The sequence below is a fragment of the Sediminibacterium sp. genome, assembly GCF_030695065.1.
GTDB lineage: Bacteria > Bacteroidota > Bacteroidia > Chitinophagales > Chitinophagaceae > Sediminibacterium.
On record NZ_JAUYTR010000016.1, the window covers coordinates 1 to 57,671 of the forward strand.

At 38.8% G+C, this 57,671-nt stretch carries 45 protein-coding genes and 1 tRNA gene (1 of these 46 running past the window's edge); 13 read left to right on the plus strand and 33 right to left on the minus strand.

Going from position 1 to position 57,671, the window contains the following annotated elements; genetic code table 11:
- Positions 1-105 precede the first annotated feature (105 nt).
- The 22 genes from Q8S25_RS06935 to hscB all read right to left on the minus strand — a co-directional run bounded on the left by Q8S25_RS06935 (position 106) and on the right by hscB (position 28,189).
- Positions 106-645 (minus strand): ATP-binding protein, encoded by a 540-nt coding sequence (locus tag Q8S25_RS06935; RefSeq protein ID WP_305536155.1) that lies wholly within the window; start codon positions 643-645, stop codon positions 106-108.
- A gap of 5 nt (positions 646-650) precedes the next feature.
- A complete protein-coding gene (locus Q8S25_RS06940) occupies positions 651-2,027 on the minus strand; it encodes an MBL fold metallo-hydrolase RNA specificity domain-containing protein (RefSeq protein ID WP_305536157.1) in 1,377 nt (458 codons plus the stop codon).
- Between the two features lie 5 nt (positions 2,028-2,032).
- The gene (locus Q8S25_RS06945; RefSeq protein WP_305536159.1) at positions 2,033-2,821 is read right to left on the minus strand and encodes a PPK2 family polyphosphate kinase; all 789 of its coding nucleotides are present in this window, start codon (positions 2,819-2,821) and stop codon (positions 2,033-2,035) included.
- The gene (locus Q8S25_RS06950) at positions 2,818-4,104 is read right to left on the minus strand and encodes an MgtC/SapB family protein (protein ID WP_305536161.1); all 1,287 of its coding nucleotides are present in this window, start codon (positions 4,102-4,104) and stop codon (positions 2,818-2,820) included. The genes Q8S25_RS06945 and Q8S25_RS06950 overlap by 4 nt, the downstream gene beginning before the upstream one ends.
- Positions 4,105-4,107: 3 nt before the next feature.
- A complete protein-coding gene (locus tag Q8S25_RS06955) occupies positions 4,108-4,977 on the minus strand; it encodes a restriction endonuclease (RefSeq protein WP_305536163.1) in 870 nt (289 codons plus the stop codon).
- Positions 4,967-7,588 carry a cation-translocating P-type ATPase gene (locus Q8S25_RS06960; RefSeq protein WP_305536165.1) on the minus strand — a complete coding sequence of 874 codons (2,622 nt, stop codon included), beginning with the start codon at positions 7,586-7,588 and terminating at the stop codon, positions 4,967-4,969. The genes Q8S25_RS06955 and Q8S25_RS06960 overlap by 11 nt, the downstream gene beginning before the upstream one ends.
- On the minus strand, positions 7,588-9,507 hold the full coding sequence (locus Q8S25_RS06965; protein WP_305536167.1) for an efflux RND transporter permease subunit: 1,920 nt from the start codon (positions 9,505-9,507) through the stop codon (positions 7,588-7,590). Before Q8S25_RS06965 ends, Q8S25_RS06960 begins: the two co-directional genes overlap by 1 nt.
- On the minus strand, positions 9,507-10,781 hold the full coding sequence (locus Q8S25_RS06970) for an efflux RND transporter permease subunit (RefSeq protein ID WP_305536169.1): 1,275 nt from the start codon (positions 10,779-10,781) through the stop codon (positions 9,507-9,509). Before Q8S25_RS06970 ends, Q8S25_RS06965 begins: the two co-directional genes overlap by 1 nt.
- Positions 10,778-12,778, minus strand: a complete 2,001-nt coding sequence (locus Q8S25_RS06975) for a copper-translocating P-type ATPase (protein WP_305536171.1) — start codon at positions 12,776-12,778, stop codon at positions 10,778-10,780. The genes Q8S25_RS06970 and Q8S25_RS06975 overlap by 4 nt, the downstream gene beginning before the upstream one ends.
- Positions 12,779-12,843: 65 nt before the next feature.
- Complete coding sequence (locus Q8S25_RS06980; RefSeq protein WP_305536173.1) at positions 12,844-13,101, minus strand: heavy metal-binding domain-containing protein; 258 nt, start codon at positions 13,099-13,101, stop codon at positions 12,844-12,846.
- A gap of 1,368 nt (positions 13,102-14,469) precedes the next feature.
- Complete coding sequence (locus tag Q8S25_RS06985) at positions 14,470-15,579, minus strand: VIT1/CCC1 transporter family protein (protein WP_305536175.1); 1,110 nt, start codon at positions 15,577-15,579, stop codon at positions 14,470-14,472.
- A gap of 94 nt (positions 15,580-15,673) precedes the next feature.
- Complete coding sequence (locus Q8S25_RS06990; RefSeq protein ID WP_305536177.1) at positions 15,674-16,165, minus strand: hypothetical protein; 492 nt, start codon at positions 16,163-16,165, stop codon at positions 15,674-15,676.
- Positions 16,166-16,176: 11 nt separating this feature from the next.
- Positions 16,177-16,971 carry a rubrerythrin family protein gene (locus Q8S25_RS06995; protein ID WP_305536180.1) on the minus strand — a complete coding sequence of 265 codons (795 nt, stop codon included), beginning with the start codon at positions 16,969-16,971 and terminating at the stop codon, positions 16,177-16,179.
- Between the two features lie 97 nt (positions 16,972-17,068).
- Positions 17,069-18,436, minus strand: coding sequence for a cell wall metabolism sensor histidine kinase WalK (locus Q8S25_RS07000; protein WP_305536182.1), 1,368 nt, complete (start codon positions 18,434-18,436; stop codon positions 17,069-17,071).
- Positions 18,436-19,110 (minus strand): response regulator transcription factor, encoded by a 675-nt coding sequence (locus Q8S25_RS07005; protein ID WP_305536184.1) that lies wholly within the window; start codon positions 19,108-19,110, stop codon positions 18,436-18,438. Before Q8S25_RS07005 ends, Q8S25_RS07000 begins: the two co-directional genes overlap by 1 nt.
- 33 nt (positions 19,111-19,143) lie before the next feature.
- Positions 19,144-19,611, minus strand: coding sequence for a DUF2231 domain-containing protein (locus Q8S25_RS07010; protein ID WP_305536186.1), 468 nt, complete (start codon positions 19,609-19,611; stop codon positions 19,144-19,146).
- A 678-nt stretch (positions 19,612-20,289) separates the two neighbouring features.
- Complete coding sequence (locus Q8S25_RS07015; RefSeq protein WP_305536188.1) at positions 20,290-22,806, minus strand: DEAD/DEAH box helicase; 2,517 nt, start codon at positions 22,804-22,806, stop codon at positions 20,290-20,292.
- Entirely contained in the window at positions 22,803-24,530 is a 1,728-nt protein-coding gene (locus Q8S25_RS07020) for a site-specific DNA-methyltransferase (RefSeq protein ID WP_305536190.1), read from the minus strand. The genes Q8S25_RS07015 and Q8S25_RS07020 overlap by 4 nt, the downstream gene beginning before the upstream one ends.
- Positions 24,531-24,538: 8 nt before the next feature.
- Complete coding sequence (locus Q8S25_RS07025; protein WP_305536192.1) at positions 24,539-26,377, minus strand: ATP-dependent endonuclease; 1,839 nt, start codon at positions 26,375-26,377, stop codon at positions 24,539-24,541.
- Complete coding sequence (locus Q8S25_RS07030; RefSeq protein WP_305536194.1) at positions 26,374-26,682, minus strand: helix-turn-helix domain-containing protein; 309 nt, start codon at positions 26,680-26,682, stop codon at positions 26,374-26,376. Before Q8S25_RS07030 ends, Q8S25_RS07025 begins: the two co-directional genes overlap by 4 nt.
- An 866-nt stretch (positions 26,683-27,548) precedes the next feature.
- Positions 27,549-27,632, minus strand: a tRNA-Leu gene (locus tag Q8S25_RS07035).
- A 50-nt stretch (positions 27,633-27,682) separates the two neighbouring features.
- Positions 27,683-28,189, minus strand: coding sequence for a Fe-S protein assembly co-chaperone HscB (hscB, locus tag Q8S25_RS07040; RefSeq protein WP_305536196.1), 507 nt, complete (start codon positions 28,187-28,189; stop codon positions 27,683-27,685).
- Between the two features lie 72 nt (positions 28,190-28,261).
- On the opposite strand from hscB, the gene Q8S25_RS07045 reads away from it, so the two are divergent.
- Positions 28,262-29,479, plus strand: coding sequence for an NAD(P)-dependent oxidoreductase (locus tag Q8S25_RS07045; RefSeq protein WP_305536198.1), 1,218 nt, complete (start codon positions 28,262-28,264; stop codon positions 29,477-29,479).
- 27 nt (positions 29,480-29,506) lie between these two features.
- On the opposite strand, the gene mutS is transcribed toward Q8S25_RS07045, so the two are convergent.
- Both mutS and Q8S25_RS07055 read right to left on the minus strand, forming a co-directional pair.
- Positions 29,507-32,143 carry a DNA mismatch repair protein MutS gene (gene mutS / locus Q8S25_RS07050; RefSeq protein ID WP_305536200.1) on the minus strand — a complete coding sequence of 879 codons (2,637 nt, stop codon included), beginning with the start codon at positions 32,141-32,143 and terminating at the stop codon, positions 29,507-29,509.
- A 43-nt stretch (positions 32,144-32,186) separates the two neighbouring features.
- Entirely contained in the window at positions 32,187-33,779 is a 1,593-nt protein-coding gene (locus Q8S25_RS07055; RefSeq protein WP_305536202.1) for a M20/M25/M40 family metallo-hydrolase, read from the minus strand.
- A 103-nt stretch (positions 33,780-33,882) separates the two neighbouring features.
- Here Q8S25_RS07055 and Q8S25_RS07060 point away from each other — a divergent pair, with 103 nt between their 5' ends.
- Genes Q8S25_RS07060 through Q8S25_RS07080 form a run of 5 tightly spaced genes read left to right on the plus strand, consistent with a single transcriptional unit; the run spans position 33,883 to position 37,365 of the window.
- Positions 33,883-34,413 carry an RNA methyltransferase gene (locus Q8S25_RS07060; protein ID WP_305536204.1) on the plus strand — a complete coding sequence of 177 codons (531 nt, stop codon included), beginning with the start codon at positions 33,883-33,885 and terminating at the stop codon, positions 34,411-34,413.
- Between the two features lie 6 nt (positions 34,414-34,419).
- On the plus strand, positions 34,420-35,331 hold the full coding sequence (locus tag Q8S25_RS07065; RefSeq protein ID WP_305536206.1) for a UbiA-like polyprenyltransferase: 912 nt from the start codon (positions 34,420-34,422) through the stop codon (positions 35,329-35,331).
- Between the two features lie 36 nt (positions 35,332-35,367).
- Positions 35,368-35,778 carry a Holliday junction resolvase RuvX gene (gene ruvX / locus Q8S25_RS07070; RefSeq protein WP_305536208.1) on the plus strand — a complete coding sequence of 137 codons (411 nt, stop codon included), beginning with the start codon at positions 35,368-35,370 and terminating at the stop codon, positions 35,776-35,778.
- Positions 35,779-35,836: 58 nt separating this feature from the next.
- Positions 35,837-36,415 carry a peptide deformylase gene (def, locus tag Q8S25_RS07075; RefSeq protein WP_295232959.1) on the plus strand — a complete coding sequence of 193 codons (579 nt, stop codon included), beginning with the start codon at positions 35,837-35,839 and terminating at the stop codon, positions 36,413-36,415.
- Positions 36,412-37,365 carry a hypothetical protein gene (locus Q8S25_RS07080; protein WP_305536210.1) on the plus strand — a complete coding sequence of 318 codons (954 nt, stop codon included), beginning with the start codon at positions 36,412-36,414 and terminating at the stop codon, positions 37,363-37,365. The genes def and Q8S25_RS07080 overlap by 4 nt, the downstream gene beginning before the upstream one ends.
- Before the next feature lie 76 nt (positions 37,366-37,441).
- On the opposite strand, the gene Q8S25_RS07085 is transcribed toward Q8S25_RS07080, so the two are convergent.
- Entirely contained in the window at positions 37,442-38,101 is a 660-nt protein-coding gene (locus Q8S25_RS07085; RefSeq protein WP_305536212.1) for a hypothetical protein, read from the minus strand.
- A gap of 273 nt (positions 38,102-38,374) precedes the next feature.
- On the opposite strand from Q8S25_RS07085, the gene Q8S25_RS07090 reads away from it, so the two are divergent.
- Positions 38,375-38,749 carry a hypothetical protein gene (locus tag Q8S25_RS07090; protein WP_305536214.1) on the plus strand — a complete coding sequence of 125 codons (375 nt, stop codon included), beginning with the start codon at positions 38,375-38,377 and terminating at the stop codon, positions 38,747-38,749.
- 25 nt (positions 38,750-38,774) lie between these two features.
- Here Q8S25_RS07090 and gcvP read toward each other — a convergent pair whose 3' ends face one another.
- Positions 38,775-41,648 (minus strand): aminomethyl-transferring glycine dehydrogenase, encoded by a 2,874-nt coding sequence (gene gcvP, locus Q8S25_RS07095; protein ID WP_305536216.1) that lies wholly within the window; start codon positions 41,646-41,648, stop codon positions 38,775-38,777.
- A 124-nt stretch (positions 41,649-41,772) separates the two neighbouring features.
- Here gcvP and Q8S25_RS07100 point away from each other — a divergent pair, with 124 nt between their 5' ends.
- On the plus strand, positions 41,773-42,255 hold the full coding sequence (locus Q8S25_RS07100; RefSeq protein ID WP_305536218.1) for a YkgJ family cysteine cluster protein: 483 nt from the start codon (positions 41,773-41,775) through the stop codon (positions 42,253-42,255).
- A gap of 8 nt (positions 42,256-42,263) precedes the next feature.
- Here Q8S25_RS07100 and Q8S25_RS07105 read toward each other — a convergent pair whose 3' ends face one another.
- Genes Q8S25_RS07105 through folK form a run of 3 tightly spaced genes read right to left on the minus strand, consistent with a single transcriptional unit; the run spans position 42,264 to position 44,684 of the window.
- Positions 42,264-43,514 carry an MFS transporter gene (locus Q8S25_RS07105; RefSeq protein WP_305536220.1) on the minus strand — a complete coding sequence of 417 codons (1,251 nt, stop codon included), beginning with the start codon at positions 43,512-43,514 and terminating at the stop codon, positions 42,264-42,266.
- A 9-nt stretch (positions 43,515-43,523) separates the two neighbouring features.
- Positions 43,524-44,156 (minus strand): deoxynucleoside kinase, encoded by a 633-nt coding sequence (locus Q8S25_RS07110; RefSeq protein ID WP_305536222.1) that lies wholly within the window; start codon positions 44,154-44,156, stop codon positions 43,524-43,526.
- A 42-nt stretch (positions 44,157-44,198) separates the two neighbouring features.
- On the minus strand, positions 44,199-44,684 hold the full coding sequence (folK, locus tag Q8S25_RS07115) for a 2-amino-4-hydroxy-6-hydroxymethyldihydropteridine diphosphokinase (RefSeq protein WP_305536224.1): 486 nt from the start codon (positions 44,682-44,684) through the stop codon (positions 44,199-44,201).
- 59 nt (positions 44,685-44,743) lie between these two features.
- Between folK and sppA the strand changes: the two genes are divergently transcribed.
- Genes sppA through Q8S25_RS07130 form a run of 3 tightly spaced genes read left to right on the plus strand, consistent with a single transcriptional unit; the run spans position 44,744 to position 48,125 of the window.
- Complete coding sequence (gene sppA, locus Q8S25_RS07120; protein ID WP_305536226.1) at positions 44,744-46,504, plus strand: signal peptide peptidase SppA; 1,761 nt, start codon at positions 44,744-44,746, stop codon at positions 46,502-46,504.
- 21 nt (positions 46,505-46,525) lie between these two features.
- Entirely contained in the window at positions 46,526-47,635 is a 1,110-nt protein-coding gene (locus tag Q8S25_RS07125) for an ABC transporter permease (RefSeq protein WP_305536228.1), read from the plus strand.
- A gap of 1 nt (position 47,636) precedes the next feature.
- Positions 47,637-48,125: a hypothetical protein gene (locus tag Q8S25_RS07130; RefSeq protein WP_305536230.1), complete on the plus strand. Its 489-nt coding sequence runs from the start codon at positions 47,637-47,639 to the stop codon at positions 48,123-48,125.
- A gap of 59 nt (positions 48,126-48,184) precedes the next feature.
- Here Q8S25_RS07130 and Q8S25_RS07135 read toward each other — a convergent pair whose 3' ends face one another.
- The 4 genes from Q8S25_RS07135 to Q8S25_RS07150 all read right to left on the minus strand — a co-directional run bounded on the left by Q8S25_RS07135 (position 48,185) and on the right by Q8S25_RS07150 (position 54,789).
- The gene (locus tag Q8S25_RS07135) at positions 48,185-49,492 is read right to left on the minus strand and encodes a RagB/SusD family nutrient uptake outer membrane protein (RefSeq protein WP_305536232.1); all 1,308 of its coding nucleotides are present in this window, start codon (positions 49,490-49,492) and stop codon (positions 48,185-48,187) included.
- Positions 49,493-49,511: 19 nt separating this feature from the next.
- Positions 49,512-52,649, minus strand: coding sequence for a SusC/RagA family TonB-linked outer membrane protein (locus tag Q8S25_RS07140; protein ID WP_305536235.1), 3,138 nt, complete (start codon positions 52,647-52,649; stop codon positions 49,512-49,514).
- 155 nt (positions 52,650-52,804) lie between these two features.
- Entirely contained in the window at positions 52,805-53,740 is a 936-nt protein-coding gene (gene queG / locus Q8S25_RS07145; RefSeq protein WP_305536237.1) for a tRNA epoxyqueuosine(34) reductase QueG, read from the minus strand.
- Positions 53,740-54,789, minus strand: a complete 1,050-nt coding sequence (locus tag Q8S25_RS07150; RefSeq protein ID WP_305536239.1) for a serine hydrolase — start codon at positions 54,787-54,789, stop codon at positions 53,740-53,742. The genes queG and Q8S25_RS07150 overlap by 1 nt, the downstream gene beginning before the upstream one ends.
- A 68-nt stretch (positions 54,790-54,857) precedes the next feature.
- Here Q8S25_RS07150 and clpB point away from each other — a divergent pair, with 68 nt between their 5' ends.
- Together clpB and Q8S25_RS07160 are read left to right on the plus strand one after the other, a co-directional pair.
- Positions 54,858-57,452 (plus strand): ATP-dependent chaperone ClpB, encoded by a 2,595-nt coding sequence (clpB, locus tag Q8S25_RS07155; protein WP_305536241.1) that lies wholly within the window; start codon positions 54,858-54,860, stop codon positions 57,450-57,452.
- Between the two features lie 9 nt (positions 57,453-57,461).
- Positions 57,462-57,671: the start of a hypothetical protein gene (locus Q8S25_RS07160; protein WP_305536243.1), read on the plus strand. The gene runs 465 nt beyond the window's last position; 210 of the gene's 675 nt are visible here — the first part of the coding sequence; the start codon lies at positions 57,462-57,464; the stop codon falls past the right edge of the window.

Genomic DNA, 57,671 nt, shown 5'->3' on the forward strand with positions numbered 1-57,671 from the left:
CACCTGCTGCAACAATTTTTCCAGTGATATGTAAGATGTATCCTGTGCCTGAATTGGTTGCAGACCGAAAACAAATCCAATTGCTATGATTATTTTTTTCATGATTTAAAGATTTTTTAAAATGAAATCAACCCGTTCTTCTGGTGGAAGAACAGGAACATGAACAATAGGGCAAGGGAAGGATTCATACACTTTTATTATCAGGTTATGAATTCGGATTTGTTCTGCTTCGTCTTCTAATCGGGCATAGTCATTAGTGAGCGGAAGGCGGTCTAGTATAAATACATGTTTGTAACAATATTTATTACACTGTTCTATTAACCTATCGTCATATTCCAATCCCAAGAACTGATAGTAAGCCATTGCATCGGGCAACGCGCGGTCTAAAAACACCATTTCGTTAACATCTAACGTTCCTTCTTCTTCAATCTGCATGTTCAGAACTCCTAACTGAAATTCTTTTTTGTTTTCTCTGATTTCCTCAACTGTGCGTCCTCTTATTTGTTGTGTGTCAATATAATGTCTTGCGTGTTCAATAGTGGTTTTGTAACCCCTTTGTGCAAGCAAGTTTACCACTGTCGTTTTTCCTGTGCAGGGTCCTCCGGTAATTACATTCCAATTTGTTATGATTTCTTTGTGTTTCATAGATGTCAATTCTTTAATTCAAATTCTTCTTTCTGATTAAGGACAGGAATTTCACTATCCCATTTATAAACTTCTTTTATTTTTTCCTGCAATCCCTTTGCGCCATCCGCTTCGCTGTGGACAATAAAAATTTTATCCGGTTTGGATTGCAGTTTTCTCATCCAGTCAATCAATCCATTTTGGTCGGCATGACCGGATAATCCTTCAATATTTTCAATATGAGCTTTTACTGCATAGAATTTACCTCTCATCTTGATTTCAGATGCACCTTCAAGTAAAGCTCTTCCTCTTGTTCCTTCCGCCTGAAAGCCAACCAACAGAATAGTTGCGCTTTCATCGCCTAAGTATTTTTCAAAGTAAGTAAGCACTCTGCCTCCTGCCGCCATTCCGCTTCCGGCAATAATTATTTTAGGTGTATTGTCTTCTGCAAGTGCAAAAGTTTCATCAACACTTTTAATACGCTTTATGGTGTTACACATTTCAGAACATTCATCGGTGGAGAGTTTATGCCAATCTGTATTTCTATGAAAAACTTCCAAAACATTTCTTCCCATAGGACTATCCATATAAATAGGTATATCGGGAATTTTATTGGTCTTTTTTAACTGCCAAAACAGATACATGAGTAACTGTGTCCGCTCTACCGAAAAGCTGGGTATGATGATAGTGCCGTTTCTTGCCATACACCGATTAATAAGTATTTCCAAGCTGTTGATAGCTGGTTCGGCAGGATGAAGGCGGTTCCCATAAGTGGCTTCAACAAATAGTATATTTGCTTTTTCAGGCCTATCAGGTGGAAACAAAAGCGGGTCTATCTCTCTGCCAATGTCACCGGAAAAAACCAATGTTTTATCGCCAAGTTGTAATTCAATAAATGTAGCTCCAATAATGTGCCCGTTGTATCGGAAACGGTATCGGATATGCTCGTTAATGTTTATCCATTCATTGAGCGGTTGTTGTTGAAAAAGCGGTAAAGTATTTTCCACTTCCGGCAAGCCGTAAAGAGGCAAAGCGGGTTTGTGTTTGGAATAATGAAACTTGTTTGCTCTCACGGCATCTTCTTCCTGAATTTTTGCACTGTCTTTTAAAATTATTTCGGCAACCTGCAATGTGGGCGATGTGCCAATGATATTTCCGGTAAAACCCTCTTTAACCAATCGGGGAAGGTAGCCTGTATGGTCAAGGTGTGCATGGGTAAGTAAAACAACATCAATCTGGGCGGGTGGAAAACTCAATGGTTCCCAATTCAAAAGCCGTAATTCTTTCAAACCTTGAAAAAGTCCACAATCAATAAGGATGTTCTTTCCGAATGCAGTAATAAGATATTTAGAGCCGGTTACTGTTCCGGCTGCTCCGAGAAATTTTATTTTGATGTTGCTCATATTTTTTAATTCTTTTTGTTATCAGTTGCTACAGATTTATCCTTTTTCGTTATCGTGTTTTGCATTGGAAAAGATAAATGCATTGACTCCAATTTTTCCTTAATGATCGATGCTACCGCAAAGTCTCTATGCCATTTGTCGTCAGATGGAACAATCGTCCAAGGAATTTTATTACATCTGTTTAGAATGCTTTCATATACTTCCATATAATCATTCCACTTTTTTGATGATTTTAAGTCTTCATCCGAATACTTCCATTTTTTAAGTGGATTTTTCAATCGTTTTTTTATCCTTTCTATTTGCTCTTCCGGACTGATGTGCAGAAAGAATTTGATTATATCTGTATCGTTCTCTATAAGGTATTCTTCAAAGGCATTGATAAAGAGGTATCGCTTATCTATCTTATTTTTTGATAGTGATTTCTGAATGGTGGGAACAAGAATATCTTCATAGTGTGAACGATTGAAAATTTGTATCATTCCTTTTTCGGGGAGCTTTTGAAAAATTCGCCACATGTAATCGTGCTCACGCTCCATGTCGCAAGGAGCTTTAAATGAAGTTGCGCGAACACCCAAAGGATTAGTGCAATTGAAAACATTGCGTATTACGCCATCTTTTCCGGCAGTATCCATTCCTTGAAATACAATGAGTAAACTTTTAGAATGAGATGCATAAAACAAATGTTGCAAAGCATAAATATCCTTGTGCAATTTGAGCAAATCCTTTCTTGATTTTTTCTTTTCCGCATCTTTAGGGGATGTGGTTTTAATTTGGGTAAGTTTTAAATTTTTCATGTTGACTGATTTATGTAAATGATGCTAATACTTATGAAAGCAATTATTATAGCAGGTATTAAGGCAATAACAACTTGTTTGCGCAATACGGCAGTTCCTTTTAAAATGCATTCGCCCATTTTAAAAAACGTATTGCTGATTACTGCTAATAGAATTACAATAGCAGCCATTGCCGGAGTGATTTGAACTAAACTTAATTTAGAGGCACTGATGTTAATGGCATCCACATCTGCTAATCCCGAAATAATGCCTGATATGAAAAGTCCTTTTGTTCCAAGAGACTCGTTGGCATAATAAACAATGAGTGTTATGGCAATATATTGAAGTCCGAACATAGCCGCATTAATCAGGTCTAATGGATTTCCCAATTGAATGTTCTCGCCTAAAGAAGCAGAATTTGATGCTTTCGTTCTTAAAATATAATAGGCATACCCTACACTGCTACCGGCCATCAATAAACAAGGAATAAGTAACCACTTAAATACTTCTATATTAAACAAAGCGGCTACTAAGGTTACTCTCACAAACATTACAGCACAGGCAATAAGGATTCCTGCTGCGTATTGCAATGACAGATTGGTATTCTCTTTACTTTTTGTGCTGAAAATCCAGGTAACGGCTGTGCTGGAAAATGTTCCTCCGAAGAATGCCGTAAACATGATGCCTTTTTCTGCACCAAAAAATTTAATGATAAAGTAACCTACAAAACTTAATGAGGAGACAATGACTATAACGAAACCTATGCTTTGTGGATTTATAAGTTCAGCCGGACCAAAACTTTCATTTGGTAAATAAGGAAGGATTAAAAGTGAAATTATAGCAAACCGTATAAAGGCATACAGCTCTTCTTGAGTGATTTGCTTTACAGTGGCTTTGAACTTATTTTTAAATGTTAATAGTGTGGCGGTGATAACTGCGATAGCCAATGCTTCTTTTATTAAATGTAAAGAAGCGAGTACGCCTAAAAAGAAGACCAATAACAACGAGAATTCAGTTACAAGGCCGAAATTCTCTTTTCTGACTTTGGAAAAGTGGAAGACACTAATGAAAAGAAAAATGGAAGGAATTGTCACTAATAGGATATTAAAATTGAACTCGGTAGCCAAATAGGTTACTACACAGCCAAGTATTGCTACTAATACAAATGTTCTTAACCCTGCAAAATGCTCGTTACCGGAAAGTATATCAAACTCACGTTCAAGCCCAATAATTAAACCGACTCCAGCAGACACAATTAAGCTGAGTATAAACGGAGAAAAAATGGTGTTAAGCAGTTCGTGCATATTTTATAAACTGATAGTTTTTGAAAATATTTCGCATAAGGCGGAACACTCCTCCATCACTTTTTGTAGTCTGGGTTGTTTAATTCCAATACTTTCCAATAAAGCATGATTATGGTGCATGGTTTTACACAGCACTATTTTTCTATCTAATAATTGTTGCTTCTCTTTTTGTGTAAGGGTGGTAAGGCAGGTTACCGGATGTAAGCCCGAACCATCAATCCAATCTTTCAACCCATTATTTTTCGGGTAATCCCAACCCACCAAATTCATATTCATGCACCTTCCGTATTGTGCTGCATCTTCTGAAAAGCGGGTGTTTGTTACCACCCAACCCTGATGAAATTTTTCGGCATGACCATCCAACTGTTTCCATGACGTTTCTACATCTAAAAATCTTGACTGTATGTAAAGCGGAATTTTTACATCGGACGAGTAACCCTGACGGTTATGGAATTTGCACTCAATCATAAAATGATGCTTGTCTTTTTCAGCAATTACATCCACTTCGTGATTTACGCAATGCCCTTTTACAATCACTCCTACTTGTGTTTTGTAACCTTTATGTTTCAATAGTTCCGCCACGAATTGTTCAAAAGGGAAACCGGAGGGGCCTAATTCCATAATAGCGTGTTTGAGTTTATATCGTGCCGCCATCGGACGGGAAACATTTCGTAGTAGGCGAAATGCCGTTTTGTAAATCTTGCGTGTAGACATTCCCTCTACCAGCATTTCCATTACTTCACTAACTACTTCGTCAGCTTGTTCACTGTTTGCACCAGAACGCATAAGTGATTGTTTCAACTTACCCTTATTAAAAGGAACTTTAAGCCCGGATGCTTTAGTGATATTTATATTTTCTTCATTAATCTTCATCGTGAATAATATTTGTGCGTTTTAAAATTTGAATAACCAACAGTGAAAGGAGAGCAGAAGCAATAACCAACAACCAGTCTTCTGCTTTAAGCGGCTGAACATTTAATGCTTTGCCGACAGGTGCAATGAAAAATACGGATAGTATGATGAGAACACAGGACGATAAAGCATACCATACATATTTATTGCGAAATACTTCGGATTTGAAGAAAGATGTTTTAACCGATGCCATGTTGAACACATGAAACAACTGGCAAAATATAAGTGTGAAGAATAAAATGTTGTTGCACAATTTCGGGTCAAAGCGTTCACCGGTGTGTAAAACCAAATGACTGAAGAAAACTGCTCCCAAAGTGCATACGGAAATGATTGCCGCATAAATCCACACAGCATACCACTGGCGTGTTTTTAAAAGCGGTTCAGCAGGATTTCGGGGCTTGTGTTTCATTACAAAGGGGCTTCCATCACTCACTCCCAAAGCAAGTGCAGGCAATACATCTGTTACCAGATTAATAAAAAGTATTTGCAACGGAATTAACTGAAAATGCAGATTGGACAAAGCGGCTAAAGAAACTACAAACAGTTCGCTCATGTTGCAGGAAAGCAGGTAAATCACAAATTCCTGAATGTTTTTGAAAATGACCCGACCTTGCTTAATGGCGTGAACAATAGAAGAAAATTTGTCGTCTTTCAATACCATGTCGGAAACTTCCTGAGCCACTTGTGTTCCTCTCACTCCCATTGCAATGCCGATGTCTGCTTTTTTGAGAGCCGGGGCATCATTTACGCCATCGCCTGTCATACCCACAATATTTCCTTTCTCTTGCAATACGGTTACCAAATCCAATTTGTGAGTGGGCGTTACTCTCGCAAAAACAGAAGTATTGAGCCAATTCTGTTTTTCTTTTTCGCTCAATTGGGATGCGGGTTGCATTTCTTTTCCGACAATTGGGGCATTGTTTTCAGAAATGCCTAATTGATTAGCAATGTAATTGGCAGTAGCGGGATGGTCGCCTGTAATCATCACCACTTTAATGCCGGCATCCTTACATTCATGGATAGCATCAAACACATCTTCGGCAGGCGGGTCCATCATGCCGTAAAGCCCCGCAAAAACCATATCGGTGGTAAGTGAAATATCTTTTGAGGATGCTTCCTTATATGCTCCGGCTATTACCCGTAAACCGGATGCTGCCAATTGTTCCGATTTTTCTTTCCAACAAATTCTTGTTTCATCATTTAGTATTTGGGGTTGAGAACCGAGTAGAATATGACTGCATTGTTTGAGTATCTCTTCAGCCGCGCCTTTGGCATACACAACAAAGCCATTGTTGCTGTTATGAAGGGTAGCCATCATTTTTGTTTCCGATGAAAAAGGAATTTCATCTATTTTAGGAAACTGCTGTCGTAATTGCTCAAAGTCATTCCCTTTTTTATGTGCGTATTTCAACAACCCTGTTTCGAGTGGGTCGCCAATTTCAGTGATGTCGTTCTCCGTAATTTGTATGGAAGCCGTGTTGCACAAAACAGCGATTTGCTGCATTATTTGTTCGTTTTTTTCAGAAGTTTTATCAGCAGGGATTAAGTCTGTAACCTCAATTTTATTTTGTGTTAGTGTTCCTGTTTTGTCGGTGCAGATTACCGTTGTGCCGCCTAAAGTTTCTACTGCTGAAAGTTTCTTCACAATCACATTGTGCTTTGCCATTTTCATCATGCCCTGCGCTAATGCGAGTGTTGCTACAATGGGAAGACCTTCGGGTATGGCTGCTACGGCAAGGGCAATAGCGGTTTCGAGCATTTCCACATAATCGCCATGCGTGAACATTCCGACAATGAAAATCAGCACTACCAAAGCAACTGTGATGTAAATGAGTTTATGGCTAAAAACCTGTAACTTTTTTTCGAGCGGTGTGGCTGATTGCTCGGCACCTTGCACGAGATGGGCAATTTTTCCCAATTCGGTTTGCATGCCTGTAGCTGTCACCAATGCAGTTGTATTTCCGTTGGTAACAAAAGTGCCTTTGTGCAGCATGTTGTTTCGGTCGGCAAGCGGCACATCTTCCGAAAGTTCGTTTGCGATTTTCTCAACGGGCATTGCTTCTCCTGTGAGCGATGCTTCATTCACCGAAAGCTGCGTTGCATTAATTATTCTTGCATCAGCAGTAATCATATCGCCAGCCTCTACAAATAATATATCGCCCGGAACGACTTCTTCGGATGAAATTTCCTTGAGCTTGCCATCCCGAAAAACTTTTGCAGGAACGCTTGCCATCTTTTTAAGTGCATTCATGGAGCGTTGCGCCTGCATTTCCATCCAAAAACCAATGATGGCATTAATCAAAATGACAAGAAGAATAGCAGTTGTGTCTAAATACTCCTGAAACCAAAATGACATAGCGGCTGCAAAAAGCAACAGATACACCATGAGGTTGTTGAATTGTGCCAAAATTATTTTTAGTGGATGTTTTCCCTTATCGGATTGAATGGTGTTGCTGCCGTATTTTTCAAAACGGTTTGTTGCCTCAAGAGCATTCAATCCTTTTTCTTTATCACTGTCAAGCTGAGTGATAAGTTCTGATACAGAGATTGTATGTGCGTTTATTGTTTTCATTAATCTATGTTTTCTAAATATTCTACTTTTCCATGTTTTTTCAATTCGTATTCTTTCACCATTTGATAAACCACCGGCAGCACGATCAATACAAAAAGAGTGGAAGTGATCAGCCCGAACACAAATGGAATGGTGATAGGTTTCATTACATCGCTTCCAACGCCTGTTGCAAATAAGATAGGCAATAGTCCAATCATGTCAGCCATTACCGTCATGAGTTTGGGGCGGACACGCATTACTGCGCCTGAGAAAACGGCAGTCTGAACTTCTTCCTGTGAAAGTTCCGCGCTTCCCTTTTTATCCACTGCATCGTGAATAGCTTCATTCATGTAAACGAGCATTAACACGCCTGTTTCTACTGCAATGCCGAAAAGGGCAATGAAACCTACTGCAACGGCAACTGAAAAATTCACTTCAAAAAAATACATGGAATACACGCCTCCGATTAAGGCAATGGGAATACTGGAAAGGACAATGAGCATTTCTTTGGCAGAATGAAAAGTGAAATAGAGCACGAAAGCAATTATCAAAAGCGTAATGGGGATGATGATTTTCAAACGCTTTTCTGCACGGACTTTACTTTCATACTGTCCGCTCCAGTTGATATAATAACCTTTTGGCAGTATTTTAAAGTTTTCCTCTATTTTCTTTTTTGCATCACCTACCACACTGCCCATGTCTCTGCCCCGCACATTGAATAAAACCGTTCCGCGCAGCATGGCATTTTCAGAATTTATCATTGGCGGACCTTCTGTAATTTCCAAATCAGCCACAGCCGAAAGAGGAACAACACCATAGTTGACTGTTTGAATGGGGGTGCGTTTTATCTCTGATATGTCTTTTCTGAAATCCTGCGCCAAACGCATGGACACGCTGAAACGCTGTCTGCCCTCTACTGTATTGGTTACAGGCATTCCGCCCAAAGCCATTTCAATGAGCATGTTTACTTCTTCAATGGAAAGATTGTAACGGGCAATTTCTTCGCGCTTTATTTTTACGTCCAAATATTTTCCGCCTGTAAGTTGCTCTACATATAAGTCGGCAAGCCCGTCTATGCCCTGTAAAGATTTTTCAATTTGCCTTGCGATGCTGTAAATGGTGTCTAATTCCTGTCCGTAAATTTTAATACCGATGTCTGTCCGCACACCTGTTGAAAGCATATTGATACGATTGATGATGGGCTGTGTCCAACCGCTGGTAACACCGGGGATTTGCACTTTCTCATTCAATTCAGTAATCAGTTTCTCGGTAGTCATTCCCTTGCGCCATTCTGATTTTGGTTTCAGTAAAATGATACTTTCAATCATGCTCATGGGAGCGTTGTCGGTAGCCGTATATGCCCTTCCCGCTTTGCCCAACACATTTTTAACTTCTGGAACGGACATAATGAGTTTGTCCTGCACCTGCAAAATGCGTTTGGCTTCGTTGTTGGAAACGTCAGGCAATGTAACAGGCATGAACAACAATGAACCTTCATCTAAAGGTGGCATAAACTCTGAACCTAAACGCAACACAAAAGGAATGCTGCCCAACACAATTAAAACAGAAATGGCAATGACTGTTTTTTTCCAACGCTGGCACAAGCGCAAAACGGGGCTGTAAATTTTGATGAAGAAATTGGCAACAGGATTTCTGCTTTCGGGAATGAGTTTACCTTTCATTAATGAACGAAGCAACATTGGCACGATGAACAGCGCAACAATAGCAGAGCCAATCATTACAAATGTTTTTGTAAACACCAATGGAGAGAACAGTTTTTTCTCTTGCCCTTCTAAAAAAAGAATTGGGGCGAAAGAAATGAGTGTTACTAAAATGGAAAAGAAAACGGCTCTTCCAACGGTGCGCGATGAGCGTTCAATAATTTTGATGCGCTCTTCTTCGCTTAGTTCTTTTGTATTTCCTATTCTTTGTTTTTCCATTAGTCGTCTGTTTTTAAAGCTGCTTTTACTAATCCTTTGTAAGCGTTTTCGGTCATTACAATTCCGGCATCTACCAAATCACCTATTGCCAAAGCAATTCCGCCTAACGACATAATGTTGAGTGATATGCCAAACAATTTCACCAACATAAAACCAATCAGCACCGATAGTGGAATAGTAACAATTGCCACTACTGCGCTTCGCACATGAAAGAGAAACAACAAAACGACAAGAGAAACAACAATAATTTCTTCAATCAATGCTTCTTTGAGTGTGGCAACAGCCGCTTCAATCAAATCGCTTCGGTCGTAAGCAACTTTAATTTTTACACCGGGGGGCAAACCTTTTTCTACATCACCTAATCTTTCTTTTACACGGTCAATTACTTCTTTGGCATTTTCGCCATAACGTGCAACCACTACACCACCTACTACTTCGCCTTCTCCGTTCTCATCCACAATGCCCAAACGGATGTCGCTGCTCATTTGCACATCAGCCACATCTTTCAGTTTTATGGGAGTTGATTTGTATGCGCCAACTGAAATTTCTTCTATGTCTTTAATATCCTTAATGTAGCCCAAACCTCTAAGCATGTAACCCATGCGGTTCATTTCGTAAATGCTGCCACCCACATCGCGGTTGTTTGCTTTCAATGCGCTTGCCACATCCATTGCAGATATGCCGTAATAAACCAACTTGTGCGGATTGATACTGACCTGATATTGTTTTTGAAAACCACCGAAAGAGGCGACTTCGCTTACGCCTTCTACATTTTGCAGAGCGAACTTTACATACCAGTCCTGCACGGCTCGTAATTCACCTAAATCGTAGCCATCACCCTGAAGTGTATACCAAAACACATGACCAACGCCTGTTCCATCGGGACCAAGTGTTGGCGTTACGCCTTGCGGTAATGCTTTTTGTGCGAAGTTTAAACGTTCCAACACACGTGTTCGCGCCCAGTAGATTTCTGCATCGTCATTAAAAATGACGAAGATGAAACTCATGCCGAACATGGATGCGGCACGAATGGCTTTGATGTTGGGAATACCCTGCAAATTGGAAACCAAAGGGTAGGTGATTTGGTCTTCCATGATTTTTGGGTTTCGCCCCATCCATTCGGTATAAACGATTACCTGATTTTCGGAAAGGTCGGGAATGGCATCCACAGGAGTAGTCATTACCGACCAAACACCTCCCACCACAATAAGCAAAATGCCAATCCAAACAAAGAACCGGTTATGCGTTGACCATGAAATTATTTTTTCTATCATGTTAATTTTGTTTTTAGAAGTTGTGCATTTATGGCAACTACAATTGTGCTTAAACTCATCAATACTGCTCCCACTGCTGGACTAAGCATGATGTTCCATTGATATAAAACACCTGCTGCAAGTGGTATCGCAACAATATTATAACCCGCTGCCCACCACAGGTTTTGTATCATTTTGTTGTAGGTGGTTTTGCCAAATAAAATCAGGTTGGCAATATCTTTCGGGTCGGAGTTCACCAAAATAATGTCTGCTGTTTCGGCTGCCACATCTGTTCCTGACCCAACGGCAATGCCCACGTCCGCCTGTGCAAGAGCAGGGGCATCATTTACGCCATCGCCTGTCATGGCAACATATTCGCCTTTCTCCTGAAGTTCTTTTACCTTCTCTAATTTATCATGTGGCAATACATTGGCTAAAAAGCCGTCCATGTTTAATTCATCGTTTACTTTTTTTGCTACTTTTTCATTGTCGCCTGTAAGCAGCAAATTTTTAATTCCCGCTTCTTTCAAAATTTTAATAGCTTCAAAAGAACTTTCTCTTATTTGGTCTGAAAAAGTAAAATACCCCACAACATTTTTGTCAATCAGGATATAAACAACAGTGCCTGTAAATTCATCAATCGTTTCATCAATCCTGATGTTTTGTTCTTTCAGGTAATTAGGCCCGACTACTTTAATTTCTTTTCCTTCAACAATACCTTCTAATCCTTTACCGGGGATATAATTGAAGTTTCCCGATTTTGGAATTGCAATGTTCAATTCTTTGGCCTTTCGCATCAGACCTGTTGCGATATAATGTTCCGAATGTTGTTCGATGCCTGATGCAAGCCGAAGCAATTCCTTTTCATCAAAAATTTTGTTCAGGACTTTCACTTCCTGCAATTCATGCGAACCTTTTGTAAGCGTTCCGGTTTTATCAAAAATGATGGTTGTAATCAGTCGTGCATTTTCAAAAGCCGTTCTGTTGCGAATGAGCAAACCCTTTTGTGCAGAAACGGAAGTTGAAATAGCTACAACTAAAGGCACGGCTAATCCTAAAGCATGGGGACAAGAAATAACCATAACAGTAACCATTCTTTCCAATGCAAACACAAAAGGAAAACCTAAAAGCAGCCAAACCGCAAGCGTTATTACACCACCGCCTAAAGCAACAAATGTTAAAACCTTTGCCGCTCTGTCGGCAAAATTTTGTGTTTTGGATTTTACTTTTTGAGCATCTTCTACCAGCTTCACTACTTTGTTGAGGTAACTGTCTTTTCCGGTGCTAACTACTTTTATCGTGAGCGAACCATTGCTGTTTACAGCCCCGCCAATCACTTTGCTGTCTTTTTCTTTTTTCGCAGGTTTGCTTTCACCTGTAAGCATACTCTCGTCAAGGTAACTTTCGCCTTCTGTTACAATTCCATCAACCGGAACTTTTTCACCCGGCTTTACCATTATTATATCTCCGATTTTCAAATGGCTGACAGGCATATCGTGTATTTGTCCGTTTACTAAATGGTGTGCGGTTGATGGCATCATTTTCACAAGCAGTTCAAGCGAACGGGAAGCGCCCATTACCGACTTCATTTCAAAGTAATGTCCGATAAGCATAATGTCTATCAGGGTTGCCATTTCCCAATAGAAATCCATTCCCTGCAAACCGAAAGTTATAGCTACACTGTAAGCCCAGGCAACAGAAATAGCCACACCAATTAGTGTCATCATTCCAATGGCTTTGTCTTTTACTTCGTCATATAAGCCTTTTAGAAAAGGATAACCACCATAAGCAAAAATGAATGTGGAGAGTGCTGCCAATACATATTTATCACCCGTAAAACCGAACGTAAACCCTAACCACAATTGTATCATGTGCGATAAGGCAAGCACAGGGATAGAAACTATGGAACAAATAATAAACCGTTTCCAAAAATCAGAAACATTGTGTCCTGCGTGTTTATCATGTCCGCCTGCATCATGCGTTGGCTGATGATGGTCGTGGTGAATTGCATGTTCCATTTTTAAGTTTAATTTTTGAATTACTTAATAAATGCCCTTTCATAAACTGATACCTGTCAAAGCAACTAATGATTGTGGTCATGTTCTTTATGGTCGTCAGGAACAGCTTCTATTTTTTCCAAGTCCATATTGCAAACGGGGCATTGACCGGGTTTGTCATACGTTTTTTCTCCCTCGCATTTCATGGGGCATTGGTATCTGGTATTTTCGGTTTGTTCCGTAGCAGTTTTTTCTGTTTTGCTTTCAGATGTTTTGTTTCCGCAGGAAGCAAAAAACATTATTACGATAAATGATAATGTTGTGATGATGGTATTGTTTTTCATTTTGATTTGAATAATGAGTTTGAAATAAATGCTTAAAGTATTGCACTGATAAAAGCACAACAAGCAGATACACTAAAAAAGTGTCGGCTTAAAAAAACATAAAAAGTAAAATCAAATACGAAAAACGCAATAACGGATGTAAAGCGGATGCTTTAAGTCATCGGGCGGGTGTGTGCTGTGGTCAAACTCGGCTGAAAGAAGCGGAGTTTTGTAATCAAAAGTCAGGTTAGTTGAAATGGCAGGTTGAAAGTCTGTAACCTTTACAATTTTATAGGAAACCAGTTGCGTCTTTTGCTGTTTGTCATCTAATTTAATGGTAGTGGTTTCGTCTTTGCAACAATCCTTTTTCATTTTCTTGCTGCCACAAGGACACGTATGTTTAGTGTCAAAGGGGTTGAAGGAAACTGATGTTACTTTGCCAACACAATAATGAGCCGATGCCGTTATCCCGATAGCGGGTATCAGGTAAAGGAACATTAAGAGTATGACAGTTATTCTTTTCATTCAGTCGCTTAAACGTAAGGACAAAGATAACATTTTTTTATGATTGAAGGTTTATCCACACCCTAAAAGTTTAATCGGGGCATTGCACTAAACAGAGCGTTGGCGGTTTGGCTCTTTTGACTTTGCCTTCGGGTTGGCTCGTGCGCAGGCAGGCAAAGGCAAATGTGCCAAACGCGGGCGGCATAGAATTTCAAAAATTTTTGTGCGGTGGAAAAAAAATTAAAACACAGAAGGGTCGGCAATGAGTGTCGGTTTACTCGTTGTCCATTTGTTGTATCATTTCTATGTCTTTGGTCGCCTGTCAAAATGGTTTACTTTTTTCTCGCTTATGTTCGTGTCTGTCTGTCGGGTGGTGTCGTTCTCTACACTTGCTGCCAACGGACAGGGCTTGCCGAAGTACGGGAATTAGTATTCCGTCCGCCCGGTACCGATGATGATTGAAAAACTGAAGATGAAGTTAACAACAAAAAGCTAAATAGATAATGTCCAGCCCGATATGAAGCACAATAGAATTACAACAAGCCGAAGATAACTTCCGTCCGCCCGTATTTTGGCAAACCCCCTGTTGTACGTTCGCCCTATCTCCGCTGTCATCGATAATGTGGGTCTGTGTCCACCCGCAGAGCGTTGCCTGTGCATTGGCACAAGGCAGGCTCTTTTGCAAGGTTGGCTTTTGTGTGTCGGCTTTGTGTGCCTTGCAAATGTGCCTGACTTGAAGCGTCGCCTTGTTAGTCTGGTCGTGTCATTGAAATTGTTGTCTGGGTGTCAAAGCACTAGTTCGTGTCTGCTTTCCAAATATTAAATTGTCTAAAAATAATTTTTGATGGTTCGGCTATACGTTTACTATACTTATATTTGATAACATTATCCCGCCAATGAAACCCCAATCAATTTACCAATACCAAATGTTATAGCTGCTGCAATCAAACCAAATATTACCTGTCGGAAACCAGAGAACCAAATACTTTTACCTGTAAACAAGGTGATGGCTGAGCCAATTAAAAATAAACCTGCTGCACTACTGATAACACTAATAATTATTGCTGTAATACCACTTGTAAACATAAAAGGAATCACTGGTATTACTGCACCAATAGCAAAAAGTATAAAGGAATAAACAGCAGCTTCCATAGCAGAGCCTTTCAGTTCTTCTGCATTGATGCCCAATTCTTCTTTAACCAATATTTCATGTGCATGATTTTTATCCAGCATAATTTCAGCCGCCATTGCATTCGCCTGGTCTTCCGGTATGCCTTTAGCAATATAAATTAATGCCAGTTCTTTTTGTTCTCCTTCGGGATTTGTTTCCAGTTCATCCATTTCCAACTGCATCTGGTTTTCATGCAATTCCTGTGAACTTTTTACAGAAATCCATTCACCTAAAGCCATTGATAATGCACCAGCTAATAGCCCTGCAACACCAGCTAACAAAACACCTGAACCGCCTGCGGTTGCTCCGGCAATGCCCATTACCAAACTAAAATTAGAAACCAACCCGTCATTACCACCCAGTACTGCTGCCCTTAACGCATTGCCACCAACAGAGCGGTGCCTGCTTTCAAATTTTGCCACATTACTTCCAGTAACTTTAGATTCATTTTCTAAAAGTGAACGTAGGATTTTTACATGATTGGTTTCGCTGCCAGTAATAGGTAGCTTGTTTTTATTTTTGGCATTAATAACGGCAGAGGAAATACTTTTTTCAGTATCCATCAATACTCCTAACACATAATCATAACCAAAAACTTTACCGATAGTATTAAGCGCCTTTGCCCGGAATGATGGTGGTGGAAATACTGTAATTGAATCAGGATGCATTTTTTTCAAAAAAGCTTCCGCATGACTTTTTTCAATAGTACTCATTTGCCTGAAAACATTTGCAACCGTTTCATCTGTTTCGGCATCTGCCAATTTATTATACAGAAAGCAAGCATCTACTTCTGTTTGAAGATTTTTATTTGAAAGAGTAGCCATTATTTAATTATTGATTTTAAAATGTAAAATGAATCCCTCAATCGTAAGAAGGATTCATTTAGTGATATCTGAATATTAAAACGGGGCTGTGTTGTTAATCATTATCCTTTTCTCCCCCTTCGGCACTACCATTGCTTTGAATGGCACCGTTGGCAATTTCAGTGTGTCTTATCTGTCCGCCAAGGTAGCCTGTTCTGGCAACCAATCCAAAACTTACAAGCGAAATAATAAGAACCACTATGGATGTTGATTTCATCAACGAAATTTTAAAACGGCTTACTACCAAGGCTACTATTGACATTACTCCTAATGCAATCAAACTAATCAAAGCATACATCGCAGAGTCTTCATGCAGCTTAATCATATTCTCTGATACACCTTGAATTTTTTCTACTGCTTCTTCAGCACCTTCACCTGTTAAATAAGCTATACCTGCACCAATTGCCGAAATAATGAAAATAAAATATGCCGCATTTTTTGTTTGGTTACTCTTTACCCAAAGTCCATAGCTCAATACAAGGGCACCCAATATGGAACCGAAAACCGGAAGATGTGTGATAAGCAAATGCAAATGTACCTGGCTCATAGTTGTAATTTTTAAAGTGAAGTAATTTTAATAAATTTCTCGCCGCCTGTCATTGAAATTCCGCAACGGGCAGGTGCTATTGTTTCATAAGTATTACCACAGGTAGGGCAAACATAGAATACGGTTGACAAAGTATTTACTGTATTGTTTTGCAAAGCAGTTAGTGCTGCCTCATAAAACACTTTATGCTTTTTCTCTGTCTTGTAAGCATAATTTAAACTTATCATCGCTAATTGATTACCGGCTTCGTTGGCTGCCGTTAAAAACTCAGGATACATAGTAGTCACCTCGTAAGTTTCACCTGTAATTGCATCCTGTAAATTTTCTTTAGTCGTTTTAACAGTAAACTCTGGTTTGATAACCGGAACACTTACTCCAGATTCCTGCAATACAGCTTTATGATTTTTAGCATGAATATTTTCTGCGGTTGAAGCTGCCTTAAACAGCAAAGCAATCTGATGGTATCCTTCCTGCTCAGCTTTTTTTGAATACGCCGCATACTTTGCACTGGCAGTTGTTTCACCTTTGAAAGCAGCTTGCATGTTTTCTGTAGTTTTTGCATCAGTGTTGGTTACATAGCTTGCAGGTTTTGCAATAGTAGTCTTTTCATCTTTTTCATTCTCTTCTGCTTCGTTCTCCTTTCCTTCATTTTCACCACTTTCTTTTGTTGCCTTTTGGGTGGCTGTGTCTGCATTATTCTGTACTGGGGCTTTCATTGCAGCATCTGTATTGTTGCTTCCACAAGAAGCAAGAAAAATACTTCCTGCGGCTAATACTGTTACCGGGATAATTAATAGCTTTTTCATTTTACTTTGTTTTATATGTTTTTGAATAATTTATAAAACAAAGGTGCTATTGCAGCCCTTTACTATGCCTTTGTAGTTTCTTAAGATTGGCTAAAGATTATGTAGGAATTTTCAGAGAGAATGTAGTGCTACCCGAAGTGCTGCTAACAGCGATTGTAATATGTTGCAGGTCTGCCAATTTTTTTACAATGGCAAGCCCCAAACCGCTGCCTGGTATCATTGAATTTCTTGAATTATCGGTACGATAAAACCGGTTAAATAATAGCGGTAATTGTTGTTGCGTAATTCCGGTGCTGTCATTTGTAATAGATAGGGTGTGAGTGTCATTAACCCAATTAAAACTAATTTTCCCATTAACAACACCGTATTTTACAGCGTTACTAACGAGATTATCTATGATTACAGAAAAGAAAAAATTGTCTGCAAGTATCGAAACGGATTCAGCAATAGATATGCTTACAAGCATTCCTTTCTGCTGAATTTGTTTGTCGAATTTGAATTCGGCTTCTTTCAATATTTTATATAGATTAAGTTGTTCTTTTTTTACGGAACCAGATTCAAGACGGGCAAGCTGCAAAAGTTGGTCGAGCAGGTGATTAAGCCTGTCTGTTTGATTAATTACTTCTTTTATTTTTTCTTCATACTGCTCAGGCTCTCTTTTTTTGCGAAGCAATACTTCCAGCGTACCACGAATGGCGGCAAGCGGTGTCCTTATTTCATGCGAAGCATCGGCGGTAAATTGTTTTTGTTGCTGAATGCTGCTGTCTATCCTGCTCAATAATTCATTAATTGTACTTGCTAGCTGGTAAATCTCATCTTCATTTTCTGGCAATGGTAAACGGGTATCTATGTTTGAATCATTAATGCCTGAAGCGGCACGAATTAGTTGATTAACTGGTGCTATAGCTTTTGAAGCTGCAAAATAGATAACCCAATAAAGTACCAGCAAAAGAATGGGAAAAGAAATGCATAGGGTAATAAGCAGATTGTTCAATACATAGTATGACTCTTGTTGAGAGACACCAACGGTTAATTGACCGATAATTTTTCCATCGTCGTTTTTAATAGGAAATTGTCCAAGCCGAAGTCTTTGTTTATCAATCTGGGTATTATAGAAATATCCTTTTTCGTTGCCTGGGTTAAATAAAAAATGATTCGATTGTAGGTTAGCCGATTTGAATATCATCTTATCCTTGTTATCAACTATTTGAATAAAAGTTGGATTGACTTCTACTTTCTTATGTTCAGCTTCTTCCCATTCGGGCATTTTGTTGATGATGATACTATCAGCTTTCCAGTCAAGTGTGTTTAATATTTCTTCTTTTTCAAGTAAAATATCACCATCAAGATGGCGGTAAGAACTTGCATGTACAACTAAATAGATAATAATAAATACTATAGCTGTTGTAGTTGCTACAGCAAGTGTATTAAAAAGTGCAATACGTTTTTTAAAACTAAGTTTCATTAGTTATCATTTACACGGTAGCCTACACCACGAATGGTTTGAATGAATGATTCCCTATCTTTTGTATCTAATTTTTTTCGCAGTGCATTTATAAATACATCAATAACAGAAGTGTCCTTGTCAAAATGTATGTCCCATATTTTTTCAATAATTCTTGTGCGTCTGCATACCTTTCCTTTATTCCGCAGTAGATATTCTAATAATGCAAATTCTTTTTGGGTAAGTTCAACGGCTTGCCCGTTTTTTGTTACCTGATGAGCTTCTGCATTCAATAGTATGTTCCCAGATTCAAAAATATTTTGCTCCCCTGTTTTATTCCGCAGCAGCACCCTTATACGGGCTAATAATTCTTCAAATGCAAAGGGCTTTTTTAAATAATCATTGGCTCCGGCTTCTAGTCCAAAAACAGTATCATCAACTGTATCTTTAGCAGTTAAAAAAATAACAGGGATAGCTTTGTTTTCTTTGCGGATATTTCTGCAAATTTCTATACCACTAACGCCGGGCATCATCCAGTCCAGTAGTATAATATCATACTCATTTAAATTAGCCATTGCCATTTCAAGAGCTTCTCTGCCATTGGTAGCTAAATCAACTGCAAAGCCTTCTTCTTCTAAGCCCTCTTTTAAAAAGCCTGCAATTGCTGTCTCGTCTTCTGCTAAAAAAATTCTCATGTTGTTAAGATAAAGAAAAATTACCCGTTGTACTTATTTCTCATCAGGGCTTGAAAAATCCGGCAACGCAAGTTCTACACCTGCACCGTGTTTATATACTAATTGTCCTCCCAAATATCCTGTTCTGGCAATACTGCCTATCACTCCAGTAAAAAGTAAAAAGCCAATAATTCTTAGCCAACCTTTGTTGAATTTCAAGAAATAAATCACTCCATACAGCAAAGCAGTAATAATAGTTAGCCACAATGAAATTGTTGCCGCTTGCTCATGTAGTTCCATTGCCTTGTTTAATGGACCTTCCTCCATTCCTTCTCCTGCAGCATTACCCGCAAGATAAGAGACTACAGTACCCAGCATACCTAGTACGAGTAAGTAAAATGCGGATTGACGAAAGAATTCTTTTTTATAAAAGTAGCTTGTCACTTCAAATAAAAATGCCACCATTAATAAAGCAATGGGGAAGTGGACTACCATTGCATGGAGATGTGTTGAGGAAATCATAATTGTAATTTTTTTTTACAAAGATGATGTGATGGTATTTTGGAATGGCTTAGCCCTTTCTTAAGGTTAGCTTAAGAAAACTCAATATAAGATACAAAGCACAACAAATAACGGGTGATGGGTGGGCATGGTGTATTTTGGCTGGCTGAATTATAAGACTGTTTACCGTGTGTTGGCGATTGCAGCTCTTTTGCAAGGTTGGCTTGTGCGTTGGGTTTTGTGTGCCTTACAAATGTGCTGCAATGTGCGGTCGCCCATAAGAGACTTTGCATTGAATGCTTTTTGTCACTTGAAGGCGAGCGGAATTTCGTTTAGGGTGACGTACAACGGACAGGGCTTGCCGAAGTACGGGAATTAGTATTCCGTCCGCCCGGTACCGATGATGATTGAAAAACTGATGATGAAGATAACAAACAAAAGCTAAATAGATATTCGTCTGCCCGATATGAACCACAATAGAATTACAAAAAGCCGAAGATAACTTCCGTCCGCCCGTATTTTGGCAAACCCCCTGTTGTACGTTCGCCCTTCTCCTTGGTCATCTATAATGTGGGTCTGTGTCCCACCGCAGAGTGTTGCCTGTGTGTTGGCACAAGGCAGGCTCTTTTGCAAGGTTGGCTTTTGTGTGTCGGCTATGTGTGCCTTGCAAATGTGCCTGACTTGGTGCGTTGGCTTATACTATTGCATCATCGCATTTATTTTGTTCTGCCACTCGTCCTCAAACACAACCTGAAATTCAAAGTCATGGTCGGGGAACTCGTCAAACAATTCTTTCCATGCTTTCTTTGCACCCAACTCGTTGCACAAAGCAAAAACGTCCTGCTTATATTTTGTGTCCTCGTTTTTTAAGTGAATGCCTTTTGTCTCCAAAACAAAAACAGTGTCGTAATCTTCTTTCTTTGTCTTGCTTTTATTGGCAGCAACAAAGTCAGGATAAATTTTATTTTTCTTCCAGCCTTGTATGTGATAGTCTTGTCTGCTCATGTTACGATACCACCACAATAATTTTTCTTGCTCGTCTAAATAAATGGCTACTGATTTTTCAAGTTCATTTATATTTTCCTCCGGCACATAGTCAAACAAAGATTTTTGAATAGGTGTATTGTCATTGCGGATAAGTTGTTTGTTGCTTTTTACTTTTATCCTTGATGGCAAAACAAAGCCACCTTTGTCACTGATTAAAAAGAAATGCAATTGCTTTTTGTTAACCAGTTTTTTAAAAACACTTTCAGCAAATATATTTTTCTGCTTCTCTAAAATCTTTTTCAGTTCTTCAATAATGAAAACGAAATTGGAAGCAATGGTTTCCCGGTCATACTTTTTTGAAAGTAGTTCAATGGCTTTGTCGCCTAAGTTGTAACATATCCATGGGTTAGGTACAATCTCAGAAATTTGTCTTGCTAAAAATGCTTCGTCAATTTCTAAAGTTCCTTTTGTTTCCAATCTTCCTGTTTCTTCTAATAAGTCTTTTTCTTCTTTACTCAACCCTAAAGTCAGTTCCTGTTCTTTGCTTTTTTTGTCGGTCAAAGTTCTATCAGCTATTTCCGAAATATCAATCTTAGTCCAGTCAATCTCACTTAATATATCTACTTCAAAAATCAAATCCCGCCAGCTATCTTTTTCCTGTATTACAAACTTTGGTAAATAAATTTTTCCTTCAAATTTTTTAAAGCCCGGACGATATTGAATTTCTCTCTCTCTTAAATTATCTATTCCCTCGCCGCCTTCATCATTCACTAACCTTCCTGCAATGTCTCCTAAGCCTTCATCTTCCAAACCATTTTTAATTTCTCTTACCAATGTGCTTGCATTGGGTTTGAAAGTGAAAATATAACACTCGTCTAATTCTTTGACTTTTGTTTTGATTGCTTTGGGCTGCCTTAAAATTCTACCGACTAACTGTGTAATTCCTGTAGCCGAACCCGGATTGGTTAAGATGGTAAGTATGTAAGCAAATGAGCAATCCCAACCTTCTTGCAACGCTTGTTTGGTAATGATGTAACGAATATCACAACTCTTTGAAAACAGGTCTATGCCTTCAATGTCGTCTTTCTCACTACTCTTAATGGCAATATGAGTTTCAGGAACATTGCATTGCTTTATCAAATATTCTTTAGCATCTTCTGCATGAATAAAATCTGAACCTCGTTGGTCTTTGCCTGTTCTTTCAACCTGTATCAAACAAATAGGGCGGATATATTCGCCGGTATTTTCTTCGTATTCTTTGGCTAATTTTTCTAACTGGTTTTGTTTTTCAAAACTTGCCAGCATCGTGTCTTTCCAGTCAAGGCTTGTTTTGTTGGTAAGGTGAATATCCAGTTTTATCATTTCTTCTTCATGCAATTCCCGTCCGGTTATCTTTACCAGTTCGTTACTGCCTTCGGGTGGCGTTGCACTTAATTCAAGAATGAAAGAAGGATTAAAGTTTCTTACTGTATTTCTTGCATTTTCTCCGTAAGCCCTGTGTCCTTCATCAATTACAACCAAAGGCTGCAATACTTTTAATGTATTACCTAATGAAGTTTTTATTTGCCGTTGAAATACTTCTTCCTTTTCGCCGAAGCAATCAAGGTTGGTTATTTTCTTCAAGAGTTCTTCCTGTGCAGGATAATTATCTTCGGCAGGGAAGAAGTCTGTATAACCTCCGGCATCACGGAACACTTTTAATGTTTCTTTGTTTTGCCTGTTGGCAGATGGCAGCATCAACATCAGCACCATTAAGTTTTCCTCTACATCCAAACGATTGAACATTTCTGTTTTCTCTTTTATCAATGTTCTGCCGCCGCTGCTAATATCTAAAATTTGCCTGTATGGATGCTCTCTATCTTTTAATGCTGAAATAGTTTGCCTGTAAATTTGAGTGGAAGGAACAATCCAAAGTATTAAGCCGGTTTGTTTTTTGAGATAGCTTTTTTGTATCAGGTCAATACTATGACAAGCCAACAAGGTTTTGCCGCCGCCTGTTGGTACTTTCAAATAAATATCTGGCAACGGCTCGTTTAAACTATTTGTTTTGGAATGATAAATAGTTTTCCCTGTTGATTTCTCCCACGCATCTTTTGGAAAGTTGATATGCTTTGCAAGATTTGGTTTTATTGCCAGCATTTCTTCATACTCATTTCGTGCAATATCCAGTTCACCCAAATAATCTTTGAGTGCTTTAATCACTTTCTCCTGGTAATGTTTGAGTTTCATTTTTGTATCCTATATATTTCGTAAGGCAATTGGCAAAAATCAATTCTGTTATCCCTGCAGGTTTCATCATCCACATACTTTGCAGGTGCAAAAACTAACCGTTGTTTGCCTTTAAACTTGGGCATTCCTTTTACGCCATCCAATGTAAGTGCATTCCGTTTCAGCCATTCTACATCGGGTTTGTAAAACATATACAGTTCATAATTTTTGGTATCGCCTATGAAGCCTGTTTTTTCATTTATTTTCTTTTCGTTGAACTCTTCGCCAGTGGCTGTATAAAATATATAACGAGCAAATTCTTCATAGCTTGGTAAATTTTTGCCTTGCAATATGCTTTCCATTTCAATGGTTGGACCTAATTCAAAATAACTGAATGTACCTCCTACGCCAGCTTTAAGGTTGCCGTTTTTTGCATTCTCTACCCCCTTAATTACTCTTCTTATTCTTTCGGCTGTAATGGTATTTGCATATTCTTCCATTTCAACCAATATGAATTTTCTATTACCACCATCTTCTTTATTCAACTCCAAAACTGCATGTCCAGTTGTTCCTGAACCAGCAAATGAATCAAGTATGAGAGAATCTTTTTTTGCAGCTATTTTGAGAATGTGTTTAATTAATTCAATGGGCTTTGGATTATTAAAAACCTTCTCACCGCCGAAAATTATTTGAAGTAATTGTGAGCCTTTTGTAGTTGTGCCATAATTTGTAAATTCAGATGCTGTTTCTTCATCTATTCCATCTTCAAGAAAACCTTCCATCGCACCCTCGCCCCACCAAGTAGTTTCTACTTCACCATATTCTTTCTTTTCATCCCAAAAAACTTTTAATTGCGGACCGCTTTTGCCAGTTTTGCCAAACAGTATTCTATTATCTTTTAAATAATCTAAATATTTTGTTTCCTCAGTACCCCAATGTCTCCCTTTTGGTGGAGTATAAACTTCATTTGTATTTGGATTAATAATTTCATATTCGAGATTTTTTCTGACACCGGGTGCATCAAAAGGGTCAGCTTTCCATAAGCCTCTTGGGTCATTATCGGGGTTAGAAAATTTTGTTTTATCTAATTCCATCGGTTGAAAAACAAAACCGGGCATAGTATGCCACCTTTTAGAATTACTTTTCTTTAACCGTCTTTCTTCTTGCCTTCTATTCTTCGCATAAACCAAAATATGATTGTGAGAAGAACTTATGTCTGTGTCATTTTGAACTGATTTACGAGCTTGCCAAGGGATATTCGTTACAAAATTTATCTCGCCGAATATCTCATCCATCAATAATTTACAACGATGTACTTCGATATCGTCAAGTGTTACAAATATTACTCCATCATCATGAAGCAATTCTCTTAAAAGTTTAAGGCGTGGCATCATCATGCAAAGCCATTTATCGTGTCTTGTTAAGTCTTCAAGAAGTACCTCCTTGCCCAGCCACTCTTTTATCATTGGACTGTTCACATTGTCATTGTAAACCCAACTCTTTCCTTCAGCAATATCATTTCCAGTATTATATGGCGGGTCAATGAAGATACAATTTGCTTTTCCTGCATAAGTAGGTAACAATGCTTTTAATGCTTTCAAGTTATCGCCTTGTATTATCAGGTTATCGTGTAAAGAAATTTTATCGGTTAAACTTAATTTCTTCTTTGGTACAAGCTGGTGATACTTCACCGCTAAGTGATGGTTTTGTACAAATGTTTTTCCTTTAAATTGGAGTGTTGGCATCGTCTGTTTTAATTAAGTTTTGCTGTTATAGTATTGTACAAGTTTATAAATTCATCGTCTGCACCGTCAAGCCATGTCAATCGCAATTCGGCAAAAGTCAAATTGCAATAGTGGCGTTCTGCCACTTTGCTACCGCCCAAATGTCCTCTTATTCCACTATCAGGATAATCTTTACAAAAATTTTTCGCATGGTCAAAATCAGTATAGGTAATTACAGCACCGGGAACAAGCCTTTGCAATGCTGTTGGGTGCATATAATTTTCCAACAGTCTTTTCTTGGTAATCATAAAGTCTGTACCAACTGTCAATCCATAATTTGTAAGATTGGTTTCATTTGCTGAAACTGCTGCTGCATTATCCTTATCGCTATCTAAAAAAATGAAAAACGGTTTTTCCAGTTTGGTAAACAAATCAAGGTTGACCCAATGTTTTACACCACCACAACCGCCAATTGGAATAATATTAATGCTCAACTCTTCAAATGTGTGAGTGATTAAGTTTGCTTGCTTATACAATGTAGCCTTGTGGTGCATTGCATTTACATCGTCAATTCCCTCAACAAGAAACAACAGTCTTGAAGTAGAAAATAAAGGAGTGAAAGTATTGTCGGGCTTAATACCTAAATCAATTGCCAGTGCTTTATAGTCTATTGCATTTTGATTAACGGTGTAAACATTGTTCGGCTTTGAAATATGAATAATGTTGTGGCGTTTAGTGTTTCCAACAATTGTAGGCGAATGTGTTGAAGTAATTACCTGATAACCATTTTCAGTTAGTGTACTTAGTTTGTCAAATAAATTGTCCTGTGCAGAAGGATGTAAAAAAGTTTCAGGTTCCTCAAAGCCAAAAATGATTTGCTGTGTATCGTCTGTTCTTTCTGTTTCTGCCAGATACTCAAAGTAAGACATCATTGTGATTCTTCTAAACCCATCGCCCCGTGAACTTAAAGGAATATCGCTGCCGGAAGAATCACTTATAAATGAAGTTGATATTAGTTTGCTCCAATCAAAATCTACTTTAGGTTTAACCTGTTCCCCTGTTTTTACAACATCATTTATTTTGTCAGTTACTTTTTGTAAAACAGATTCCAACTTAGTTTTAATAGTGGTTTCCATTTCATCCGTATCTACTTCCTCTTTGATAAGCTTGAAAGCCATATCCTTGAAATATTTCTGAATGGTTGTGTCAGTATCAGAAAGAGAAGTGTCGGCTTTGAAATATTGAAAAGAAGGCAACACTTTTTTTATAGCATCTCCAATTGCTTTCATTTTGGAAGTGCCAGTGCCGGGAATTTCTTCTACCTCGTAAGTAAAAGCAATATTATTTTCCTGATTAAATTCTCTAAGCTTTTCCCTTTTCTCTACGTTGTTGTACGCTTCACCATTGCCTTTTGCAGTTGCAATTGCATTGGCTGTGCATTGTGCAATAAGTTGTGCTTCTGTTTTGGAAATAAAATCGCTGTTGCCATTATATTTTTTTCTAACAATAGAGGTTTTTGGTTTTGAAACATTTGTTTCTGTAACATTCCAAACCTTTTTCCAAACCAATTCATTTTCGTCATTGGTCAATTCTTCGCCTTCAATCGTAGTAAGTATTTCTTCGCCTAAAAGATATTGCTTGTTTTCGCAGTCAAAAAACAATTCAACAATAATTTGATTGTCCTGTGCTTGTACATTATAGTCAGCTCTTGATAAAGTTGTTTCATTCAACGAAGCATCCAATGCTTTTAGGATGGTTGACTTACCAGCATCATTTTGTCCAACGATACAATTAAATAAATCGAAGTTTATGGTAATAGAACCGTTAATTCCTCTGAAATTTGTTATGATAGCTTTCTTTAAAATCATTTCTTGCCTTTGTTTTTCGTGATGTACTTTACTCTTTCTTCTGCAACCTGCAGGGCTTTCAAAGCCATGTCTTCGTCCTCCACTTCATAAACCAATTTGTCGCTAAGCCATGCAACCAGCAAGTCATTTTCTTTTACTTTAAAATACTCGGCAAGCTTTACCACTTGTTCCCTTGAAGGCTTGCGTTGTCCTCTTTCAATTTTACTAAGTATTGCCTGGTCAATGTCAAGGAAAGCAGCAACTGTCCGCAAGGGCAGTTCCTTGTTCTCTCTAAGTTTCCGTATTGTGTCGCCTAAGCTGTCCATTTTGAACGATTGTATTTTGACATAATTTGTCAAATTTATAAACTGTCGCTCTGTTGAGCAAAGATTTGTTGCTGAAGTTTTCAACATAATGTTCATAGATATTCGTCAGCCATGGGTGGTGGGTGGGCTTTGGTGTTCAGTATAGGTATTTGTTGATGTATTTAGTTGAAGCCGATAAGAATTCCGTCCGCTGGGGTGGGTCGGCTGTGCGTTGGCATTTTTAGCTCTTTGCAAGGTTGGCTTTGTGTCGGGGTTTTGTGTGCCTTGCAATGTGCTAAAAATAGCATGGGGTCGGGTCGGCAAAGTCATGGATGCTTGTATATGTGTAGGATGTTCAATAGGGTGACGTACAACATTTAAATATGCGCTACTCAAATTCCAATCTAAATTTCGATTAAGCTAATATTTAAGTATTTAGTATTATACATTTTAAATTTCTCTTACGTCAATACATTTATACTTTTTGAATTGATATAAGAAATTATCTAATTATACATTTTCGATTTTTTGTCATATTTATTTCAAAGCAATGCCCCCTGACTCCCAGACACAAAATTCTAGGGTCAGTAAAACACTAACAAACAATAACAATTGGGGAGGAATAAATTGGGATTTGAAAGTTATAAATAAATTATTATATGAAGAAATAATTATAATAGCTAGTGAGAATATTTTCTCGATGATTCAGAGAGTGCAGGATTCGCTGCGCTGAACTTCGTTCAGCTTGCAGTTCCCAAGAGGGGGGCGTACCCAAAGACCCTGCAACGCTTGCAGCGTTGCTCGGGGTTTTCCATTTTCGCGCTTACAAAAGCAAGCTTTTGAAGCCCTCAAATAGAAAACCCCGGTACTGCGTACCAGGGTCTTTGTGCCCAGAACAGGAATCGAACCTGCACTACCTTGCGATAACCAGATTTTGAGTCTAGCGCGTCTACCAATTCCGCCATCTGGGCTTGAAATGGAGTGCAATATTAGCCCATGCACGCATAATTTCCAAAATATTCTATTGAAGTCCCGATATAATTCTATCGAGGTACTTTTTTTTGAAGTAATAGTCTTTTACTTGCAGCAACTCTTTTTCGGTAGAAGTATTTTCCGAATAATTACCCATAACTGGTTCAATAGCTTCATATAGTTCTGTTTCTAAGTTTTTGGCAGTGGCCATTAGGGCCGCTACGGCGCTGGTGTCGGTTTTGTCCAACTCCATCACCTGCTCGTTCAAGTCCATTACTTCCATCAAGAAATCGGGTGGGAGGTTGTATTTTTCTTCTTCCTGTAATAATCCCTTGCTGGTGAGTATATACTTAATCAACAAATCCTTGTTCAATAAGGTTTTGTAGGCTTCGTTTATCATGGCCGATTTCTCTAACACTTCTTGCTGCTCGGTTGCGGTGCCGCCGCCGTTGAAGTCGGGGTGGTGGGCTCTGCTTAGTTCGTAAAACTTTTTTCGTACGGCTGCGGCGTCTATTGTAAAGCTGGGTGCGATGCCGTATAACTCAAAATAATTCATGGCGCAAAATTAAGCCCTTGGTTTTATAAATGATAAATATCATTCCTCGGCTCGTGGCAATAAACTAAATTCGTGAAAATTTTTTCGATGCTTGTTATTGGCCTAATTAGAGAGGGTAAAGTTCCTGCGGATAATCGCGTTGCGCTTACGCCTGCGCAGTGTAGGTTTCTCATGAAAAATGTAGAGAATGTAGTGGTGTATGTGGAGCCTTCTCCCAATCGTTGTTATTCGGATTCGGAGTATGAAAAAGCGGGGGCGATCTTGTCTAATGATTTGTCCAATTGTAATTTGTTGTTGGGGATTAAGGAAGTGCCCGTGAGTCAACTCATTCCCAACAAGCGCTATATGTTCTTTTCGCATACCAAGAAATTGCAGCCTTATAACCGTGCCCTTATGCAGGCCATGGTGCTGAAAAATATTACCCTGATCGATTATGAATGCCTGGAGCACAATGATGGGCAGCGCATCATTGGATTTGGTTTTTTTGCTGGTATAGTGGGCGCGCACAATGGTATCATGGCTTATGGTAATCGCACGGGTGCGTTTAAGTTGGAAAGGGTGCACAAAATCAAAGACTATCGTGCGCTCATTCATACTTATTTTGGTTTGAAATTGCCGCCCATTAAAATTGCGGTAACGGGTAGTGGGAGAGTGGCTCATGGTATTTTAGAAATCATGAACCTCTTAGATGTACAGGAAGTGGAGCCCGATGAATACTTGTCCAAGTCCTTTGACTATCCGGTATATGTGCATCTCAAGGGTAATAATTTGTACCAGCACAGCATTAATAAAACTTACCATCGCAATCATTTTCACGAGCATCCTGAGGAATACTCTTGTTTGTTCGAGCAATATGCGGGGCATACCGATATTCTCATGAATGGGATTTATTGGGGCACCAATGTGCCTCGTTTGTTCTCAATGGAATCCATGCAGTCCAATCATTTCAAGATCCAAACCATTGCCGATATTACCGACGATAAGCATGGCTCTGTGCCTTGTAACCTGGGTGATGCTACCATTGACAATCCGGTGTATGGCGTCAATAAATTAACGGGTGAACAAACCGATCCTTATTTGCCCAATTCGGTTGACGTTATGGCCGTGGGTAACCTGCCCAATGAATTGCCGCGCGATGCCAGCCGTTATTTTGGTGAGCAGCTCATCAAATATATTTTAGACGATGTACGCAAAGGGGGGGCTGCCGTTATTGAGCGGGCTACTATTTTAGACAAGGGTAAACTAACCGAACCTTTTGAATATTTAAAAGATTACGCGGCGCTGGATTAGTCAAAATTAAATACAATCGTATAAAATCTATTTCAGCAAAGCCTTGATATCATTGAGTTTCATCAATGCTTCTACGGGCGTTAATTGATTAATGTCTATTGCATTTAGTTTTGCTCGGATGCTTTCGAAGGTTTCGGTATGTGCATCAAATATGCTCAACTGCACTTTGGGTACAGATGCATTTTGCACAGCCACACTCACTATGTTGTTACCAGACTCTCTTAGCGTTTGGTTGCCCGCTTCTTCTCGTACATGCTCTTTCTCTAACTGCTCCATTATCGCTGTTGCTCGGTTAATTAATGCAGTAGGCATGCCCGCCATTTTTGCTACCTGTATACCAAAGCTATGCGTGCTGCCGCCGGTGGCCATTTTGCGCAGGAAAATAATTTTATTGTTTAGCTCTTTGTGTGTGATATGGTAGTTTTTCACGCGCGCTAAATGTTCTTCCAATTCATTCAATTCATGGTAGTGCGTGGCAAATAAGGTCTTTGGCGCAAAAAGACTGTTGTGTATATATTCCACCATACTCCATGCAATGGAAATACCATCATAAGTGGCCGTGCCTCTTCCTATTTCGTCTAATAAAATCAAGGAGCGCTCACTCATATTATTGATGATGCTTGCTGTTTCGTTCATCTCTACCATGAAGGTAGATTCTCCTCCACTTAAATTATCAGATGCGCCAACACGGGTAAATATTTTATCGGTTAGGGGAATCATTGCCGCCGCTGCGGGTACAAAAGATCCCATATGGGCCATCAAGGTAATGATGGCAGTTTGTCTTAAGAGCGCACTCTTACCACTCATATTCGGCCCCGTTAAAATAATGATTTGCTGATCGGTTTTATTTAATTCAATATCGTTCGACACATATTGCTCATCCAATGCCAGCTTGCGTTCTATTACTGGGTGGCGGCCTTCTTTAATCTGCAATTCCAATCCCTCATGTATCACTGGTTTTCTGTATTGGTATTGCATGGCATTCTCTGCAAAACAAATAATACAATCCAAGGTAGCCAGTATATTTCCGTTTACTTGTATGGGCGCGATATAGGTTTGTAAATCGGTAATGAGTTGATTGTATAACTCTTGCTCAATCGCTAATATCTTGTCTTCGGCTCCAATAATTTTTTCTTCGTATTCTTTTAATTCCGGCGTGATGTATCGCTCTGCATTGGTAAGGGTTTGTTTTCTAATCCAATCCGCCGGTACTTTGTTTTTATGCGAATTGGTGACTTCTAAATAATAACCAAACACATTGTTGAAACTAATTTTGAGCGAGTTAATTCCGGTTCTTTCTGCTTCTCTTTCTTGTATGTTTACCAAGAATTCTTTTCCGCCATTGGCTATATTTCTTAATTGATCCAACTCTTCATGTACGCCTGCTGCGATTACGCCGCCTTTGTTAATGAGTACCGCTGGGTTCTCTTGTATCTCTTTATTAATGCGGGTTTGCATGGTTTCGCAGGCATCCAAGTTATTCGATAATTTGCGCAACCATTGGTTGGGGCTATCACTCAGTAGGGCTTTTACAATAGCCGTCTGTTCCAATCCCCTGGCCAATTGTACTACTTCTCTTGGGCCAATTTTTCTTAAAGCAATTTTACTCACCAAACGTTCTATATCTCCACAAGCTTTAATGGCTGCTGATAATTGTTGTCTTAGTTCGGTTTGTACAATGCTGTATTCAACGGCTTCTAGGCGTTCTTCAATTTGTTCTTTGTTCTTTAGTGGAAATACCAACCATCTTTTCAATAGTCTGGCTCCCATGGCACTCACCGTATTGTCTATCACTTGCAATAAACTGGTATGGCCTTCCGACTGCATGGGCAGCAATTCTAAATTGCGTATGGTAAATCGATCCATCCACAAAAACTGATCGCGTTCTATGCGTTGTATCTGCGTAATATGTTGCAGGTGCGGGTGCTCGGTATCTTTTAAATAATGTAAGATGGCACTTGCAGCAATGATGGCTGCGGGCATCAAATCAATTCCAAATCCCTTTAGGGAATGGGTATTGAATTGCTTGACTAAATTTTCTTTGGCAAATCCTTCTTCAAATATCCATCGCTCCATGGTATAGGTATAAAACCTCGTGCCATATTGCTCTTTAAATTTCTTTAGATAACTGCGTTCAAATATGACTTCTGCGGGTTGCATGCTCTGCAACAACTTGTCTATATATTCTTCGTTTCCTTCCGCTGCAAAAAATTCTCCTGTTGAAATATCGAGTAATGCTATGCCGGTATTGGCTTCGGTATAATGTACGGCGGCTAAAAAATTATTGCTTTTGTTTTCCAGCAGTTTATCGCTGGTGGCAATGCCGGGTGTAACCATTTCTGTTACCCCTCTTTTTACAATGCCCTTGACCATTTTAGGGTCTTCTAACTGATCGCAGATGGCTACTCGATGGCCTGCTTTTACCAGCTTGTGTAAATAAGTTTCTAGTGAATGATGCGGAAAGCCAGCTAGTTCGCTGGATGCGGCTGCCCCATTGTTTCTCTTGGTAAGGGTAATGCCCAACACACGTGACGCTATAATAGCGTCTTCTCCAAATGTTTCGTAGAAATCACCTACTCTAAATAACAAAACAGCATCGGGATATTTTTGCTTAATAGCCCGATGCTGCTGCATTAAAGGTGTATCGTTTCCAGATTTTGCCATGGCAACAAATATAACGATACGCGTATTAAAAAAACCGATTCAATTATCGTCTTGCTGCCGGTCTTGCCGCTGGCAATGGCTTCCTTGGGAGCTTGTCATCGCGCTGTGCAGTGTGGTATACAAAACTGGCAACAATAGTAGCCATTTGTTTTAAATCGTCTGCTATTAAATGGTCGTACACATCCATATTGCTGTGGTGGGTGCGGGTATCGTATTCAATAGGATCTTGAATAAATTGAAACCCTGGTAATCCCACTCCATCAAATGATTGGTGATCGGTTCCGCCGGTATTGTTAATGGTTACCGCATGTGCGCCTAAATCTTTGAATGGTGCTAACCATGCTTTGAAAATATTTCTACAAGCTTCGTTGCCTTGTAAATAAATTCCCCTGATTTTTCCGGTACCATTGTCAATATTGTAATAGCCAGAAAGCTTTTCGTGCTCAGGCAATAATTTCATATCAGCTGGATCGGCAAATGTCTTTTTTACATAGCCTCTAGATCCCCAAAGGCCTTGCTCTTCTGCACTCCATAATCCTATACGGATCGTGCGCTTAGTAGAAATATTCAAGGCTTTTAAAATGCGCATTACTTCCATCATCACTGCTGAACCAGATGCGTTGTCTGTTGCACCTGTTCCTGCTTGCCAAGAGTCTAAATGCCCACCAATCATCACGATTTCATTTTTCAATACCGGGTCGGTGCCTGGTATTTCTCCAATCACATTGTAGCCTTGTAAATCTTTGGTGTGAAACTTGGTTTTTACATCCACGTCTAACTTAACTGGGGCACCTGTTTTTGCAATGCGTAAAATGCTGTTGAAGTCTTCTATGCCTACTGCAATGTCTAAGAAGTTCTCCGGAGCAGTGCCCTGATATGCACCACCACCTTGCGCAAATACGGTACCATCATGGCTTCTAGGGCCTCCGCTACTTAATAAAGCAACAGCGCCTTCTGCCTTGGCCATTTCTTTTAAGATGGCCATCATTCTTGCTGCTCCACCACCACGTTGTTGTTGCATGGCTTGCATTTGTCTGCGTTGTGCAGCAGTATCTACTGGTCTTGGAGGCGCCATAGTAGCGGCTTCCATTTTAGCCAATTCTTCATCGGTATATCTTACCGCATCTGCTTTAAAAGAATGCTTATAAGTAACCAATTGATCCATCATCAATACTTTGCCTTTTAGTTGGCCGCTGTATTTCATTAAATCTGCACTGTCTTTGGCGCTGATCACCAATACTTCTGCAGATTGTAATTTTTTATTTCCTGCTGTCCAGGTCTTTGGATAAATCATGATGGGTTTGTAATAAGGTGCTGTCATGGCCATATAAGATTTCTCTAATTCCCATCCTTTTCCAAATTCGCCCCATGCATCTAGTTCGGCTTTTTCTACCCCAAATGATTTGAGGGTATTGATGGCATAATTGGCGGCTCTACTATAACCCGGAGAGTTGGCCAATCTTGGGCCACTCATATCGGTTAGGTTAAATACAATATCCATTACTTTGGAATTTTCTAATCCCTCTTTGCGGATGCGATTAATAACGGCCTGGTCTACCGGTTCTGTACCTTGGGCAAAAGCCATAATAGGGCTGGCTAGTGCTAATAGGAGTGAATGTTGAACAAATTTTCTCATATCTGTTGGTTGTTTTGATTGTTTAAAAAGAGCACGTTAATGTAGTTTTTTTCTCTAACAAACTGCCAAAGATTATTTGAATGGATGGGTTTACCTTTGCCCCATGCGCAAATGGTCTATGCAAGAATTGGGGAGAAAATCAATTGCCGATTTTAAAGAAGCCCCTAAAACGCCCTTGGTAGTGGTATTAGACAATATCCGAAGCATGCACAATGTGGGTTCGGTATTTAGAACTGCCGATTCTTTTTTGGTAGAGAAAATGTACTTATGTGGCTACACCCCCCAACCGCCTCATCGCGACATTAATAAGACAGCACTCGGTGCTACAGAAACCGTTGCTTGGGATTATATGCCTACCACGGTGGAAGCGGTTCAGTTGCTTAAAACCCAGGGCTACCAAGTGTTTGCGGTTGAGCAAGCCGAGGGGGCTGTGTACCTAGACCAGTTTAATTTCCCCGCACAAAAAATTGCCATCGTAATGGGCAATGAAGTAGAAGGAGTGGCCGATGAAGTGCTCGATATTTGCGATGGTTGTATTGAAATTCCGCAATTGGGTTCTAAACATTCGCTGAACATTTCGGTGGCGGCGGGCATTATTATTTGGGCCATTACCGAACGCACCGTTTTAAAATAATTCAATTTGACTACTGTTAAAAAATACCTCAGTCTCGTAAAATTTTCGCATACCATTTTCGCCATGCCCTTTGCTTTTATTGGGTTCTTTTTGGCAATTCCTGTTGCCAATATTTCAGGCAATGGCGAAGCGGGTACCATGCAAGGGATTTTAAATCCTATCTTACTGCAGAAAGGCTTACTAGTATTGGTTTGTATGGTTACGGCTCGCAATGCAGCCATGGCTTTTAATCGTTATTTAGATCGCCATTTTGATGCGCTCAATCCTCGCACAGCTATTCGTGAAATTCCTGCGGGTATTTTATCTGCGGAATCAGCTTTGCGTTTTGTGATTGGCAATAGCATCGTGTTTGTATTGGCTACATGGTTCATTAATCCACTTTGTTTTTATTTGTCTTTTGTGGCACTGTTTGTGGTGCTATTTTATAGTTTTACTAAACGCTTCACGGCTTTGTGTCATTTGGTTTTAGGGGTGGGATTATCACTGGCTCCTATTGGCGCTTACTTAGCTGTTACGGGCAGCTTTGCTTTATTGCCGCTGCTGTTTTCTTTTGCCGTTATTTTTTGGGTGAGTGGCTTCGATATTATTTATGCCTTGCAAGATGTGGAGTTTGATCAATCCCATCAATTGAATTCTATTCCTGCTGCATTGGGTAAAGAGCGGGCTTTATGGGTTGCTCGTTTATTGCATGTATGCAGTGCCGCTTGTGTTACCATTGCTGGGGTGTATGGCGGTTTTCATTGGTTGTATTTTATTGGGTATGGGGTGTTTGTAGGCATGTTGATTAATCAACATCGCTTAGTGAAACCGCATGATTTGAGTAAAGTGAATTTGGCTTTCATGACTTCTAACGGCATTGCTTCTGTGGTATTTGCTATCTTCGTTATTGCTGCTTTGTTTTTGCAGTACGGTTGGTAGTGGCGGCGGGTATAATCCGACCAATAACTAAAAATTATGGCTAGAATTATTTGCATTGATTATGGTGGCAAGCGCACTGGCTTAGCAGTGACCGATCCTATGCAAATTATTGCTACGGCACTTACCACTATTCCTTCTAAAGAATTGATTCCTTTTTTAAAAAACTATATGGTGCAAGAGCCCGTAGAATTGATTTTGATAGGAGAGCCTCTCAATTTAGACGATAGCCCTACCCATGGTACGCCCTTGGTTAAAAAAGCCATTCAAGATTTAACAAAAGCTTTTCCCAGTATTCCTATTCAAACCGTAGACGAGCGCTACAGTTCTAAACTGGCTGTGCGGGCCATGGTAGACATGGGCATGAAGAAAAAAGACCGCAGAGAAAAAGGCAATATTGACCAAATTGCAGCCACCATGTTATTGCAAGAGTTCTTGCAAAACCGCTAACTGGCTTTGCGGGTTCGCCGTTTCGGGGTACTTTTGCCCCCATTATAATTAAAATAGCATGATTCTTCCTATTGTAGCGTATGGTGCACCTGTGTTAAGAAAGATAGCACAACCCATTACCAATGAATATCCTGGTTTGACTAAACTCATAGAAGATATGTGGGAAACCATGTATTCCAGCAATGGTGTTGGTTTGGCTGCCCCGCAGATTAACCGTGATATTCGGTTGTTTGTGGTAGACTCTGAGCAAATTTTTGAAAACCTAGAAGAAGACGAACAGGGCAAATACAATGATGCTCCGGGTATTAAGAAAGTATTCATTAATGCACAAGTAGAAGCCATTCATGGCGAAGAATGGGCTTACAATGAAGGTTGCTTAAGCATTCCTAAAATTCGCGAAGACATCATGCGCGGCGAAGCCGTTACCATGACTTATTACGACGAAAACTTTAAGCAGTTTCGTTCTACTTTTTCTGGAATAACTGCTCGCGTTATTTTACACGAGTACGATCATATTGAAGGAAAATTATTCATTGATTATTTAAAGCCTTTGCGCAAGAAAATGTTGCAGGGCAAACTCAATGATATCAGCAAGGGTAAAATTAAAGTGGATTATAAAATGAGTTTTGCCAAATGAGGAATCGCTTGATGCTCGGCTTTTGCGCATTACTTTGCTCCCTGCTTAGTGTGGTAAAAGTTATTGCACAAGACAGTACGTTAATTATTGATGAGAAGCGATTTACATTATCGGAAGTAGTAGTTAGAAACAACTTAGATTATAAAATGCTCTTAGAGCAAATTAAGGAAGACACTACTTTTTACAAAGCTTTCAAAAACTTACGCATTCTGGGTTTTAGCTCGTACAACAATATTCAAATGACCAATAAGCAAGGCAAAACAATTGCCTCTTTGGCCAGTAAAACCCGTCAGAATAGAACCAATGGTTGCAGAACCATGGATGTGTTAGAAGAATCGGTTACGGGTGATTTTTATGATCGTTCTGGAGATTATAATTATATGACCCCTGAGCTCTACGCTAGTTTGTTTTTTACCAAGGGAACCATTTGTGGTGAAACCAATATTGTGGCTGGTCGTAAAAGAAGTATTGGGGGTAAAAAAGGAATGGAGAAACACAAAGAACAATTGAAAATGTTGTTCTTTAATCCAGGTAAGAAAATTTCCGGCATTCCTTTTATTGGCGATAAGCTAGACCTCTACGATGAAACCGCTCACAAGTATTACGATTATCGTTTAGATATTGAAGAATACAAGGGTGAACTCTGTTATGTATTTTCTATTATGCCCAAAGCCAATTTGGGTTTTCTTAAAAACGATCGCATTGTGGTAGACCAAATGGTTACTTGGTTTAATATGAAAACCATGTCGGTATTGGCCCGCAATTATGCGTTAAGTTATAAAGCGGGGGTCTATGATTTTGATGTGAGTATGGAAGTTGAAATGACCAATCTCGGCAATAATTTGATTGTGCCTAAAACACTTCGCTACAAAGGCAATTGGGATGTGATTTTTAAGAAGCGCGAGCGCGCCATTTTTACCGCAACACTATTTGATTTTAAGAGAGACTAACTCAGCGTATTTGTAAAACAAATAAGCACCCCGAAGGGTGCTCATTGTAAGGCAAGGATTAAATTTGTTGAAAGTTTTATAAACCCAACTTTCTGCCTTGTAGGGTACGGGTTTTCTTGTCACTCTTGGTAACATCGGTTAATTTAACCACCAACTTTACATCTGCTACACTACCATTGGTTACGCCGGCAGCTGCTCTGTAAATATTTTTATCATAAGGTATTTCTACCGTTCCATTGTCCCAGTTGTTTCCGGCTACTACAAATTTGTCTTCGCCTTCGGCTGGTACAAAATAAAATGAGTTTCCGTTTTCAAAACTTACTCTTAACCCATTTAAATCGGCTGATTCTATAATGCCTGGCGTATAAGCGGGAATAATGATTTCATTAATTAATTTACCATTGATAAATCGTACGCTTCCAGAAGCAACTTCTGCTTTAGCGCTGTCTAATGCTCTGGTCAAAATCAATTTTTGGTCAATATAAAATTGTACTCTTTTCACATCTACATTGTAAGCCATTAGCTTCATTTGTAGTTCGCGTGAAAAAGCAACATATTGACTTTTGTCGATAGATGCGGCATTGCTTGGCGGAGCATATGAATTGTTAGCAGCAGGATTGTTTTGAGGGGTACTGCTTTTCAAGTAGCCCTTAGAGCTACTGCTGCTTTTGCCGCCTGAACAGCTGGTAAGTAAACTTACCCCGATTAAAACAATGCCTGTTAGTAAACGAGACATATCTTTTTTTTTAAGTTCAAATAATAAAATGGCAACGATAAACGTTATCAACCCACAAGTTCTACCTTTTTTATTGTAAAAGGAAGCTTATTTGCGTGCTCAGCTTGTAAATTGGCTTGTTTTGCCCAAAAATCACCACCAGTTGGTATGTTTTGGTGCCTAGTTATGTTATTATTCCGTCATAAAACATAAGAATTCCGTATTTGCCGAAGTCAATTCAACTAGGCCGCTTTCTATTTTAGGAGGATTCAATCTACCTAAAAAAATAAATTCATGCGAATTATTGATCGATTATACCAGTACTTGCATTTTCATGCATTGAGTGCCTATGCTTTTGAACGCATTTGCAATTTAAGCAATGGTTACTTGGGCAAACAATACAGAGGAAAAGGCACCATGGGTTCTGAAGTATTGCATAAAATACAAGCCTGTTTTCCCGACTTGAATATTCATTGGTTGTTAACTGGCAAGGGCAGAATGATTCGGCATGCTTTGCCAGATGCGCTGGAGCTGCAAGAAGCCGGAGACCCTTTACAATTGCTGTATCAAAAAATTACCTTGTTAGAAAAATCATTAGCAGATAAAGAGGAGCTGATTGTTTTGCTCAAAAAAAAGCGCCCCTTAAAAAGGAGCGCTTTGACTATTTAGTGTTGGTTGTAACGCTTATTGGTTTCTATGCGTTCTCTTCTGCATAAGATGAAACGGGTTCGCAAGTGCAAATCAAGTTTCTGTCTCCATGTGTATTGTTAACTCTTGCTACAGATGGCCAGAATTTATTTAAGGTTACATAGTACAGTGGAAATGCGGCTTCTTGTCTGCTGTAAGGGCGCGTCCACTCATCGGCACAAACCACTGCTTGTGTATGTGGGGCATGCTTTAATGGGTTATTTAATTTATCTGCCTTACCTGTTTCTATTTCTTTGATTTCTCCATGAATCGCAATTAAGGCATCGCAAAAACGATCTAATTCTGCTTTGTCTTCGCTTTCTGTTGGTTCTATCATGATGGTGCCTGCAACAGGGAAACTCATGGTAGGAGCGTGGAAGCCATAATCTATTAAACGCTTGGCAATGTCTTCTGCTTCTACTCCTGCTGTTTGCTTGAATGGTCGTAGGTCTACAATGAATTCATGCGCACAGGTTCCATTTTTTCCGGTATATAAAATTGGATAGTAGTTTTCTAACCTTGCTTTCATATAGTTGGCGTTTAGAATGGCATATTCGGTACTCATTCTAATGCCATCTGCGCCCAACATTTTAATGTATGCATAGCTGATTAATAAGATACTGGCAGATCCAAATGGTGCAGCACTTACTTCTAATCCTGTTTTTTCGTATCCTAATAAATGTCCAGGTAAAAACGGTGCCAATTTATCGTTCACACAAATAGGTCCCATTCCGGGGCCACCACCACCATGTGGTATGGCAAATGTTTTGTGCAAATTCAAGTGGCATACATCGGCTCCAATCATGCCTGGGCTGGTTAATCCAACTTGTGCATTCATATTGGCTCCATCCATATATACCAATCCGCCATTCTCGTGAATTAATGCACAAATTTCTTTAATGGTTTCTTCGAACACACCATGGGTAGATGGGTAAGTAACCATTAAGCCGCCTAGTGTGTCTTTGTATTGTTCTGCTTTGGCTTTTAAATCGGCCACATCAATATTACCTGCTTCATCACATTTTACTACCACCACTTTAAAGCCCGCCATTACTGCACTTGCTGGGTTGGTTCCGTGTGCACTAATTGGAATCAACACAATATTTCTAAATATTTCGTTTCTGCTCTTGTGGTATTCTCTAATGGTTAACAATCCTGCATACTCACCTTGCGCGCCACTATTGGGTTGTAAGCTACAAGCGGTAAAGCCTGTAACGGCACATAGGTATTGATTCAGCTCGGTTAATATTTGTTGGTAGCCTGCTGTTTGATTAATGGGTACAAAAGGATGTAAGCCTCCGAATTCTGGCCAGCTCACTGGTATCATTTCGGTTGCTGCATTTAATTTCATGGTACAGCTTCCCAAACTAATCATGCTGGTATTTAATGAAAGGTCTTTATTTTCTAAAGACTTAATATAACGCATCATTTGGCTTTCGCTATGGTGCGTATTGAATACTGGGTGCGTTAAATAAGTACTTGTTCTAATTAAATCAGTTGGCAATGCTGTATTGGTATTGTTTAATTCCAATGCAGCAGATTGTTTTCCGGTTACTTGCTCAAATACTTTTACGACCGCTTGTACATCGGCAATGGTAGTGGTTTCATCAATTGTAATACCAATGGTTCCATCATTAAAGTAACGGAAATTGATGCCTGCATTTTCAGCTGCAGTTTTTAATTGACTAGCATCAACTCCAGTAATATGTAGGGTGTCAAAATAAGCGGCATTGTGTTGTTGTACTCCCAAGCTGCTTAATGCTTTTGCAGTTGCATTGGCTAATGCATGTACTCTTGATGCAATATTTTTTAATCCTACTGGTCCATGGTATACCGCATACATGGCAGCCATATTGGCCAACAATGCTTGTGCGGTACAAATATTTGAAGTGGCTTTCTCCCGCTTAATATGTTGCTCTCTGGTTTGTAATGCCATTCTTAATGCGCGATTGCCTTGCGCATCAATACTTACCCCAATTAATCTTCCAGGCATTCCTCTTTTAAAATCGTCGCTGGTTGCAAAGAATGCAGCATGTGGTCCACCATATCCCATTGGTACGCCAAAACGTTGTGCAGATCCTACTGCTACGTCTGCGCCTAGTTCTCCTGGAGAAGTTAATACGGTTAGTGCCAATAAATCAGTTGCCATAATTACATATGCATTGGCTGCATGAACTGCATGAATAAATGCTTTGTAATCGTTTACCGATCCGTTGTTGGCAGGGTACTGTATGATGGCGCCAAAATAAGTTTCATCAATGCTTGCTGCTTGGTAATCACCAAATACCAATTCAATTTGAATAGGTGCTGCGCGCGTAATTAATACTTGTTTGGTTTGTGGAAATATATTGTTGTCTACAAATAATTTGGGCTTGGTAATATTGTCTGTTTTGTTAGCCAAGTGAAACAACATAGCCATGGCTTCTGCTGCTGCGGTTGCTTCGTCTAACAAAGAGGCATTGGCCATTGGTAATCCTGTTAAGTCGGTTACCATGGTTTGAAAATTCAACAAACTCTCTAATCGTCCTTGAGAAATTTCTGCTTGGTAGGGAGTATACTGAGTATACCATCCTGGATTTTCAAAAATATTCCTGAGTATTACGCTAGGGGTGATGGTGCCATAATATCCCTGTCCTATATAGTTTTTGTATAATTTATTTTTAGCAGCCACTTTCTTTAGTTCTGCTAAGTATTCAAACTCACTAATAGCAGCAGGTACTGCAAGATCTTCCTTGATTCTGATGCTATCAGGTACCGTTTTGCCAATCAATGACGCTACATTGGGCTCCTGTATTGTTTTTAGCATTGCACTTAAATCGGTCGCATTAGGGCCAATATGTCTTCTCTGAAATTCGGTGGATTGTTGATCAAATAAATTCATACTCAAAGGGCTTTTTGGTGGCGCAAAGGTAATAAGTATGAACATCAATTTAACTGCTTTGTTGAGCGAATAACATAATTTTACTGAGTTGTGATTAATTTCTTAACATGTTTAACTGATACTTGTGGAAGACTTGATGATTAATTGGGAAAAAAAATCGGCTGAACACCAAAAAAAGTATGGGCAGTTCTTAAAAAAAGCCGACAAAAATAAAGTGTTGAAAGTGTTGCCCGATCTACATGAAAAGGCATTTGAGCAAATCAACTGCCTAGATTGTGCCAATTGTTGCAAGAATTACTCTCCACGTTTTAAACAACCCGATATCAAACGTATTAGTAAATATTTGGGCATGAAAGAAACGGCTTTTATTGGCCAATACCTCAACCTAGATTCAGATGGGGATTATGTGGTTAAATCTACTCCCTGTCCTTTTTTGGGCCAAGACAATTTATGCAGTATTTACGATGAGCGACCTTCTGATTGTGCTCGTTTCCCTTATACCGATGAAGATGTATTGTTGAAACGCCCATTGATTACATTAAAAAATTCCAGTTTTTGCCCAGCGGTATATCATGTAATGGAAAATTTAATGGCCATTGTGAAATAAGCTTTTTGTTAATACTTCATTTTTCTTAGAGCGGGGGCTTTAAACCAGGTAGCCACTACCACTAGTATGGTCATTGATCCCCCAAAAACAACAGAGGGAATTACGCCCATTATTTTAGCTGCCAATCCACTTTCAAATTGGCCCAATTCATTGCTACTGTTAATAAACATTGAGTTTACACTCATGACTCTTCCACGCATATGATCGGGTGTTTTCATTTGTACAATCGTGCCTCTGATGATTACACTTATGCCGTCTAATATGCCGCTTAATAAGAGCGCAAAAAAGGAGAGCCAGAATAATTTAGAGAGTGCAAATACAATAATGCATGCCCCAAATCCTCCCACTGCCCAAAGCAATATTTTACCTTGATTGGTTTTTAAAGGGAAGATGGTAGCTAATACAATAATGCAGATGGCGCCTATATCGGTGGCTGCATTCAACCAACCAAATCCAATAGGCCCTACTGCTAAAATATCTCTGGCAAATACCGGCACCATGGCTACTGCTCCGCCAAAAAATACGGCGAATAAGTCGAGTGACAAAGCCCCCAATACTTCTTTGGTTTTGAATACAAATTGTAATCCTTCTTTTACACTTTCTAATCCTGTTTTTTCTCCCTTCTTATTCAATGCTGGCTTGGCTTTGAGTTGGTATAAAAAAACAAATCCTGTTGCAATAAAACTCACAATAATTAAAAGCGCACCTGTATTCCCAATCCCTGCAATTAAAAATCCTGCAGCTGCATGTCCGGTTACCGATGCCGATAGCCAAGTTCCTTGGTTCCATGTGGTGGCGCTTTGTAATTGGTCTCTGGGTACAATTGCTGCCAGCATAGTGCTAAACAAGGGTCCTGTGAATGCACGAATAATACCCGTACAAAAAATGACCATATATATAAAAAATGCTACCCAGTTTTTTCCTAGTTGTGCCAATGAATAATGGGTGCTCAATAACAACAATGCAATGGCACAGCTTAAGTAGAACAATACTCCTCTTAGTAATAATTTTCTTTTCTCGCTAATGTCTATAATATAACCTGCATATAAAGCCAATGATACTGCTGGTATTACTTCTGCTAATCCAATTAATCCTATTGCAAATGGGTCGTTGGTTAATTCATAAATCCACCAACCCGTTACTGTGCCCAACATTCTCAGGCCCATGATAAATAAAAATCGTCCTGTTAATAAATGCCTGAATTCTGGTATGCCCAATACCTTGAATGTTTCTTTTTTTTGGAATGTTACTGGGGGCATTGGATTGGTCTAGGGTAGGGTAAAATAATGTTGTCCATAATCAAGGTCTTTTTCTAGTGCATCTAGAATAATATCAACATGGGCTTCATTACCTACAAAATCGGCATTACTGGCATCTACAAATATGGTTTTGATATTATGCTGTTTAATATAATGGGTATAGGTTTCCTGAATATTAAATAAGTATTCGTCGGGGATGGCCTGTTCAAATGGACGGTTTCTTTTTTTGATATTTTGCTGTAACTTATTTACCGGGGCATGCAAGTAAATCAACACATCGGGAAACACCAATTGCTGGTGAATAATATCGAATAGTTTCTGATAGAGCCTAAATTCTTCTTCGGGTAAATTTACTTTGGCAAATAACAAGCACTTGGTAAATAAATAGTCGGAAACGGTAATGCTTTGAAACAAATCTTTGGTATGCACCATTTCTTTCAATTGCTTATAGCGTTCTGCCATAAAAAACAATTCTAATGGAAATGCATATTGCCCTGGATTATCATAAAACTTAGATAAGAAGGGATTGTCTGCAAATTCTTCTAAAATAATTCTTGCATTCAATTTTTTGGCCAGTATAGTAGCCAATGTAGTCTTGCCTGCTCCAATATTCCCTTCTATTGTAATAAATTGATGCTTCATGTAATTAACCTATGCGCCCAAAATTAATTGCTAAGCCCTTGCTTAAACTATTTTTTTTTGCACATTGGTTTCATCGCTGCATGCTGTTAATAACTGTGTCATTGTTTTATTAAGTATGGGGTGCAACAGTGTTGGTGCTATTTCAGCCATAGGAATGAGTGCAAATCTTCTCAAATGCATGGCTGGGTGGGGAAGCTGTAATAATGGGGTATTGATGATTTGTTGGTCAATTTGTAAAATGTCTAAGTCAATAATGCGGGGCCCCATTTTGATGGTCCTGGTTCTGCCCATAAGGCTTTCTATTTGCAATAATGCACGCATTAAATGGGTTGGTGCTAAGTCGGTTTTGATGCATAAAGCCTGATTCAGAAAGCTGGGTTGTTCGGTAAATCCCCAAGGCTCGGTTTCGTAGAAACTAGATTGTTTAACTATTTGGCCGCATTGTTGTTGTATATATGAACTGGCATTTTTTAGATAGGTTGCTTTGTCTCCTAAGTTGCTTCCGATTAATAAATAGGCTAAATGCATAAATTGGTAGTATACTGAGCTTCAAATATCTTTAATTAATAATCGGTTAATCAATTAATATGAGAGGATTTTTAAAAATTGTGTTCGCAACGTTTATTGCATTGGTTCTATTTACGCTAATTGGGGTATTTGTTTTGATTGGAATTGCAACCAGTGCAGCTTCTTCCGATAAACCCATTATTGGGTCTAAAGCAGTGTTGGTTTTAGATTTGTCTGTAGCATTTAAAGAACAATATCAAGAAGATCCTTTTGCTGCTTTATTAAATGAAGGAGAAGATGCGGCTCCTTCTTTGTTTCAAGTAACGCAATTATTAAAGCATGCCAAGCAAGATTCTGCGGTAAAAGGTTTGTATATTCTTTGTGCAGATAATGCCAACGGTTTTGCTGCCAGTGAAGAATTGCGCAAGGCTGTGGTAGATTTTAAGAATAGTGGAAAATTTGTAATTGCTCATGGCGAAGTCATTTCACAAAAAGGCTATTATATTGGCAGCGCTGCGGATGAATTGTATTGTAACCCGCAGGGCGGGGTAGATTGGAGCGGTTTCTCTACCAATTTGTTTTTCTTAAAAGGGATGTTAGATAAGCTAGAAATTCAACCACAAATTTTTTATGCGGGTAAATTTAAGAGTGCAACAGAACCTTTAAGAGAAACCAAAATGACCGAAGCCAATAAATTGCAAACAGGGGTTTGGTTAGGAGAATTGTATACCCATTTTATACATGCTGCTGCTATGTCTCGTAATAAAGACACTGCTGTTTTACGATCTTTGGCTTTACAGGGTTTGGTTCAAACAGCCTATGATGCCAAGAAATATGGTTTGGTAGACGACTTAAAATACGACGACCAAATTAAAGCCAATATCAGCAAAAAATTAAGACAGGAAATTAAAACCAAAATCAATTTTGTTGCATTGTCCGACTATGCACAAGCGTCCAATTTTGAACCTAGAGGTTCTGAGAAAATTGCATTGGTATTTGCCAATGGCGATATTGTTTCTGGTCAAGGAGATGATGAAATGATTGGTAGCGATAGTTATAAAAATATCCTTCGTAAAATTAGGCTAGACAAGTCTATTAAAGCAGTTGTTTTTAGAATCAATTCTGGGGGTGGTAGTTCTTTAGCCAGTGAAGTAATTTGGAGAGAGATTTCTTTAATTAGAAAAGAAAAACCAGTTGTAGTAAGTATGGGAGATGTAGCTGCTTCGGGTGGTTACTATATTGCTTGTAATGCAGATTCTGTTTTTGCCAATGCCAATACTATTACTGGTTCTATTGGGGTTTTTAGTGTAGTGCCCAATATGCAATCTTTCTTTAAAAATAAAATTGGCGTCACTTTCGACGGTGTTAAAACTGCTCCTTATGCCGATATGGGAGATATTAGTAAGCCCTTAAATGATAACGAAAAAAGGTATTTTCAATCTGCTGTAGACAGCATTTATGCTACTTTTTTATCTAGGGTATCTACTGGTAGAAATTTAGGCCTTGCCAATGTAGACAGCATTGCACAAGGACGTGTTTGGACGGGTACCAGTGCTAAAAAAATAGGATTAACTGATAGAATAGGTGGTTTGCAAGACGCCATTGATTGTGCAGCAAGAATGGCAGATATAAAAAAGTCGGAAGTTAAGTTGAAAGAATATCCTGAAAAGAAAAGTTTGATTGAGCAAATCATGGGTGGCTATAAAAAATCTATTTCTACTCAATTAATGAAAGAGGAATTTGATCCTGCTGCTGTTCAAGTGATGCGCGAACTTAAACAGGTTAAAAATTGGGTGGGTGTTCCACAAGCAAGGATTCCCTTTCTTGTTAATATACAATAGATTTGCCCATAAATAAGCCCGATGCACAAAGCGTATAGCCAGTTTCAGGCCATGATGGCCATTACAAAAGCGAGTTTGAGATCTATTTTTAGAAGCCCTTCTGCTGTTATTTTTAGCATTGCTTTCCCCATGATTTTTATCTTGGTTTTTGGTTTTATTGGTGGGGGAGGTAAAGTGAGTGTTAATATTGCATTTGCCAATGGCTCCGATACAATGAATCCCATTTATCAAAGCCTTAAAAATATTTCTGGTATTAAAGTATCCGATAAAACGGGAGATCGGTTAAAAGAAGATTTAGAGAAAGGTAGAATTACTGCCATCATTCATATTGCAGCACAGCCAGCCAATTCGGTTGCTCCTTATAGTATTCAATTAACTAGTTCGGAAGCCGCTAATCCGCAGAATATTCAAGTGCTTCAATCTATTTTAAATGCGGTAATTAGTGGTATTAATCAAAAGCAGTTTCCTTCTACGCCAACTATTGCGGTCATTAATAAAGAAGTCAAAAAAGTGCCTGGGAGAGTGTATAGAACCATCGACTTTATTTTGCCTGGCCAGCTGGGTTTTTCTTTATTGAGCGCGGGCGTTTTTGGGGTTGCTTTTTTGTTTTTTAATTTAAGACAACAGTTGGTGTTGAAGCGTTTTTATGCTACCCCTATTAAACGATCTTATATTGTTTTAGGTGAGGCGTTGAGCAGGGTGATTTTTCAAATGATTACCGCTGTCATCATTATTTTAGTGGGCCATTATGCGTTTCATTTTACCCTAGTGAATGGCCTGGTTACATTTGCTGAAATAATGGTGCTTAGTTTTATTGCATTGATATTATTTATGGGCTTTGGGTTTATTGTGAGTAGCGTTGCTAAGAGTGAAAGCACTATTCCCCCCTTTGCCAACTTAATTACTTTGCCTCAGTTTTTATTAGCTGGAACTTTTTTTTCTATTGATAATTTCCCTACATGGTTGCAACCCATTTCTCGCATTTTGCCCTTAACTCATTTCAATAATGCCATGCGCAATATTGCTTTTGAAGGGGCAGGCTTGTTAGATTGTACCCTTGAATTGGGTGTGTTGGGTATCTGGATTGTTGTAGTTTACCTTGTTGCTTTTAAAACGTTTAAATGGGAATAAAATGAAATTGATTAAGCTGGGTTTTATAAGTTTAATTGTATTAGGATTTATAGTTACCCTTATTGGTTTATTGTTTCCTTCTACAGTGCTGGTTTCTAGAGCGGTTGATATAAAAGCACCTATTGATTCTATTAAATACAGCGTTGGTAATATGAATCAATGGAAACAATGGATTGCAGGTATGAGCGATTCATCTGTAAAAATTATTTCTTCTACCGATGCACAATTGGGTAATACGCGTGTTCAAATTACGCAAGTGACCGATTCTACTGTTGTATCTACTTGGACCAGTTTAAATGGTCAACAACAATTGAGTACCATTCGTATTATTGGAAACAGCAATCAAGATTATGCAGTAGTACAATGGCAATTTGTGCAAAAAATTGGCTGGTATCCCTGGGATCGATTTGGTTCTATGATGAACGATAAAATTATGGGTACCATGATGGAGCAAAATTTACAATCGCTTAAAAAAACGCTTGAAAATTAAAGACCCCGAATCAATGAATTGATCGGGGCCTTCTTACAAACTAAGTGGGGAGAGAAAGGTTAATTAGCAGGATCTGCTGGTGTGTTAGGGTTGTTGTCGCGCTCTCTGCTAGGATAAGGGAAGAAAGTTCTCTTTCTTTCACTTACCGGGCGTCCTAATCTTCTATTGTCTTCTAGTCTCATTCCACTCATACACAATTCTATACAACGTTGACGATAGATTTCATCGGTTAATGCTGCTGCAGTAACTGCACCACTGTATGCAGTTAATCCACCCCCTACACCAAATGGATCAGCACTTGGCAACTGGGTTCTTACTGCATTAATTTCTGTAACAGCTGCAGTTAAATTAGGAGCAGCTTGTTTTACATAACACTCTGCTCTTATTAAACGCATTTCGTCGGGCAAGTAAACAGGAATGGCTTGTGTTGCTGTACTAAAAAATCCTTTGATTCTATATCGTGGCTGTATAGTTGGATTTATTGCAGTATAAAATGCAATACGCTGGTCGTTCAAATCTGGTGCCAAAGCAGTAGGTAATCCTAGTGTTGAATCCAATATTTGAAACACGTTATTGGTTGCTGTTGCAGTAGTAAAAATTGGGTTGGTTACAATGGCATCATAGCCTAAAATTGCACCGCCATAATTTAAGTCTACTGAATTGGCTGCTGTTAATGCGCCCGCATAATCACCTGAAAATAAACTGTAACGTGCAATTAATGCATTGATGGTGTTTGTAAAGTATGCAGTGGTAACAGAAGTTGGTACGTTGGCAAAAAATGCAGCACTTGGTGGGTTTGCCCCTAATGCCGTTTGTGCAGCGCGCAAAGTGGTTACTGCTCTTCTAAATCCATCTGCTCTGCTTTGGAATGCTGCTGGTGCAGTTTGTGTTCCAGGCGCAGCAGGAATTTGTTCAAAGAACATTGCTAAATTTCCAATGGCCATTGCTTTGAAAATGCTTGCATACGCTAGTAAACCTGAAGCATAGGCTTTGTCTCCCAATTTATTGGCACCTGCAATTACATTGTCTGCATCATATATGATCTTGTTATTCCAAGTCCACATATTGCCTACAATGCCATTTAAATTGTCTACCACAGCACCTCCTGTAAATAACTGTAACTCATCGGTATTACCTGCATTCATTAACCTGAATTCATTGGTTAATGCACCTGCTGCGGTAATGCCATTGTAAACAGGACTTAGCCTGCCATTGCTGTAAACGTTTTGTAATCCAACAGCAACACCTGCTAATCCTCTTGGAGTAGAAAAAGCATCTGTATCGCCAATTGCGCCGGGATTGGTAAAGTCTTGCTTACAAGCAACCAGACTTACTCCGGATAAAATAATCAATAATATTTTTTTCATTTTAATCTAGTTTGATGGGTTAGAAATTTGCTACAACACCGAATTGGAAAGTCTTCGGAATAGGTACGTTACCAAAATCAACTCCTCTGAACAAACTGCTTTGTCCGGTAGAATTGGTTTCAGGATCATAACCTCTGTAGTTGTCCCATGAGATTAGGTTTCTTCCAGTTAGTGTAACAGTTAAGTTGCTGAATAAATTGCTCACTTTTCCAAATGCATATCCAACAGATAGTTCACGTAATTTGGTAAACGAACCATCATCAACTCTCCACTCTTCAATACCATAAATTCCACTGATATAACCTCTAGGAATTTCTCCTTTGTGCTCTCTTTGAGCAAACTCACTTCCGTTACCCACACCTTGTCTTGTTCTAAAGTCGGCGTTAAATACTTCTGCTCCAGCTACTCTGTCTAATTGGAAACCAACTGTCCATTTCTTATAAGTAAAGCTGTTGATTAATGTAGCAGTATAAGTTGGGTTTGGAGAGCCCAGTACAGATCTTAAAATACTAGCGTTAGGTCCAGTTGTATAAGGTAATCCAGTTGCTGGATCTAAAGTTGGGGTTCCAAATGGTTGTCCATTTGCAATAGGACCTCTTGCTGTAACAGGTATACCTGCTGCATTCTTCACTTCTGTTCCGTTTGCATTTCTTGCAAAGAATGTAGAATAGAAAACTGGTGCATCATATCCTGGAATCAAAGCAAATACTGCACCGGTAGGAGCAGAAAATGAAATGAATGGAACGCCTAAGTTTTCAATTCTGTTCTTGTTCTTATTAAAGTTACCAGTGATTTCCCATGTAAAGTTTTTATTCTTAATAGGAACTGCAGTAACCATAATTTCAAAACCCTTATTGCTTAAAGAACCAACGTTCTTAGTAGCAGTAGGGAAACCAGAACTTGGTGCATTGGTAATATTAGGTACCAATAAGTCTGTTACTTTTTTATTGTAATAGTTAAAAGTGAATTGCAATCTATTACCTAGTAACGCAATGTCTGTACCAATTTCTAATTCTTTCTGACGCTCTGGTTTTAAATCAGAACTAATAGTTGCAGAAGGAGAAGTCAAGCTGGTTCTACCCAAGAAAGGAGAGATATTGTAAATATTGAAACGGTCGTAAGCGCCAATTCCTGTTAAGTTTCCACTTTCACCATACGCAGCACGAATTTTAAATACGTCTACTGTATTGGCTAGGGAAGATTTCTTAAAGAATTCTGTTTCAGATAAAATATAGTTACCACTTACTTTAGGGTAGAAGAAGTTTCTATTGTTTTTATCAAATACAGATGATCCATCTATTCTTCCTGCAACTGTTACAAATAACTGGTTATTGAATTTAAAGTTTTGTTGTAAGAAAAATCCACGAATGGTTCTTTCGCTTCTTCCATCTGAGTTAGGCAATAAAGTACTACCACCTGTTGCAGTTGAAATGCCTGGCAATAAACCACGGCTTTGTGCTAAAATATAATTGGCTTTTTCGTATTGCTCAGAATAGCCAAACTGTGTAACAGATGATAATTTATTGGTTAATTGAGTAGTGTAAGTAAAGTTTAAATCGTGGTTAAAAAACGTAGAGTTAAAACTTGCTGCACTTGCATAACCATTTAATGTTGGGTCTAATGTTGCACCACCACCATAAAATCCTGGGCTAGCATTGTAAGGGAACGGAGGAATAAAAGTGGTTCCGTTTTGTGCAATATTGTCTAAGCCTGCAGTGTAGTCTATCACTAATCCTTTCACTGGGAATAACTTAAATCCTACATTCGAAACGGTTCTATTGGTTACGTTTCTTTGTTTGATGTCGTTAATGATGGTTAAAGGATTCACACGTCCTCTTTCAGCTACTGCTTGTAAATTTCCATTGGCATCTCTTACACCAATATTGTGGAAGTTTCCAATAATGGTCATAGAGTTAATAGGAGAGAAGAAGCTGTTTCCGTCTGGCTTTTCATTGGTAGCATTATTGGTATAGTTAATACCCGCATTCCAACTAAACCAGTTGTTTACTTTGTTGTCTAAATTTAATCTGAAACCAAAACGGGTATTGTCTGTACCTCTAATAATACCTTGGTTGCTATTGTAATTTAAAGAAGCAAAATAGCGCATTTTGTCTTGTCCGCCTGTAATAGAAACGTTGTTGTCGGTACCATATCCAGTTCTAAAAATATCGTCTTGGTAATCGTAACGAGTAACAGGTGAAGTGGTAGTTAAATTGGTTAACAAAATGTCTTGTGTAACCGCTGTTGGGCCTTCTGCTGGTCCACCAAACTTAGTAGGAGCATTGTTGAATACCAAACGCTTTCTTAATGAATTGGTACTTACTTTAGAACTAAAGGTAATTTTTGGGGCACCAGTAGATCCTCTCTTAGTAAAAATTTGAATTACCCCTGCATTTGCACGACTACCATAAATAGCCGCTGCTGCAGCTCCATTCAATACCTCAATTCTATCAATATCATTGGGGTTAATATCTACCATTCTGTTTTGTCCTACACTACCGTAAGAATCATAATCGCTTTGTGCATTGGTTACTCTTGCATTGGAGTTGTTTAAAATAACACCGTCAATAATATACAATGGATCAGACGATCCAGAGATAGAACTCACGCCACGCAATTTTACACTCATTCCACCCGCAGGGTCTCCTGAGTTCTGTGTAATTTGTGCGCCCGGCACTTTACCTTGTAAAGATGCAATGGCATTGGGTGATCCAGCATTGTTAATTTGACTACCTTTTACCGTACCTATAAAATTACCCAATTGCTTTTTGGTTGTTCCTTGTGAAGTACCTGTAACAACCACTTCATCTAATCCGGTTGCATCTTCTTTTAAAGAAGCGTCGAATGTGAAACTGCCTGTGGCGGCACTGATGGTGATATTTTTTTCTGCAGACCTAAATCCAACAGAAGAAATAACTACATCATACTTGCCTTGTTTTAAATTGGCAATAAACTGATAAGTACCATCAGTGTTAGTTGCTGTACCAGCTCCTGAATTTTTAATGGTTATAGAAGCGCCGGGTACAGGTAGCCCTTTGCCGTCTGTTACTTTTCCTTTAATAGTTGTTTGAGCTTGCAAGCCAATTGTCAATGTAATACCGAAGAGAAGGAAGCACAACTTCGATATAACATTGGCCTTGCCATAGTTAACATTCATATGCGTATCGTTTTGGAGGTTTATAAAACATCATAAATATATAATATGTGCGGGAATTTCTTGGTTTTGTTTATACAAACGGTGAATATTTGGGGAAAACTCTTCAATATGGCGATTAAAGATGCAGAAAGCCGCAAAATTCGGCAATTGTTGGATTAGTCTATTGCCTTTATCAGTTTCAAGTTTCTTTTAATACCACTAAACTTGGTCCGCTTTAATGGACTCTCTTTAAAAATCGTTTTAAACGATTCTTCCGATAATTCTTCCCACTGGCTGGTAGTCAAATTTAAAATTGCTGGAATGGGTTCAAATGATGGCTCTTGATGTGGCTTACTAAATCGATTCCATGGACAAATATCTTGGCAAATATCGCATCCAAACATCCAATTATTGAATGGCTCTTTTAATTGGTTGGGTAGTAAGGCATCTTTTAATTCTATTGTATAATAACTAATGCACTTGCTTCCATTAATTTGTTTGTTGGGTAAAATGGCTTCGGTGGGGCAAGCGTCTATACATTTGGTACAAGTGCCACAAAAATCTTTGGCATAGGGGGAATCTATTTCTAAAGCTAAGTCTACAATTAATGTTGCAATAAAAAAGAAAGAGCCCGATTGTTTGTGAATTAAATTTCCATTTTTACCTACCCAGCCTAATCCAGCTTGTACTGCCCATGATCTTTCTAAAACTGGGGCAGAATCTACAAATCCTCTTCCGTTTATTTCTCCAATCTGTTCTCTTATTTCAGCTAAAAATAATTTCAGCTGTGCACGAATAACTTCATGATAATCTTTACCCCATGCGTATTTAGCAATATGTGGTGTAAGTGGTTCTTGTTTGGCTGAGGGATAATAATTCTTGAGTAAGGTAATCACCGACTTTGCTCCAGGCACCAATTTGCTTGGATCTACGCGTAAGTCAAAATGATTTTCCATGTATTGCATTTTCCCATGCATACCTTGGTGTAGCCATTGTTCTAGCCTTCTTGCGTCTTCTTCTAATTTTACGGCTTTGGCTATGCCGCAATAATCAAAGCCTAGCTTTTTAGCCAATGCTTTTATTTGTTGCGTATGTTGTTGTATGGGCAACATTAGTTACAGTTGGCTACTATTTGTTCATCAATAATCCCTTTCAATTTTAAATACACTTCTTTCTTTTCTTCTGATAAAAATTGCTTAACAAAAAATATGACGGCATAGTTTCTACACAAATCTATCATGGGCCATGTTCCAAATAAACCAGGACATGCCAATACAGATGGGTTACCGTTTTGATCGGTTTGAAGAATCCATGATCCCAACGCATAGTTGTATCCTTCTGCAGATTTGGGCGCATATTTAATCATGGAAGAAGTGGTTTGTGCTTGCATTAATAATTGAACAGATGCCTCCGACATAATGCGCTTTCCATTAAATAGGCCTTTATTTAGTAACATGGAGCAAAAATTCATGTAGTCGTTGGCAGTAGATTGTGCTCCACCTGAAGGATTGATGGCATTTAAAGTAGAGAAATTAGTGCTTCGCATTTGAAGCGGCCGCAATATTTTCTCTTGCATTAATTGTTCAAAACTTCTTCTTGTAGCTACTTCTATAACCCTTCCTGCAATATTCATTCCTACGTTGCTGTACCTGAATTCCAATCCTGGATTGGCTACGATTTCTTTTTTGGTTGCAAATTCTTCTACTTCTTCTTCTAGACTATTATACCTTCCTCTCTTTATGATGTTTGCTAGTTTAATTGGCTCCGATTCTATTCCAGTTAAATGGCTTAAACATTGTCTTATAGTAATGAATCCTTTGCTATACTTGGTAAAAACAGGTATGTACTTGCTAATTTTATCGTCTAATGAAATTTTTCCTTCGTCTACTAATACCATAATTAGTGCAGCTGTTAACCATTTGCTGCTACTGGCAATTGGCGCTTGTGTTTTAGGAGTGAATTCTCCAGCAGATTTGGAAAAAATGATTTTCCCATCTTTATATACTAAAATCACAAACTCTTTACCCAGCTCTTTGCTAGATGCTGCAATTGCAGTTTCTAAACCTTGAAAATTATACTGTGCATTACTTAACTGAAATAATAACAGAAAAGCCGTTACCAGGCTGACTATTACGCATGTTTTCCTTTTTTTTAGCGACATAATTTCCGAATTATTGGCTTGGATTGTAGTTTGATTGATGGTATAAAGTTAAGTTAATCAACACAATTATGAATCTGAACAATTATACCATTAAAGCCCAGGAAGCAATTCAATCTGCTCAACAGATTGCTTATACCAATAGCAATCCATCTATTGAAACAGACCACTTGTTAAAAGCTTTATTAGCAGAAAAGGATTCTGCCATTGATTTCTTGTTAAAAAAGAACAATGTGAATCCTGCTTTTTTAGAAGCTAAGCTATTGGAACAATTTAGTAAGCTTCCTAAAATTCAAGATGGCGAACCTGCTCAAACAGCTGGTAGAGATTTTAGCAATGCATTGTTAAAAGCAAATGCCGTAATGGGTTTATTTAAAGACGAATTCATTACTCCTGAACACTTATTGATGGCACTGGTGCAAATGAATGATGCTACCGGTAAGCTATTGAAAAGTGCTGGCTTAACCGAAAAAGGCTTAACCACTGCTATTAAAGATTTAAGAAAAGGGGATACCATTCAATCTCAAGCACAGGAAACGCAGTTGAATATGTTGAATAAGTTTGCGAAGAACTTGAATGAGATGGCTCAAAAAGGTAAGCTTGATCCTGTGATTGGAAGAGACGAAGAAATTAGAAGAACCCTACATATTTTAACCAGACGATCTAAAAATAATCCCATTTTAGTGGGTGAGCCTGGTGTTGGTAAAACCGCTATTGTAGAAGGATTGGCTATGCGAATTGTGAATGGGGATGTTCCTGAAAACCTAAAATCAAAAGTGATTTATGGGTTAGATATGGGTCAGTTAATTGCAGGTGCTAAATACAAAGGTGAGTTTGAAGAAAGATTAAAAGGGGTGGTAAAAGAAGTGGCTTCAAGTGAAGGGGAAATTATTTTATTCATCGACGAAATTCACACATTAATTGGTGCAGGTGGTGGAGAAGGCGCTATGGATGCGGCAAATATTTTAAAGCCCGCATTAGCAAGAGGTGAATTACGCGCAATAGGAGCCACTACTTTAAATGAGTACCAAAAATATTTTGAGAAAGACAAAGCCTTAGAGCGTAGGTTTCAGAAAGTGGTTATTGATGAACCAACTGTAGAAGATGCTATTTCAATTTTGCGTGGCCTAAAAGATCGCTACGAAACCCATCACCATGTACGAATTAAAGACGAAGCTATTATTGCTGCAGTTGAATTGTCTAACCGATATGTAACTGATCGTTTTTTGCCCGATAAAGCCATTGATTTAATTGATGAGAGTGCAGCTAAACTTCGACTTGAAATGAATTCAATGCCCGAAGAGTTAGATAAATTAGAAAGACAAATTAGGCAGCTTGAAATTGAAAGAGAAGCCATTAAGCGTGAAGACGATGAAGATAAATTGAAAGAACTCAATATAGAAATAAGCAACCTTGCAGTTGAACGCGATACGCTTAAAGCAAAATGGACGCAAGAAAAAGAATTGGTTGAAAAAGTACAAACTGCAAAAGCAACAATTGAACAATTAAAGCAAGAGGCAGAACAAGCAGAAAGGAATGGTGAATATGGTAGAGTAGCAGAAATTAGATACGGTAAGGTAAAAGAGCAAGAAACCATTATTGCTTCTGTAACCGAACAGTTGTTGAATTCTTCTGAAAAAAGATTGTTGAAAGAAGAAGTAGATGCGGAAGATATTGCTGAAAGTATTGCTAAAGCAACTGGTATACCTGTTTCCAAAATGTTGCAAGGAGAAAGAGAAAAATTGCTGCATTTAGAAGATGAGTTGCACAGTCGTGTAGTAGGTCAAGAAGAAGCCATTAGTGCCGTGTCTGATGCAATCAGAAGAAGTAGGGCTGGGCTACAAGATCCTAAAAAGCCTATTGGTTCCTTTATTTTCTTAGGTACTACTGGTGTTGGTAAAACCGAATTAGCAAAAGCTTTGGCTGAATACTTGTTCGACGACGAAACCATGATGACTCGTATAGATATGAGTGAATACCAAGAGAAGCATACTGTTTCAAGATTAATTGGTGCACCTCCAGGATATGTTGGATACGATGAAGGCGGGCAATTAACTGAAGCGGTTAGAAGAAAGCCTTATAGTGTAGTGTTGTTAGATGAAATTGAAAAAGCCCATCCTGATGTTTGGAATGTAATGTTACAAGTATTAGATGATGGAAGATTAACCGATAATAAAGGCCGGATGGTGAATTTTAAAAATACCATCATCATTATGACCAGCAATATTGGAAGCCATTTAATTCAAGATGCTTTTGAAGGTGTTGCTGAAACTGGTATTGAAGATGCAACTGAAAAAGCGAAAACAGAAGTGATGCAGTTGCTTAAGCAAACAGTGAGACCTGAATTTTTAAATAGGGTAGATGAAGTGATCATGTTTAGCCCATTAAATAAAAATCAGCTTAGAGGAATTGTTGGTATTCAATTAGAAGGACTTAAGAAATTAGTGGCAGAAAATGATATTACTTTAAAGTTCAGTGATTACCTGATTGATTTTTTAATTGAACAAGGATTTGATGCACAACTTGGTGCAAGACCATTGAAAAGATTGATTCAGAAACTCATTGTGAATGCGCTGAGTAAAAAAATTCTTTCGGGCGATATAGATAAATCACAACCAGTTTTAGTGGATGTATTCGACGGGTTGATTGTATTCAGAAATGATTAAATTAGCGAAATGAAGTTTATGAAATATTTGCTCCTTCTCGTTTTTTCTTTATTCAACACTTTATTATTTGCCCAAAATATGTTTTTGGCGAAGCCTGTCACTCATTTTGTAGAAGTGTATGATGAGAAAGGAAATCTATTTAGTGGGAATGTCGGAAGCATTAAAGGTAGCCCACTTTGGAAAGATGAATGGTGCAATGCCCGTGTTGAAATGTTCAAT

Coding starts and splice junctions, on each gene's coding strand:
- Q8S25_RS07060 (WP_305536204.1), top strand. CDS start 33,883: ATGCGCAAATGGTCTATGCAAGAATTGGGGAGAAAATCAATTGCCGAT.
- mutS (WP_305536200.1), bottom strand. CDS start 32,143: ATGGCAAAATCTGGAAACGATACACCTTTAATGCAGCAGCATCGGGCT.
- Q8S25_RS07030 (WP_305536194.1), bottom strand. CDS start 26,682: ATGGACAGCTTAGGCGACACAATACGGAAACTTAGAGAGAACAAGGAA.
- Q8S25_RS07090 (WP_305536214.1), top strand. CDS start 38,375: ATGCGAATTATTGATCGATTATACCAGTACTTGCATTTTCATGCATTG.
- Q8S25_RS07015 (WP_305536188.1), bottom strand. CDS start 22,806: ATGAAACTCAAACATTACCAGGAGAAAGTGATTAAAGCACTCAAAGAT.
- Q8S25_RS07085 (WP_305536212.1), bottom strand. CDS start 38,101: ATGTCTCGTTTACTAACAGGCATTGTTTTAATCGGGGTAAGTTTACTT.
- queG (WP_305536237.1), bottom strand. CDS start 53,740: ATGTTGCCCATACAACAACATACGCAACAAATAAAAGCATTGGCTAAA.
- folK (WP_305536224.1), bottom strand. CDS start 44,684: ATGCATTTAGCCTATTTATTAATCGGAAGCAACTTAGGAGACAAAGCA.
- Q8S25_RS06995 (WP_305536180.1), bottom strand. CDS start 16,971: ATGAAAAAGCTATTAATTATCCCGGTAACAGTATTAGCCGCAGGAAGT.
- hscB (WP_305536196.1), bottom strand. CDS start 28,189: ATGAATTATTTTGAGTTATACGGCATCGCACCCAGCTTTACAATAGAC.
- Q8S25_RS06960 (WP_305536165.1), bottom strand. CDS start 7,588: ATGAAAACAATAAACGCACATACAATCTCTGTATCAGAACTTATCACT.
- sppA (WP_305536226.1), top strand. CDS start 44,744: ATGAGAGGATTTTTAAAAATTGTGTTCGCAACGTTTATTGCATTGGTT.
- Q8S25_RS07000 (WP_305536182.1), bottom strand. CDS start 18,436: ATGAAACTTAGTTTTAAAAAACGTATTGCACTTTTTAATACACTTGCT.
- Q8S25_RS06965 (WP_305536167.1), bottom strand. CDS start 9,507: ATGGAAAAACAAAGAATAGGAAATACAAAAGAACTAAGCGAAGAAGAG.
- clpB (WP_305536241.1), top strand. CDS start 54,858: ATGAATCTGAACAATTATACCATTAAAGCCCAGGAAGCAATTCAATCT.
- Q8S25_RS06950 (WP_305536161.1), bottom strand. CDS start 4,104: ATGCACGAACTGCTTAACACCATTTTTTCTCCGTTTATACTCAGCTTA.
- Q8S25_RS07140 (WP_305536235.1), bottom strand. CDS start 52,649: ATGAATGTTAACTATGGCAAGGCCAATGTTATATCGAAGTTGTGCTTC.
- Q8S25_RS06990 (WP_305536177.1), bottom strand. CDS start 16,165: ATGAGCCAGGTACATTTGCATTTGCTTATCACACATCTTCCGGTTTTC.
- Q8S25_RS07150 (WP_305536239.1), bottom strand. CDS start 54,789: ATGTCGCTAAAAAAAAGGAAAACATGCGTAATAGTCAGCCTGGTAACG.
- Q8S25_RS07020 (WP_305536190.1), bottom strand. CDS start 24,530: ATGCCAACACTCCAATTTAAAGGAAAAACATTTGTACAAAACCATCAC.
- Q8S25_RS06945 (WP_305536159.1), bottom strand. CDS start 2,821: ATGAAAAATTTAAAACTTACCCAAATTAAAACCACATCCCCTAAAGAT.
- Q8S25_RS07110 (WP_305536222.1), bottom strand. CDS start 44,156: ATGAAGCATCAATTTATTACAATAGAAGGGAATATTGGAGCAGGCAAG.
- Q8S25_RS06940 (WP_305536157.1), bottom strand. CDS start 2,027: ATGAGCAACATCAAAATAAAATTTCTCGGAGCAGCCGGAACAGTAACC.
- Q8S25_RS07135 (WP_305536232.1), bottom strand. CDS start 49,492: ATGAAAAAAATATTATTGATTATTTTATCCGGAGTAAGTCTGGTTGCT.
- Q8S25_RS06985 (WP_305536175.1), bottom strand. CDS start 15,579: ATGGCTACTCTTTCAAATAAAAATCTTCAAACAGAAGTAGATGCTTGC.
- Q8S25_RS07105 (WP_305536220.1), bottom strand. CDS start 43,514: ATGCCCCCAGTAACATTCCAAAAAAAAGAAACATTCAAGGTATTGGGC.
- Q8S25_RS06975 (WP_305536171.1), bottom strand. CDS start 12,778: ATGGAACATGCAATTCACCACGACCATCATCAGCCAACGCATGATGCA.
- Q8S25_RS07125 (WP_305536228.1), top strand. CDS start 46,526: ATGCACAAAGCGTATAGCCAGTTTCAGGCCATGATGGCCATTACAAAA.
- Q8S25_RS07130 (WP_305536230.1), top strand. CDS start 47,637: ATGAAATTGATTAAGCTGGGTTTTATAAGTTTAATTGTATTAGGATTT.
- Q8S25_RS07080 (WP_305536210.1), top strand. CDS start 36,412: ATGAGGAATCGCTTGATGCTCGGCTTTTGCGCATTACTTTGCTCCCTG.
- Q8S25_RS07010 (WP_305536186.1), bottom strand. CDS start 19,611: ATGATTTCCTCAACACATCTCCATGCAATGGTAGTCCACTTCCCCATT.
- Q8S25_RS06980 (WP_305536173.1), bottom strand. CDS start 13,101: ATGAAAAACAATACCATCATCACAACATTATCATTTATCGTAATAATG.
- Q8S25_RS07055 (WP_305536202.1), bottom strand. CDS start 33,779: ATGAGAAAATTTGTTCAACATTCACTCCTATTAGCACTAGCCAGCCCT.
- Q8S25_RS06955 (WP_305536163.1), bottom strand. CDS start 4,977: ATGAAGATTAATGAAGAAAATATAAATATCACTAAAGCATCCGGGCTT.
- gcvP (WP_305536216.1), bottom strand. CDS start 41,648: ATGAATTTATTTGATCAACAATCCACCGAATTTCAGAGAAGACATATT.
- Q8S25_RS07005 (WP_305536184.1), bottom strand. CDS start 19,110: ATGAGAATTTTTTTAGCAGAAGACGAGACAGCAATTGCAGGCTTTTTA.
- Q8S25_RS07025 (WP_305536192.1), bottom strand. CDS start 26,377: ATGATTTTAAAGAAAGCTATCATAACAAATTTCAGAGGAATTAACGGT.
- Q8S25_RS06935 (WP_305536155.1), bottom strand. CDS start 645: ATGAAACACAAAGAAATCATAACAAATTGGAATGTAATTACCGGAGGA.
- ruvX (WP_305536208.1), top strand. CDS start 35,368: ATGGCTAGAATTATTTGCATTGATTATGGTGGCAAGCGCACTGGCTTA.
- def (WP_295232959.1), top strand. CDS start 35,837: ATGATTCTTCCTATTGTAGCGTATGGTGCACCTGTGTTAAGAAAGATA.
- Q8S25_RS06970 (WP_305536169.1), bottom strand. CDS start 10,781: ATGATAGAAAAAATAATTTCATGGTCAACGCATAACCGGTTCTTTGTT.